This window comes from Leptospiraceae bacterium (genome assembly GCA_015075105.1).
GTDB lineage: Bacteria > Spirochaetota > Leptospiria > Leptospirales > Leptospiraceae > JABWCC01.
Genome location: JABTUZ010000002.1, coordinates 681,372 through 739,042 on the forward strand (window position 1 = coordinate 681,372; position 57,671 = coordinate 739,042).

The 57,671-nt window shown below is 34.1% G+C and carries 52 protein-coding genes and 1 pseudogene (2 of these 53 cut by a window edge); 18 read left to right on the forward strand and 35 right to left on the reverse strand.

From position 1 onward, the window contains the following. From HS129_13045 to HS129_13060, 4 genes are all read left to right on the forward strand, one after another. On the forward strand, nt 1–162 hold the end of the coding sequence (locus HS129_13045; protein ID MBE7412964.1) for a hypothetical protein. It extends 1,263 nt beyond the left edge of the window; the window shows 162 of its 1,425 coding nt (coding positions 1,264–1,425); the start codon falls outside the window, past its left edge; its stop codon occupies nt 160–162. Between the two features lie 10 nt (nt 163–172). Next, entirely contained in the window at nt 173–538 is a 366-nt protein-coding gene (locus HS129_13050) for a DUF4189 domain-containing protein (GenBank protein ID MBE7412965.1), read from the forward strand. Between the two features lie 73 nt (nt 539–611). Continuing rightward, nucleotides 612–974, forward strand: a complete 363-nt coding sequence (locus HS129_13055; protein ID MBE7412966.1) for a DUF4189 domain-containing protein — start codon at nt 612–614, stop codon at nt 972–974. A 119-nt stretch (nt 975–1,093) separates the two neighbouring features. Further along, nucleotides 1,094–1,441 (forward strand): Hpt domain-containing protein, encoded by a 348-nt coding sequence (locus tag HS129_13060; GenBank protein ID MBE7412967.1) that lies wholly within the window; start codon nt 1,094–1,096, stop codon nt 1,439–1,441. A gap of 4 nt (nt 1,442–1,445) precedes the next feature. Here the strand turns inward: HS129_13060 and fliE are convergent, their stop codons facing one another. The 4 genes from fliE to HS129_13080 form a co-directional block, all read right to left on the reverse strand. Further along, entirely contained in the window at nt 1,446–1,814 is a 369-nt protein-coding gene (fliE, locus tag HS129_13065; GenBank protein ID MBE7412968.1) for a flagellar hook-basal body complex protein FliE, read from the reverse strand. Nucleotides 1,815–1,816: 2 nt separating this feature from the next. After that, on the reverse strand, nt 1,817–2,278 hold the full coding sequence (flgC, locus tag HS129_13070) for a flagellar basal body rod protein FlgC (GenBank protein MBE7412969.1): 462 nt from the start codon (nt 2,276–2,278) through the stop codon (nt 1,817–1,819). 9 nt (nt 2,279–2,287) lie between these two features. After that, the gene (gene flgB, locus HS129_13075) at nt 2,288–2,719 is read right to left on the reverse strand and encodes a flagellar basal body rod protein FlgB (GenBank protein ID MBE7412970.1); all 432 of its coding nucleotides are present in this window, start codon (nt 2,717–2,719) and stop codon (nt 2,288–2,290) included. A gap of 246 nt (nt 2,720–2,965) precedes the next feature. Beyond that, a complete protein-coding gene (locus HS129_13080) occupies nt 2,966–3,442 on the reverse strand; it encodes a carboxymuconolactone decarboxylase family protein (GenBank protein MBE7412971.1) in 477 nt (158 codons plus the stop codon). Between the two features lie 348 nt (nt 3,443–3,790). Here HS129_13080 and HS129_13085 point away from each other — a divergent pair, with 348 nt between their 5' ends. Then, nucleotides 3,791–6,583, forward strand: coding sequence for a class I SAM-dependent DNA methyltransferase (locus HS129_13085; GenBank protein MBE7412972.1), 2,793 nt, complete (start codon nt 3,791–3,793; stop codon nt 6,581–6,583). A 63-nt stretch (nt 6,584–6,646) separates the two neighbouring features. On the opposite strand, the gene HS129_13090 is transcribed toward HS129_13085, so the two are convergent. The 4 genes from HS129_13090 to gcvT are packed head-to-tail and all read right to left on the reverse strand — an operon-like array spanning nt 6,647 to nt 11,797. Continuing rightward, nucleotides 6,647–7,438: a radical SAM protein gene (locus HS129_13090; protein ID MBE7412973.1), complete on the reverse strand. Its 792-nt coding sequence runs from the start codon at nt 7,436–7,438 to the stop codon at nt 6,647–6,649. Next, on the reverse strand, nt 7,405–10,269 hold the full coding sequence (gene gcvP, locus HS129_13095; GenBank protein MBE7412974.1) for an aminomethyl-transferring glycine dehydrogenase: 2,865 nt from the start codon (nt 10,267–10,269) through the stop codon (nt 7,405–7,407). Before gcvP ends, HS129_13090 begins: the two co-directional genes overlap by 34 nt. Nucleotides 10,270–10,282: 13 nt before the next feature. Then, nucleotides 10,283–10,675 carry a glycine cleavage system protein GcvH gene (gene gcvH / locus HS129_13100; protein ID MBE7412975.1) on the reverse strand — a complete coding sequence of 131 codons (393 nt, stop codon included), beginning with the start codon at nt 10,673–10,675 and terminating at the stop codon, nt 10,283–10,285. Between the two features lie 12 nt (nt 10,676–10,687). Then, nucleotides 10,688–11,797, reverse strand: coding sequence for a glycine cleavage system aminomethyltransferase GcvT (gcvT, locus tag HS129_13105; GenBank protein MBE7412976.1), 1,110 nt, complete (start codon nt 11,795–11,797; stop codon nt 10,688–10,690). Nucleotides 11,798–12,015: 218 nt separating this feature from the next. Between gcvT and dinB the strand changes: the two genes are divergently transcribed. Further along, nucleotides 12,016–13,095 (forward strand): DNA polymerase IV, encoded by a 1,080-nt coding sequence (gene dinB / locus HS129_13110; GenBank protein ID MBE7412977.1) that lies wholly within the window; start codon nt 12,016–12,018, stop codon nt 13,093–13,095. A 25-nt stretch (nt 13,096–13,120) separates the two neighbouring features. On the opposite strand, the gene HS129_13115 is transcribed toward dinB, so the two are convergent. From HS129_13115 to psd, 3 genes are all read right to left on the reverse strand, one after another. Further along, nucleotides 13,121–13,840: a hypothetical protein gene (locus HS129_13115; GenBank protein MBE7412978.1), complete on the reverse strand. Its 720-nt coding sequence runs from the start codon at nt 13,838–13,840 to the stop codon at nt 13,121–13,123. A gap of 139 nt (nt 13,841–13,979) precedes the next feature. Then, nucleotides 13,980–14,279, reverse strand: a complete 300-nt coding sequence (locus tag HS129_13120) for a DUF971 domain-containing protein (protein ID MBE7412979.1) — start codon at nt 14,277–14,279, stop codon at nt 13,980–13,982. Then, nucleotides 14,276–16,501, reverse strand: a complete 2,226-nt coding sequence (psd, locus tag HS129_13125; GenBank protein MBE7412980.1) for a phosphatidylserine decarboxylase — start codon at nt 16,499–16,501, stop codon at nt 14,276–14,278. The genes HS129_13120 and psd overlap by 4 nt, the downstream gene beginning before the upstream one ends. 94 nt (nt 16,502–16,595) lie before the next feature. On the opposite strand from psd, the gene HS129_13130 reads away from it, so the two are divergent. Continuing rightward, nucleotides 16,596–17,423, forward strand: coding sequence for a hypothetical protein (locus tag HS129_13130; GenBank protein ID MBE7412981.1), 828 nt, complete (start codon nt 16,596–16,598; stop codon nt 17,421–17,423). Nucleotides 17,424–17,460: 37 nt separating this feature from the next. Continuing rightward, nucleotides 17,461–17,706 (forward strand): hypothetical protein, encoded by a 246-nt coding sequence (locus HS129_13135; GenBank protein MBE7412982.1) that lies wholly within the window; start codon nt 17,461–17,463, stop codon nt 17,704–17,706. 90 nt (nt 17,707–17,796) lie between these two features. Here the strand turns inward: HS129_13135 and HS129_13140 are convergent, their stop codons facing one another. The 4 genes from HS129_13140 to HS129_13155 form a co-directional block, all read right to left on the reverse strand. Next, on the reverse strand, nt 17,797–18,609 hold the full coding sequence (locus HS129_13140) for a hypothetical protein (protein ID MBE7412983.1): 813 nt from the start codon (nt 18,607–18,609) through the stop codon (nt 17,797–17,799). 239 nt (nt 18,610–18,848) lie between these two features. Further along, nucleotides 18,849–19,658, reverse strand: a complete 810-nt coding sequence (locus HS129_13145; GenBank protein ID MBE7412984.1) for a hypothetical protein — start codon at nt 19,656–19,658, stop codon at nt 18,849–18,851. 131 nt (nt 19,659–19,789) lie between these two features. Then, nucleotides 19,790–21,595 carry a DNA mismatch repair protein gene (locus HS129_13150; GenBank protein ID MBE7412985.1) on the reverse strand — a complete coding sequence of 602 codons (1,806 nt, stop codon included), beginning with the start codon at nt 21,593–21,595 and terminating at the stop codon, nt 19,790–19,792. Further along, nucleotides 21,595–21,822, reverse strand: a complete 228-nt coding sequence (locus HS129_13155) for a hypothetical protein (protein ID MBE7412986.1) — start codon at nt 21,820–21,822, stop codon at nt 21,595–21,597. The genes HS129_13150 and HS129_13155 overlap by 1 nt, the downstream gene beginning before the upstream one ends. Nucleotides 21,823–21,981: 159 nt before the next feature. Between HS129_13155 and HS129_13160 the strand changes: the two genes are divergently transcribed. Then, nucleotides 21,982–22,191, forward strand: a complete 210-nt coding sequence (locus HS129_13160; GenBank protein MBE7412987.1) for a hypothetical protein — start codon at nt 21,982–21,984, stop codon at nt 22,189–22,191. A 3-nt stretch (nt 22,192–22,194) separates the two neighbouring features. Here HS129_13160 and HS129_13165 read toward each other — a convergent pair whose 3' ends face one another. Both HS129_13165 and HS129_13170 read right to left on the reverse strand, forming a co-directional pair. After that, nucleotides 22,195–22,437, reverse strand: a complete 243-nt coding sequence (locus HS129_13165; protein MBE7412988.1) for a hypothetical protein — start codon at nt 22,435–22,437, stop codon at nt 22,195–22,197. Then, entirely contained in the window at nt 22,412–23,329 is a 918-nt protein-coding gene (locus HS129_13170; protein ID MBE7412989.1) for a hypothetical protein, read from the reverse strand. The genes HS129_13165 and HS129_13170 overlap by 26 nt, the downstream gene beginning before the upstream one ends. 48 nt (nt 23,330–23,377) lie before the next feature. Between HS129_13170 and maf the strand changes: the two genes are divergently transcribed. Continuing rightward, nucleotides 23,378–23,932, forward strand: a complete 555-nt coding sequence (gene maf / locus HS129_13175; protein ID MBE7412990.1) for a septum formation protein Maf — start codon at nt 23,378–23,380, stop codon at nt 23,930–23,932. A 229-nt stretch (nt 23,933–24,161) separates the two neighbouring features. Here the strand turns inward: maf and HS129_13180 are convergent, their stop codons facing one another. The 4 genes and pseudogenes from HS129_13180 to HS129_13195 all read right to left on the reverse strand — a co-directional run bounded on the left by HS129_13180 (nt 24,162) and on the right by HS129_13195 (nt 27,879). Next, nucleotides 24,162–25,712 carry a glutamate--tRNA ligase gene (locus tag HS129_13180; GenBank protein ID MBE7412991.1) on the reverse strand — a complete coding sequence of 517 codons (1,551 nt, stop codon included), beginning with the start codon at nt 25,710–25,712 and terminating at the stop codon, nt 24,162–24,164. Nucleotides 25,713–25,766: 54 nt separating this feature from the next. Then, on the reverse strand, nt 25,767–26,690 hold the full coding sequence (locus HS129_13185) for a hypothetical protein (protein ID MBE7412992.1): 924 nt from the start codon (nt 26,688–26,690) through the stop codon (nt 25,767–25,769). Then, nucleotides 26,687–27,565: a hypothetical protein gene (locus HS129_13190; protein MBE7412993.1), complete on the reverse strand. Its 879-nt coding sequence runs from the start codon at nt 27,563–27,565 to the stop codon at nt 26,687–26,689. Before HS129_13190 ends, HS129_13185 begins: the two co-directional genes overlap by 4 nt. 194 nt (nt 27,566–27,759) lie before the next feature. After that, nucleotides 27,760–27,879: pseudogene (locus HS129_13195) on the reverse strand (YSIRK-type signal peptide-containing protein). A 48-nt stretch (nt 27,880–27,927) separates the two neighbouring features. On the opposite strand from HS129_13195, the gene metG reads away from it, so the two are divergent. Beyond that, a complete protein-coding gene (gene metG, locus HS129_13200; protein ID MBE7412994.1) occupies nt 27,928–29,937 on the forward strand; it encodes a methionine--tRNA ligase in 2,010 nt (669 codons plus the stop codon). A gap of 35 nt (nt 29,938–29,972) precedes the next feature. On the opposite strand, the gene rsgA is transcribed toward metG, so the two are convergent. Beyond that, nucleotides 29,973–30,944 carry a ribosome small subunit-dependent GTPase A gene (rsgA, locus tag HS129_13205; GenBank protein ID MBE7412995.1) on the reverse strand — a complete coding sequence of 324 codons (972 nt, stop codon included), beginning with the start codon at nt 30,942–30,944 and terminating at the stop codon, nt 29,973–29,975. Between the two features lie 29 nt (nt 30,945–30,973). Between rsgA and HS129_13210 the strand changes: the two genes are divergently transcribed. The 3 genes from HS129_13210 (at nt 30,974) to gmd (ending at nt 34,607) form a co-directional block, all read left to right on the forward strand. Then, entirely contained in the window at nt 30,974–32,764 is a 1,791-nt protein-coding gene (locus HS129_13210; protein ID MBE7412996.1) for a GHKL domain-containing protein, read from the forward strand. Nucleotides 32,765–32,841: 77 nt separating this feature from the next. Beyond that, on the forward strand, nt 32,842–33,504 hold the full coding sequence (locus HS129_13215; protein MBE7412997.1) for a 1-acyl-sn-glycerol-3-phosphate acyltransferase: 663 nt from the start codon (nt 32,842–32,844) through the stop codon (nt 33,502–33,504). A gap of 80 nt (nt 33,505–33,584) precedes the next feature. Next, entirely contained in the window at nt 33,585–34,607 is a 1,023-nt protein-coding gene (gmd, locus tag HS129_13220) for a GDP-mannose 4,6-dehydratase (GenBank protein ID MBE7412998.1), read from the forward strand. Nucleotides 34,608–34,626: 19 nt separating this feature from the next. Here gmd and HS129_13225 read toward each other — a convergent pair whose 3' ends face one another. From HS129_13225 to HS129_13255, 7 genes are all read right to left on the reverse strand, one after another. Next, on the reverse strand, nt 34,627–35,091 hold the full coding sequence (locus HS129_13225) for a DUF1564 family protein (protein MBE7412999.1): 465 nt from the start codon (nt 35,089–35,091) through the stop codon (nt 34,627–34,629). Between the two features lie 517 nt (nt 35,092–35,608). Further along, nucleotides 35,609–36,358, reverse strand: coding sequence for a tetratricopeptide repeat protein (locus HS129_13230; protein ID MBE7413000.1), 750 nt, complete (start codon nt 36,356–36,358; stop codon nt 35,609–35,611). After that, complete coding sequence (locus HS129_13235) at nt 36,282–39,434, reverse strand: PAS domain S-box protein (protein ID MBE7413001.1); 3,153 nt, start codon at nt 39,432–39,434, stop codon at nt 36,282–36,284. The genes HS129_13230 and HS129_13235 overlap by 77 nt, the downstream gene beginning before the upstream one ends. A gap of 93 nt (nt 39,435–39,527) precedes the next feature. Next, nucleotides 39,528–40,313 carry an alpha/beta hydrolase gene (locus HS129_13240; protein ID MBE7413002.1) on the reverse strand — a complete coding sequence of 262 codons (786 nt, stop codon included), beginning with the start codon at nt 40,311–40,313 and terminating at the stop codon, nt 39,528–39,530. A 65-nt stretch (nt 40,314–40,378) separates the two neighbouring features. Further along, on the reverse strand, nt 40,379–40,852 hold the full coding sequence (locus HS129_13245) for a hypothetical protein (protein ID MBE7413003.1): 474 nt from the start codon (nt 40,850–40,852) through the stop codon (nt 40,379–40,381). A gap of 63 nt (nt 40,853–40,915) precedes the next feature. Further along, nucleotides 40,916–43,009 carry a ferrous iron transport protein B gene (feoB, locus tag HS129_13250; protein ID MBE7413004.1) on the reverse strand — a complete coding sequence of 698 codons (2,094 nt, stop codon included), beginning with the start codon at nt 43,007–43,009 and terminating at the stop codon, nt 40,916–40,918. Beyond that, nucleotides 43,010–43,288 carry a ferrous iron transport protein A gene (locus HS129_13255; GenBank protein ID MBE7413005.1) on the reverse strand — a complete coding sequence of 93 codons (279 nt, stop codon included), beginning with the start codon at nt 43,286–43,288 and terminating at the stop codon, nt 43,010–43,012. A gap of 289 nt (nt 43,289–43,577) precedes the next feature. On the opposite strand from HS129_13255, the gene HS129_13260 reads away from it, so the two are divergent. Continuing rightward, the gene (locus HS129_13260) at nt 43,578–44,222 is read left to right on the forward strand and encodes an arginine-tRNA-protein transferase (protein MBE7413006.1); all 645 of its coding nucleotides are present in this window, start codon (nt 43,578–43,580) and stop codon (nt 44,220–44,222) included. A gap of 1 nt (nt 44,223) precedes the next feature. Here HS129_13260 and HS129_13265 read toward each other — a convergent pair whose 3' ends face one another. Continuing rightward, nucleotides 44,224–45,099, reverse strand: coding sequence for an alpha/beta hydrolase (locus HS129_13265; protein ID MBE7413007.1), 876 nt, complete (start codon nt 45,097–45,099; stop codon nt 44,224–44,226). Between the two features lie 101 nt (nt 45,100–45,200). On the opposite strand from HS129_13265, the gene HS129_13270 reads away from it, so the two are divergent. The 3 genes from HS129_13270 to HS129_13280 all read left to right on the forward strand — a co-directional run bounded on the left by HS129_13270 (nt 45,201) and on the right by HS129_13280 (nt 48,753). After that, a complete protein-coding gene (locus tag HS129_13270) occupies nt 45,201–45,368 on the forward strand; it encodes a hypothetical protein (GenBank protein MBE7413008.1) in 168 nt (55 codons plus the stop codon). A 94-nt stretch (nt 45,369–45,462) separates the two neighbouring features. Continuing rightward, nucleotides 45,463–47,730, forward strand: coding sequence for a sulfatase (locus HS129_13275; GenBank protein ID MBE7413009.1), 2,268 nt, complete (start codon nt 45,463–45,465; stop codon nt 47,728–47,730). 54 nt (nt 47,731–47,784) lie between these two features. Beyond that, complete coding sequence (locus HS129_13280; protein ID MBE7413010.1) at nt 47,785–48,753, forward strand: NADPH:quinone oxidoreductase family protein; 969 nt, start codon at nt 47,785–47,787, stop codon at nt 48,751–48,753. Between the two features lie 19 nt (nt 48,754–48,772). Here the strand turns inward: HS129_13280 and HS129_13285 are convergent, their stop codons facing one another. From HS129_13285 to HS129_13305, 5 genes are all read right to left on the reverse strand, one after another. After that, nucleotides 48,773–50,971: an ankyrin repeat domain-containing protein gene (locus tag HS129_13285; protein MBE7413011.1), complete on the reverse strand. Its 2,199-nt coding sequence runs from the start codon at nt 50,969–50,971 to the stop codon at nt 48,773–48,775. Nucleotides 50,972–50,998: 27 nt separating this feature from the next. Further along, nucleotides 50,999–52,615 carry a peptidoglycan DD-metalloendopeptidase family protein gene (locus HS129_13290; GenBank protein ID MBE7413012.1) on the reverse strand — a complete coding sequence of 539 codons (1,617 nt, stop codon included), beginning with the start codon at nt 52,613–52,615 and terminating at the stop codon, nt 50,999–51,001. An 89-nt stretch (nt 52,616–52,704) separates the two neighbouring features. Continuing rightward, the gene (locus HS129_13295) at nt 52,705–53,193 is read right to left on the reverse strand and encodes a GNAT family N-acetyltransferase (protein MBE7413013.1); all 489 of its coding nucleotides are present in this window, start codon (nt 53,191–53,193) and stop codon (nt 52,705–52,707) included. Then, a complete protein-coding gene (locus tag HS129_13300; protein MBE7413014.1) occupies nt 53,190–56,807 on the reverse strand; it encodes a tetratricopeptide repeat protein in 3,618 nt (1,205 codons plus the stop codon). The genes HS129_13295 and HS129_13300 overlap by 4 nt, the downstream gene beginning before the upstream one ends. Nucleotides 56,808–56,815: 8 nt before the next feature. Continuing rightward, a protein-coding gene (locus HS129_13305) for a PEGA domain-containing protein (GenBank protein MBE7413015.1) crosses the window boundary here: on the reverse strand, nt 56,816–57,671 show its 3' portion. 806 nt of this gene lie beyond the right edge of the window; 856 of the gene's 1,662 nt are visible here — the last part of the coding sequence; its start codon lies beyond the right edge, outside the window — the gene reads right to left on this strand; it ends in the stop codon at nt 56,816–56,818.

Sequence of the window (57,671 nt, forward strand, 5' to 3'; positions counted from 1 at the left end):
GAAACCAGTCGATCTTTTGTAAAATCTGAAACTACGGTTGATTTAGTGCATAGTATAAATTTTGAAATTCTAAAATCTCCTTTATTTTTTAGGAAAAGCAAAAGCTCGCCTTGGATTAATTTGGACTCTGAAATCAAAATTTCTACAAAAAATCAAGAATAATGGAGTGCTTATGAAACTCATTCAGTGGAGTTATTTATGTATCATTCAATTTTTAGGATTTAGCATTTTTGCTCAATCTTCTGTGTATTTTTGCCCAAAAACGACATACTATGCTTATTGTTATAAAGGAGCTGATGCAGACGAGTGCGCAAAATCTAAATGCCAGAGTGCAGGCGGGGAAGATTGCAAGCCGATTGTAAGCTGTAAAAACATAGGTCACGGAGCAATTGCAACCGGACACGATTCAGAAGGAGTTTCTATAATTGGAACTTCTTGCAGCTACGACAGTCCTGAAAAAGCAAAAACAGAAGCAATCAAACAGTGTGTCAAATATGGAGGGGTTGACTGTAAAATTATCCATACATGGGATGGATAATTTTACAAAATTTCTTGACTTTTATTTTTTATATGAGAATTTCAGTTAATTTCTTATTCAAAGGAAAAATACTATGAAATCAATTTTATTTGGAATCCTATTTTCGAGTTTTATTGCAGTTGGAGTGTATGCCCAATCTGCCGTTTACTTTTGCCCGGATACTACAAGCTACGGTTATTGCTATGGTGCCCCTGAGGTCGATCAATGTGCTTTGGATAAATGCCAAGAGTATGGCGGGACGAACTGCCAGCAAATTGTGGACTGCAAAAAAAAGGGTTATGGTGCCATTGCTCTCGGAGAAAACTCTGAAGGAGCTGCTGTGATTGGAACCTCTTGCGGATTTGGTAATCTTGCTGGAGCAAAAAATGAAGCTGTAAAACAATGCACAAAATACGGTGGGATCAACTGCCAAGTAAAAAATACATGGAACGGTTAATTAAATAGATAAAGATTTGCTTTTGATTATATTTTTAACTCATTTTAAATCTTTTGAAAATAAGAGATTTGAAATGAGTTTTAAGTATCTTTAATGTTGATACCGAAACAATCTCCATTATGCTTGTAAACAAAGAAAGACTTAATTTACTCAAAGACGATAGTAGTGAAGTCGAACTGAATTGGCTGAAAGGTCTTATTGACCAAGTAGTTGAAGACTTGGAATCCAGAATGAAAACTATGAGTACTATTAATTCAAATAACACAAAAGAAATAATTTCTGAACTTCACAAAATTAGCGGAGTAGCAGCCAATTTTGGATTAGAAGATTTACACCAAAAAGTTTCAGGATTGGAAAAATTGGCTAAGAATGAAAAAGTAAGCGAAGCGATAGATAATTTTCCAAGCACTCGATCCATCTGGGAAGAAACTAAAAAAGAATTGCTAATCTTTCAGAATGAGCTTTAAAAATTTATCTTAAACTTGTAAGCTCTCTATAGGCTCTCACAAACCCATCTGCAAGAGTTTTAGTGAAAGTCAGAGAAATTCTCGCTTTTTCTGCTGCGATCATTACATCGTGGGCATCAACTGAGTTTGGATCAAACACAAGTTTTTGGGTCATTTCATCTGCTTGCACTTGTGCGTCGTTTACATTTTCAAAAGATTTTTTTAATACACTCGCAAAACTTTCAGCTACATCATCAGGGCTTTGAACCGATGCCTTATCTCCGTAGTGGCGAGTATCGGTTACATTTACTGAAACTTTATCTCCAACTGGAGTGATTGAAAAAGGTTTCCCTGAATTATATAAATTTGTATTAGAGTTGAATGATATATTCATAATTATGCCCTACCTATTTCCATTGCTTTATTAAACATAGCTTTACTTCCATTAATCATTTGAACGTTTGCTTCATACGAGCGTGAAGCGGAAATCATATCTGTCATTTCTGTAACAATATTTATATTAGGCATTTCTACATAGCCTTTTTTTTCACCAATTTTAATCGCATCGGGGTGAGTTGGATCGTAAACCAATCTAAGAGGACTCATATCCTTTTCAATCTTCATTACTTTTACTCCCTTTCCATCTCCCGGAGCAATTCCAAACGGATACACAGGGCTTTTCCACCTTGTCCTTAAATTAATCGGAGTCATTATCACCCGATCTCTTCTAAAAGGGCCGTCTCCATTTGTATTTCTTGTAGTTGTCGCGTTTGCAATATTATTGGAAATAACGTCCATCCTGAGACGTTGTGCGGAAAGGCCTGTTGCCGATACATTAATTGATGTAAATAAACCCATTTTTTACTCCTAAGCCATTCTCATAACTATATTCAATTGCTTGAAATTCTGATTCAATCTTTCTGTGAGAATTGTATAAGCCATTTGGTTGTGAGAGGCTTCTGTCATTTCTTTTTCTATATCTACGTTGTTCCCATCTGCTCTCATTGTAGTGAGGTAGTCTATATTTACTTTTGGCTTAACTTCATTGTGGTCGAGAGGTTTGAAAAGCTGTATATGTCTTTCGTCAGAGATTTGAGTCGGGAGCGCCTTTTCTGCCATAATTTTCTCGGATTCAATCGCTCGCTTTAAATTGGCTTCAAACAAGACTTCACTTCTTTTAAAATGAGGAACGTCCACGTTTGCAATGTTATCCGATATAACTTTTCTTTTTAAAATTGCGTTACTCATACCTCTATGCAAAAGGCTTTGAGTCTTCATAAAATATGTATCTGTAAACATAAAATTCTCCACTATACTCTTCGGTAGCTTTCACTTTACCCAAAAGCAAAATATGTCCCATTTATAATATTTTTTTAAAAAAAAATATTATAAATGGCGTACCTGCAAAAAGTCGTTTTTTGAAAAAGCAATTGTTCAAAAAAGCCAATAAAAGTGCCATTTTCTAGCGTTGTAAAAAGCCCTGAAATGGGTTTTTGCAGTAGCGTCATAAATAGAGTGTTTAGAAAAATATATTTACAATCTGGTCTATTTTATTTTTTTCTTGGTTGATTTGTATTTTCCTGCGGGAGAATGACTCGATATTGCAAGCCTATTCCATGAATTAATCACAACGATTAAAAAAATCAAATTTGCATAAGAAGTTTCATCGAAATACTTACGAGCTTCTTTTTCCACTTCAAGAGATACGTGATGCTCTGAGACCTTGGTGATTTCCTCAGTTAAAGCTAAGGCAGCTCTTTCTGCTTCGGTATAAATTGTTGCTTCTCTCCAAGCATTTAACATGTATAAACGCTCTTCTGTTTCTCCCATAGCCCTTGCATCTTTGTAATGCATATCTAAACAGTAAGCACATCCATTAATCTGGGAGGATCTCATCTTTACTAATTCGTATAAAAATGGCTCTAAACTCCCTGCTTGACAGGCCTCTTCTAAAGCAACCATTGCCTTCATTCCATTTGGAAAGGCTGAATATATATCTACAAATTGTCTATCTTCGCTCATGATTTTTTCCTTAAACAAATATTTTGCACCAAATGCTTAAATCCTCTCAAATTAAAAACTAAGTAACAAAACCATATACTCTATTTAGACCAAGTTTTTCTTGTAATGTTCATTAATTAAACTATAAGTAAAAATACCTATTAATATTTACATAAAGTCTGCCAAATATGTTTCAGTCTTAGATAAAATTCTTGAGTAAAGGAATTGATAATTAATCTTGAAAAGAATAGTTTAATTATTGAACATAATATTTAAAGTTACGAAAGACTAAGAAAAAAAGAAACTATAAAAAACACCAAACCTCTTTTTCAAGTATTCGGATTAGTTAAAATAGAGAGAAAAAATAATATGCCTTTAAGCTGGAATGAAATCAAAGAGCGAGCAATAACTTTTTCCAAAGACTGGGAGAATACTGTAAGTGAAGATGCGGAAGCAAAGCCATTTTTAGAAGCATTCTTCAATGTGTTTGGCATTAGCCGAAAAAAAATTGCAACCTTTGAACATAAAGTAAGGAAGCTAAACGAGCATGACGGATACATTGATCTTTTCTGGAAAGGCACAATGTTGGTTGAAATGAAAAGTCGTGGAAAAGATTTGGAAAAGGCATTTATCCAAGCAAAAGAATATATACAAAAACTAAAGCAGGAAGAAATTCCTAAATATATCCTAGTTTCTGATTTTGCTCAATTTAATTTATATGATTTAGAAAAAGAGATTAATATCGAATTTACTTTAAAAGATTTAGTAAATAACGTTCAGCATTTTGGATTTATTGCGGGCTATGAACAAAAAACCTACGAAGAGCAAGATCCTGTAAATATCAAAGCCGCAGAGTTAATGGGTAAACTCCACGATAGGTTAAAAGAAATCGGATACGAAGGACATCCGCTCGAAGTTTACTTAGTGAGAGTATTATTCTGCTTATTCGCAGAAGACACAACTATTTTTGAAAAACAATTATTTCAGGATTATATAGAGCAAAGAACAAATGAAGATGGAAGTGATTTAGCAGCTAAGATCCAAGAACTATTCCAAGTGTTAAATACGCCTAAAGAAAAGCGTTTTAAAAACTTAGATGAGCAGTTAAATAAATTTCCATTCGTGAACGGCAAATTATTCGAGGAAACTTTACCCATTGCCAGCTTCGATTCTAAAATGCGTTATGCGTTATTGGAATGTTGCCACTTGGACTGGAGTTTGATTTCTCCCGCTATTTTTGGCTCGATGTTCCAAGCGGTAATGAACAAAGAAGAGCGTAGAAATTTAGGAGCGCATTACACTAGCGAGAAAAATATTTTAAAATTAATTGAGCCACTCTTCCTAGATGAACTCTACGAGGAGTTTGAATCAGTTAAGGGCAATCGAAATAGGCTCATAGACTTTCATAAAAAGCTAGGCAATTTAAAATTTTTAGACCCTGCCTGTGGATGTGGAAACTTCTTAGTAATCACATACAGAGAATTGCGAATTTTGGAAATCAAAGTATTAAAAGTCCTCAGCAAAAAAGAGATGTTTACGAACATCAAAAATGTAGCACTCATAGATGTTGACCAAATGTATGGAATTGAAATCGAAGATTTTCCCGCGAGAGTGGCTGAGGTAGCAATGTGGCTAATAGACCACCAGATGAATCAAAAACTAAGCAAAGAATTTGGAATGTATTTTTTGAGACTTCCTTTGCAGAAAGCAGCAAATATAGTTCATGCCAACGCTCTTAGAACAGATTGGGGTATTCTTTTAAGACCTAGGATTATAGAAACGTACTTTTACGACATGGGCAAAAAGGAAGTAGCCGGTAAGGTGCAAACGGTTAAGGACGATTATTCGTATATTCTTGGAAATCCACCGTTTGTGGGAAAGTATTTACAAAACCAAGAACAAAAGGATGATTTAGATTTAGTGTTTAAAGAAGTAAAAGGAGCGGGTGTTTTAGACTATGTAGCCGCTTGGTATTTAAAAGTAGCAGAATACATTCAGAATTCTAAAATCAAAGCAGCATTTGTTTCTACGAATTCTATCACTCAAGGAGAACAAGTAGGAGTTTTGTGGAATGAATTATTTTTTAAATATAAAATAAAAATTCATTTTGCGCATAGAACATTTAAATGGAGCAATGAGGCTAAGGGTAACGCGGCTGTGCATGTTGTTATTGTTGGGTTTGCTAATTTTGATACGAATAAAAAAAATCTTTTTGAATACGAGGATACCAAAGGAGAAGCACATAAAATTCCTGCAAAGAATATTAATCCATATTTAGTCGAAGGAAAAGATTTCGTTATTTTAAAGCGAAGAACTCCTATCTCGAATGTTCCAGAAATATCTTTTGGAAGTATGCCAAATGATGGAGGAAATTTCCTATTTACCGATGAAGAAAAAAAAGAGTTCCTAAAACTAGAACCGAATGCAAAAAAATTTATGAGACCCTTAATAAGCGGTTATGAATTTTTAAATGGGGAAAACAGGTGGTGTCTATGGTTAAAAGATGCTGAACCGCAAGAACTTAAAGAACTAAAAGAAGTTAGGAAGCGAATTGAAGCTGTTCAAAATCTGAGACAAAAAAGCAATCGGGAAGCAACAAAAAAGTTAGCCGCATTTCCTCAACTGTTCGGAGAAATTAGGCAACCTGATTCCTCCTATATTGCTATACCAAGAGTATCCTCTGAGAAAAGAAAATTTATACCTATTGGTTTCTTCTCTAAAGATTATATCTTAAGTGATACCTGCTTGTATGTTGCATCACAAAATCTACTTACATTCGGAATTTTACAATCCACAATGCACATGTGTTGGGTGAGATCAGTATGCGGTAGATTAAAAAGTGATTATAGATATTCAAATGAAATTGTTTACAATAACTACCCATGGCCTCTTAATCCAACAGAAAAACAAACTAAAGCTATTGAAATGTATGCACAAAAGGTTTTAGATGCGAGAAAGGAATTTCCTGATTCAAGTCTTGCTACTTTGTATGATCCTCTCTCCATGCCACCAAAACTAACGAAAGCACACCAAGAATTGGACAAAGCAGTAGATGCGGCTTATCGTTCTCAGCCGTTTACAAGTGAAGCAAAACGCATGGAGTTTTTGTTTGAGTTGTACGAGAAGTATACTGTAGGTTTATTTGCGAAAGAAAAGGTTTGAATATTTATGAATTGGCAAAATATTTTTCAACTTCTGTTTCAATTTTTGTATATTCAAAAATTTTTATATAGAATTTGATTTAATTTCTTTAGTTTCAGTTAATAAGTAAGAAGTACCTATGAGTCCATTCGGAAAAAGATTTATACTTGAAAAATTCGTATCGTCAAAATCCCAGTAAGTTATTTCCATTCCATCTACTTCATAAACAGGGTTGTTTCTGAAAAATTTGACTGGCTGTAATCCCTGAAACAAATTCCAAGTTCGTTTTTCACCAAACAGTTTTCTCAGCACGAGTCTTTTGATTCCAAGATATCTTAACTTTGAGATAAAACTATCAATCTCTGTTATGTTATGCTCTGTGATAACCGCAGAAATTTTTATTTCGATTTTACTCTTGGCTAAAATTTTACTTAGGTCGGGAATATTTTCAGTCCCCATCATGGCTTTGTATGTTTTTTTTTCAAATGTCGGGAATGATATACAAGCTTTGTTGTATGAGTTGAATTCCAAAATTTTTTTTAGGGCTAAGGCTCCATTCGTATGAAGTGAAATATTGGATAGAGGAATTTTTATTCTAATTTCATCAATGAGTTTCGTTTCAAATTTATAAAGTTGGGGATCGGAAATTGTACCGGTAAAGATGATATTTGTTGTTTGGGTTTTTTGTAATTCGATAAGAAATTTTTCCTGATTGAGTAAAGGATACAATTCAAGATTGTCTATATTTACTATTTTCGGGAGAGATTTGCCGATACAAAATGGACAATACCGATTGCATTTTCCGGAAAAGAGAATATTTGCAAAATCGTAAGGTGTCTTTTTTATTGATAGGATTCCATTGGAGGGCATGAGCAAACAAGATTCCTATCGCCATAGACATTATCCACCCTTCCTACTGAAGGCCAAAATTTATTATTACGCAAATAAGGTAGTGGAAAAATTGCAAGCTCTCTGGAATATTGGTGATTCCATTTCTCTGAAATCACAGACTCTGCCGTGTGAGGGGAATTTTTTAGAGGGTTGTCGGTTTCGTCTAACGTACCGTTTTCTATTTGTCGGATTTCTTCACGAATAGAAATTAATGCATCACAAAACCTGTCTAATTCTTCTTTTGATTCGCTTTCTGTTGGCTCTATCATTAGAGTCCCTGGAACCGGAAAGGACATAGTAGGGGCGTGAAATCCATAGTCCATTAGTCTTTTGGCTACATCTTCTACTTCAATTTTTGCACTACTTTTAAACATTCTGAAATCCATAATACATTCGTGAGCGATAAAACCATTCTTTCCTTTATAAAGCAGTGGATAGAATTCGGAGAGTCTTTTCGCAACATAATTGGCGTTTAGAATGGCTAATTTTGTAGAAAGTGTAAGTCCTTCTTTGCCAGTCATGCGAATATACATCCAAGAAATTGGAAGAATCCCGGCGCTACCCCAAGGAGCTGCGGATACCGAACCATCTTTCGAGTTTGAATTATTTTCTGTCACAGAATGCCCGGGAAGAAATGGTTTTAAATGTTTTGCAACGCCTATCGGTCCGACTCCAGGGCCTCCTCCACCGTGAGGAATTGCAAAAGTTTTGTGTAGATTTAGATGACAAACATCTGCACCAATATCAGCAGGTCTGCACAAGCCGACTTGAGCATTCATATTTGCCCCATCCATATATACCTGACCACCATGACTATGAACAATTTCACAAATTTCTTTTATAGATTCTTCAAATACTCCATGAGTAGAAGGGTAGGTAACCATAAATACTGCCAGATCTTTTGAATATTCAGAAGACTTTGCTTTAAGATCGTTAATATTAATATTTCCTTGTGCGTCACACGACACCGGTACTACTTTAAATCCGGCTAATGCAGCACTTGCAGGATTTGTTCCATGGGCTGACACAGGAATGAGGCAAACATTTCTATTGAGTTCGTTTTTTGATTTATGAAATTTTCTTATTGCTAAAAGCCCGGCATACTCTCCTTGCGAGCCTGCGTTTGGTTGCAAGGAAATTGCAGGGAATCCGGTGATTTCAGATAAATACGATTCGAGTTGTTGAAATAATTTTTGATAGCCCTCGCTCTGATTTTTTGGGACGAAAGGATGAATGTTTGCAAATTCAGCCCATGTAATAGGTAACATTTCAGATGCTGCATTTAATTTCATCGTGCAAGAGCCAAGAGGAATCATAGAGGTTGTAAGAGATATATCTTTAAGTTCGAGTGTCTTGATATAACGCATTAGTTTTGTTTCTGTGTGGTAAGAGTTAAAAACAGGGTGTGTCAAAAATTCAGAGGTTCTTTTCAAATTTTCTGGAAAATTGGTTTTGCTAAATTCTTCTGCTTGGGATTTCTCCAAAAAAATAGACAGAATATCCTGAAATCTATTTTCGTTTAGAGTTTCGTCTAAAGAGATCGCAATTTTATTTTCATCAATGAGTCTGAAATTTATTTTTTTACTCTCTGCTATTTTCAGAATGTCTGAGGATTTTTTATGCTTTAAGTTTATTGTCAAGGTATCAAAATAAAATTCATTCTCTACTGAATAGCCGGAATTTTTCAAAGAGGTCGCTAGTCGATCTGTAAACTCGTGAATTCTCTTTGCAATATTTTTTAGACCTAAGGCTCCGTGGTAAACGGCATACATGGAAGAAATCACTGCAAGCAAAACTTGAGCAGTGCATATATTACTTGTAGCTTTATCTCTTCTGATATGTTGCTCCCTTGTTTGTAAGGATAGCCTTAAAGCTGGCTTTCCTGAAGAGTCCTTGGAAACACCGATGAGCCTTCCCGGCATTTGCCTTTTGAATTCATCTTTAGTTGCAAAATATCCAGCGTGTGGTCCACCAAATCCAAGGGGCACTCCAAATCTTTGAGTAGTCCCTACTGCGATATCTGCCCCAAATTCACCAGGTGGCTTTAAAAGAGTAAGGCTTAAAAGATCGGCTGAAACTGTAACAAGAATTCCATTCTTATGTGCGTTATCCGTCACAGTGCTGTAATCGTGAATCTCTCCGCTTGAGCAGGGGTATTGTAATAGCATTCCAAAATATTCATTTGAAAAGGAAAATTTCTTCCAATCCCCTACAACTACTTCTATTCCGATAGGCTCTGCTCTTGTCTTGATTACATCTATAGTTTGTGGATAACAATTGTATGATACAAAAAATTTATTTGAATTCGATTCTGGTTTTAGCGAATAACTCATAAACATAGCTTCCGCAGCAGAAGTGGCTTCATCCAAAAGAGATGCATTTGCTATTTCCATCCCGGTTAAATCCATTACCATTGTTTGAAAATTAAGAAGAGCCTCCATTCTTCCTTGTGAAATTTCTGCCTGATATGGAGTGTATGCCGTGTACCAGCTTGGATTTTCTATTATATTTCTTCTTATGACAGAGGGAGTAATTGTATCATAATAGCCTTGACCAATGTAAGAACGAAAAATTTTATTGTTCGATATAATACTATGCAATTCGCCTAACGCATCGTATTCACTTAGAGGCTCTGGTAGAGAACTGAGTTCTTTGCATCGGATATTCGAAGGGATAGTTTTATCAATCAGTTCATCCAAGTTGGATAAATTTAGAAGCTTCAACATTTCAGAAACTTCATTTGGATTTGAGCCTATGTGCCGATTGGTAAAAGAATCATAATTGAAAAATTGTTCGTTCTGATTTGTCTTAGCCATATTTTTTTCCTGACTACTCTAAATCTTTGATGTATTCTCTGTATTCTGATGAGCTTAAAAGCCCGGAAAGCTCTTCGGATTGAAAATTCACAATCTTTATCATCCAAGCAGAATACGCATCTTTGTTGATTGCGGAAGGATCGCTTGTCAAAGTAGAATTGATTTCTGAGACCTCTCCACTGATGGGAGAATATAAATCATCGGCAGCTTTTACTGATTCAATCGTTCCAAAGCTGTCTTTAGCTTTGAGTTTTTTTCCTACTTTTGGCAAATCAATAAATACAATATCGCCTAACGCAGATTGAGCATAGTCAGAAATTCCGAGTATAGCAATTTCTCCTTCAACTTTTACCCATTCGTGCTTTTTAGTGTATTTTAGTCCTTCACTTACTTTTGCGTCTGACATTTTACTAACCTCTTAATTTTTTTTAATACTTCCGGTGATAAAATTTCCTGTATGTACAACTGCTTTTTTGAATTCTGAACGAATTTCTATTAAAATTTCAGTCCCATCTTCCCAAAAACCTTTTTTCAAAATTGCCATTCCTATACTTTTTTTTAAGGTAGGGGAATATGTTCCCGAAGTTACTTTTCCGATTGGATTTTTGGCTAAATCAAAAACAGAATAATTTTCTCGTAACACCCCGGGATCCAATAACTGGATACCCAGTATTTTTTCTGGAGGGTTCTCTTTTTTTTGTAAGATAATTTTATCATAGCAAAGAAATTCTTTGTCTTTTTTCTTTACTATCCAGCCAATTCCAGATTCAACCGGAGTTCTGTAACTCGTAAGCTCATGACCGTAGAGAGGATATTTTGCTTCAATTCTTAGAGTGTCTCTTGCTCCAAGACCAACCGGAACTAAACCGAAGGGTTTCCCAAAACTAAGAAGTTCATCCCAAATTTTCAACCCCAAAGAAATGGAAGAATAGATTTCAAATCCATCTTCTCCCGTGTAACCTGTTCTTGAAACGATCAGCTCCTCTCCTTGAAATGGTATCAGCGCAAATGAATAGTATTTTATAAAATCCAGATTCTTATCTATATATTTTGAAAAGATTTCATCTGCTTTTGGTCCTTGGATTGCAATTTGGTGCCAATTCAAACTTTCGTTTCTGATATTGACTGAATGCGGAAAACTGATTAAGTGCGAAAATACATCTTCGTAATTAGAGGCGTTGGAACAAATCATGTATTTTTCATCACTGAATTTATAAACAGTGACATCATCCACAATTCCACCTTCTTTATTTAAAATTGCATTGTACTGAACCTGAAAATTTTTTAGAGAATTAATTGAATTGCAGGTAAGTTTTTCCAAAAAGCCAAGAATCTTATCCGGCTTTCCTTCTACAAAAATTTCTCCCATGTGAGATACATCAAACAACCCTGCAGATTTTCTTGTATTTTCGTGCTCGGCAATAATTCCGGTATATTGAATTGGCATTTCCCATCCACCAAAACTAACCATCTTTGCACCAAGACTTTTATGCTTTTCGTTTAAAGGAGTTTTTTTAAGATTTTCCACAATTTTTTTCCATTCAGCCAAGCTATATTTAACCAGTTTTACAAAAGGCATTCCTGCAAAAAGTAATTTATTGAAAAATTCTAATAGTAAAATTCATTAAAATAACTTATACTTTGGCAGTGCTATCGAATAGCAAAGAAAGATTTTCTTTTTATTTTTTTGGAAAATATCAGAAAAGAAATAGTTGAAAAATATACCTAAACAAATACTACGTTAGTGTGAACAGGGAAAATTCAATTGTTAGAAAAATTATTCATATTGATATGGACGCATTTTTTGCATCTGTTGAAGAAAGAGATTTTCCTGAGTACAGAGGAAAGCCTGTAGTCGTAGGTGGTGATCCCAAAAGTAGGGGAGTTGTTTCTACGGCAAATTATGAAGCCAGAAAGTATGGAGTTCATTCCGCTATGCCAACTTCAAGAGCCTATAAACTTTGTCCTCATGCGATTTTTGTTTATCCGAGGTTTAGTGCGTACATAGAAGTTTCAAATCAAATCAAAAAAATATTTGAAGAGTACACGGATAAGGTAGAGCCTCTCTCATTGGATGAAGCCTATTTGGATGTGACTGAAAATAAAAAAAATATTGCTTATGCTACAATTCTTGCTAAGGAAATCAAAAACCAAATAGTGAAACAAACAAAACTTACTGCATCAGCCGGGGTTAGTTATAATAAATTTTTAGCCAAAATTGCTTCCGGTCTAAATAAACCCGATGGACTAACGATAGTAACTCCTGAAACTGCAAATGAGTTTATCGAAAAACTATCTATTGGAAGTTTTTTTGGTATCGGTAAAGTAACAGAACAAAAAATGAAGTCACTTGGAATTCATGCAGGAAGTGATTTGAAAAAAATTTCAGAAGCAGAATTGATAAAAATTTTTGGAAAATCAGGCGCTTTCTATTATAGAATGGCAAGAGGTCAAGACGATAGACCAGTTGAAAATTTTCATGTAGCTAAATCGGTTGGTGCAGAAAATACTTTTTCAATAGACCTTCTGAATATTGATACGATTAAAGATGAGGTTCAAGATATTGCAAACGTATTAGTTCATCGACTTCAAAAATCAGAAGTAAAAGGAAGAACACTGACACTAAAAGTCAAATACGAGGATTTTGTAACTGTTACTAGAAGTAAAACAGGGTGCTCTTACACTGATGATTTGCAATATATTTTAAAAGAGGCTATGGTTCTATTGAAACAAACAGAAGCTGGAATACGAAAAATTCGTTTAATTGGTTTATCAATTTCTAATTTAGATTGTAATGATCGCCAACTATGTTTACCAATGCAGTAAAACTATACCAATTCACTTCAAGAATTTATTTTTTAATAAAATTTTCTTCAAAAATCAATTTTGCTAAATCTCGAATAAATGAATTTCTTTCATCCATGATTTTTTTCAATACATCTCTGAATCTTTCGTCTTTTGTTTCTCCCATAGCCAAAATAACCGCTCCTTTTTGGTCATTGCTTAAAGAAGAGCTATTGACCAATTTGATAAAGAGGTGAATCAGATTTTCAGAGTATGGCCTATATTGAATTATTTTTCCGTTTCGATCTGGAATAGAGTTCATATTTTTTAGCTCTTCTATAAAATCATAAAAGACTTCTTCTCCAGTAGAAGAAACAATCAAGGAAGAAAGAAGCAACTCACCTTCAGGTGATCGGTAGCGACCGATAGCTCGAATAATTTCTGTTTTGATAGAAGTATTTTTTGCATGGATATAAGCAGTTTTTAAAACAGCAAGACCCTTCGGATCTAAAGAATCACTTGCTTCCAATATTGCATTTTTTACTTCTTTGCTATCTAACCCCATTACTCTTTTAGTCAGGAGTTCCATGTTTGGGTTTGGGGTTTTACTGTTGCTATTTATGAGTTGATTTCTTTCTCGAAGTAATTGAATATTTCCCGGATCAATTTCTTGACTTGCGAGTAAGGAAAAACTAAAAAGAAAGATATAAGTATATAGGGTACTATTGAAAAAATCTATTTGAATATTTTTAAGGAACTTATAAATAATAGGTGAAATGATTTTCATGCTATTAAGGTCGGAAATCTATACCAAAATCATTACCGGACACTTATAAAAAAATAGTCGTTTTAGTTTTTTTCTTTTTTGCTTGAAAATAGATTTAATTAAGCTAAAGTTTTACAACAGAATATAATGTGAAAAAAATTTATTCTCCTAATTCTCTTAAATAGTCAAAGGTGTATATACCGGAATCGTGGTAGTCGCTCCAAGAAAAGCTCAGTGCATAACGCCCCATTTTCCTCCATGATAGGAGAGTGATTTTTTTTATATGAGAAGTAGCATCACCAATATTCCCCCCATGACCACCCCTACACTTTGCGCAGGGACATTTCTTTCGTAATTCTAAAAGATTGTAGTTCGAGGCAACTCCGTCTTTCCAAGAAATTTTTAAATTTTCGGCATCGTGTGAAATCTCTAAAGGCATGGTTGATAGCGGGTTTTTCATTTTGGTAAACTCATCTTTTTTTCTTTAAAATATCCAATTGTGCTTCCGTAAGTCTGCTTTTCATTTCTTTTTAGATCAGCCATTTTAAAAGTATTTTTTTCAAATATCAATATCACGGTAGAGCCCATTTCAAATCTACCAAGCTCGGCTCCTTTTTGGATCAGAATATCTACATTCTTGTATTCGACTTCTTTTGAAAATCTAAGCCAAGAATTTGTAACAATTTTATTATCGTAAGTTACACGTATTTTTCCCACATTGGATGCTCCAACTTTTACTACTGCAATCTTACCGTATTCTGTTTGGAGGAAAGTAATCAGTCTTTCGTTTTTTGGAAATAAACCTCGTATTCCAAGAACTGCAAGATCGTTTACAGGAAACAATTTACCCGGCTCGTAATAATACCCTAAAATTTTTCCATAGAATGGAGAATGGATTCTGTGGTAATCTTGAGGAGAAAGGTAAAATGTTATAAACTTGCCGTTAGAAAATGAGTCCAAATATTTATCTGAGCCTAAAAGCTCCTTCAAACTGTATTCAAGACCTTTCGCTTGAATTAGTGTACTCTCTTGAATATCTCCATAGCTTGTAATTCGAGCGTCTACCGGAGACACTACCGCATTTTCTGCAGAGTCCACAATTCTAGCGCCTGCTTTTAATGCTCTGGTAAAAAATTGATTTAGAGAATTGTACTCTCCAAGATTCAATTCGGCTTCACTTACATTGATTTTGTAAATTTTGGCAAATGCTTTTAAAATCGGAATCATCATAAATCTTGGGAGTCTTATATAAGTCAAGGCTCCAAAAAATTTAGATAAAAAATTCTTTGGCAGCATGGATAATAATAAAATATAAAAGTCCTTAAATATTTCATATCGAGTTCCACTCTCTGAAATAAATTTGCTCAATTCGTAAGAAGCCGATTTGGTAAGTAGTAATAAGGAAACAAGAACCGGGATTGCGGAAGAAATTACCATAAGTAAGCCAAAGTTGAACGAGTAATAGAAAATTTCATTTCCCTTTTGGAGAAAGGTATAGCTGACAAACAAGATCAACCCTACAAAAAAAATTCTAAAAAAATTGGCAAATTTTTCTCCCGATATATAAGTTGAGCTTTGCTCTCCCGTATAGAACCAACCACAAATCGCAACCAATCCAAAGATCAACAAAGATGAGTTGAATAGAAAGCCAGCCAATTCATCAGAACGAACAAGTATGGAGGAAAGTAAATTCATCTGGGAATCAAAAGAAAGTGCGTTAGACGACACTAATAGATAAAATACTAAAGTAGATACAATCATCCCTTCAAAAAAAGACGATAACATGCTGACAAGGCCTTGTTTGACAGGAGAATCAGTCCTAACAACTCCGGAGATTCCGGCACTTTTTCCGACACCTACTTCGGTGATCATGCAATACGCACCGAATGACTCGCTTATCATTTTTATTGTAATAAACCCACCACCTAAGATAATACTACTCGATTGAAAAGCTTCATGGAAAACTATGGATAAGAATGACGAAAACGGAATGAAGTCGCTTTTAAAAAGAATAAAATAGCTAAAAAAGAAAAGTACTAGACCGATTGGGGTTAAAAATCCGGCCATTTTCCCGACCCTGCGAATTCCTCCAAGGGACACGTAGATGAGAATTGCAGAAACAAGAATAGGAATAAACATTCCCTTTGTTCCAAATGCATTATTTGAAATGTGAGTCATTGTCAAAGTGGGAACTACACCTCCCATAAATAAAACAGCCAGAATACTACCTAGAGAAAATAAAACCGCGAGCCATTTTGCTTTTAGTGCTTTTTCTATAAAATACATAGGGCCGCTTAAATATCTTCCACTGGGTAATTTCGTTCTGAACTTGATCGCCATAGTGGATGATACAAATCGAATCGGCATAATTAAAATAGAGCCAATCCATATCCAAAATAAAGCTCCAATCCCACCGATGGTCAAGGCCACGGCAGATCCAATAATGGCTCCCAATAGAAGTGAAGAAGCAGTGCCGGCAAAAAATGCCTGAGAATGAACAAGTTGCCCTTTTGAACCTTTGTTGTCTAAAATTCCTGAAAAAATTTTAAATGCTAAGAAAAAAAATCGAAATTGAGGAAATTTTAAACGAATTGTCAAATAGATTCCACAGAAAATTACGAGAAGGAAATAAGGATTGATTATATCGTTGCCTAAAAGAAAAAAGTTTTTACTATTTGCCATCATTTCTCACTGATTTTCTCAAAAATTTCCCTAAATTAAAAAAAATTTAATGGATGAGAATTTATCTCTTCAATAAAATTTGACTTGGTTAGCCATGTCAAACCCTATACAGAAGTTATTTTCTATATTTCTTTGCTCATTTTTTCTATTTTTTTCTTCTCTGTATTCGGATGAGCCGGACAAAATAGAAAAAAACGATTTTGAATTTGGTTTTCGTCTTGGAACCGGAAGAAAAGGCAGGGAAAGATTTGACGAAAATCTGAAAAATTTCAGAACTTACGACGCTCCAAACATATACACTAATTTAAGCATATCCGGATTCCAAAACTTGGCAAACGGGGAAATTTTTTTTAGAAGAAGGTGGTCGCCGAATGTAAAATTTGGTTTTGCTTACGGTTATAACCAATATGAAAATTTCCGAATGACTGAAATCGCATCGGACGGGTATGTAACCGTGTTGAATTTTCACATATCTACGAATTATTTTGTCGCAACGTATCATACGGAGTGGGTTTTTAAACATGTATTTATTGAGGGGGGGCTTGGGATAGGTGTCAATCAAACCAATTGGAAGACTACGGGTTATGCTTTTTCAAATAGCGAGTTTCAAAACCAAAAAGGGTATTTATCCGGATCAGGAATGCAGTATAAAATGGAAGGCTCTCTAAATAAAAAAATTACAGATACACTTATTTTTCAGCTTGGAATTGCTCTTAATTTTTCTTCAGTACCTTCTTTTTCGGGTAGCTTAAACGGTAAATCCAATTCTTTTTTCATAAATAAAGAAGGAAAAGTGAACTCGATCAACCAGTCTGACTATTCTGATAATTATCTATGGTACAATGCCGCGACCAGAAGATTGGATTTTTTTGTGGGGAGTGCAGTGTTATATTTTTCTTGTATGGGTAGATTTTCTATTTGACATATCATTATAGATTTCCATAATATTGCAAGTTATTATGGCTACTGAAAAAGTTATTACAATTTCAATCAAAGAATTACCCCACCTAAAGATTATCTTATCTGCTTGGTACAATTTTTTAAAAGAAAGCTACGATAAAAAGAAATTTTCAAGTGCTGAATTTACCGACTTTCTGAAAACCCCAGTAATGTATGACCTCGATAAGGATCAAATCGAGCTTATGTTTTGTGGGAATGAAGAAATCTTAGAAGAATTCAGAGAAATGATTTTTAATAAAGTTTAATTTTTATAATCGAGTTGTTGTATTTGAACAATAGTGGATTAGAGAGAAATAAAAACCTGCGAGTAAACCCCGCAGGCTTGAAAGTTTAAACTATCTGTAACCTTCTGATTTTAACTCGCCATGATCTTTGTATAATCCTGACGCTGCAACCGAAGGTGCTCTTGTATGTCCTGAATATTGTGCGTAAGTTACATTTTTGTTAAACGGCCAAATTCCCTCAGATTGAGTCAAAGAACTCTGGCATTTATCAACTCCACCAACTTTACTGTATGCACAAGATGAGTGGTAAGCAACCGCATAGTCGTCTTCACCTGGAAGAATTGCAGATGCACCAAACATTCCTTTGTAACCTGGAACTTGGTAAATTGTAACTCCACCTGTGTTGTTATGGTTGTATGCAGCTCTTGCAGTAGAAACTACAAGGGACTTATCCATTGCATTTCCTGCCCAGCTCAATATGAAAGTATTGAGAGTGTTTGCAAGCTCAGACCCACCGGATGCAGCAGCAAGTGCTGTAACTTTCACAATATTGAAACCCTTACTGGATGCAGTTCCGCCAAGGTTTGCAAGCCAATACTCAGTTGCGTAGCAACCAGCACTGTGGCAAACAATCTTACAAGAATTTGCACCTTTACACTGGTTGGTTAGAACAGTAGTAAGGTTTGTTTGTGCTCTTGCAGTTCCATAAGTTCTTGGATCTGTTTTTCCGTCGTAACCGACAAAATACTTAGTTCCAGAAACAGTGTTTGCAGAAGAACCCCAATAGTTGTTTACATCGGTTGTTCCTGTTCCGTTGTGATTAGAACCTGATTTTCCGTGAACAAAAATTGTTCTGTTTTGTGCCATTAAAGACCCGGAAACGATCAGGAACGAAATAGAAACGAGTAAAGTTATTTTACGCATTTTTTTTCTCCTCATATATGAAGTCCATTTCTGAACTAATACTAATTATAGACTATTTAAAATATTTGTATAGCTTTTTTTTAAAATTTGTCAAAAATTTTATAATCCTGAATCAAAAATATGGTAAAAGAATTTAAAAAAGGAAAGAGGTAGTTTTTTATTGAAGAGACATAATTCAAGATTTATATAAAAAAAATCTGCGAGTTTTTACGCTCGCAGACTCTTAGAAAATCTTATATCTATCTGTAACCTTCTGATTTTAATTCACCATGATTCAAGTACAGTCCTGAAGATCCAACTGAAGGAGCTCTAGTATGTCCTGAGTATTGTGTGTAAGTTACATTTTTGTTAAATGGCCAAATTCCTTCAGATTGAGTCAAAGAACTCTGGCATTTATCAACTCCACCAACTGTGCTGTATGCACAAGATGAGTGGTAAGCAACCGCATAGTCGTCTTCACCTGGTAGAATTGCAGATGCACCAGCCATTCCCTTGTAACCAGGAACTTGGTAAATTGTAACTCCGCCTGTGTTGTTATGGTTGTATGCAGCTCTTGCAGTAGAAACTACAAGGGACTTATCCATTGCATTTCCTGCCCAGCTCAATACAAATGAGTTGAGTGTGTTTGCAAGCTCAGACCCACCGGATGCAGCAGCAAGTGCTGTAACTTTTACTATATTGAAACCTTTGCTTGCAGCAGTTCCACCAAGATTTGCAAGCCAATACTCAGTTGCGTAGCAACCAGCACTGTGGCAAACAATCTTACAAGAATTTGCACCTTTACACTGGTTGGTTAGAACAGTAGTAAGGTTTGTTTGTGCTCTTGCAGTTCCATAAGTTCTTGGATCAGTAGTTCCGTCGTAACCGACAAAATACTTAGTTCCGGAAACAGTGTTAGCAGATGCACCCCAGTAGTTGTTTACATCAGTTGTACCTGTTCCATTATGATTGGAACCTGATTTTCCGTGAACAAAAATTGTTCTGTTTTGAGCCATTAAAGACCCGGAAACAAACAATAAAATCGAAATGAGTAAATAGAATTTACGCATTTTTGCCTCCTCTTAGATAAGCCTACTCTTAGACTTTCAGACATACTTTAGACTAATTTACTAAATTGTAAAGAAATTTTTTATTTTTTGGCAAAAATTTTTCAAATTTGTGAAGATGTGGCAAGACTATGCTATTGCGAAAATTCTAAATCCAATCCTTCAAATTCCAGAATTTTGAGAGCATTTCCGGATTTTACGACTCCGCCCTTGATTTTATAGTCAAAATTCATTTTTCCGTCTTCGATAATCTCACTAAAATGGTGGAGGTGTAAACCGCTAAAATTATTTGCCAATTCGGTATCGTGGGTGGTTACAAAACTTATGGATCGGTACTCTTGCAATTTTTTTAAAATACCCGTAGTGGCAATAAATCTTTCTCTGGAGTTTGTTCCTTTTAATAATTCATCTAATAAAACTAAACTTTTTTTATTTTTGTTGAGGCTTTTCAAAATTGATGAAATTTTTTTCACCTCTGCATAAAAAAATGAAATTCCATCAATTAGAGAGTCTTCGTTTCTTATGCTTGTAAGTATGGAAATCGGAGGCAGACAAAAATTTTCGGCAGGGACTGAGCTTCCGCATAACGCAAGAACGCTGTTTATGCCAATGGTTCTAAGATAGGTAGTCTTGCCGGACATATTGGATCCAGTTATTAAATCAATCTCACCAAAATGAATTTCAGCTAAATCGTTTTGTACTCTTTTACTTTTTGGAATTAGAGGGTGAGACATTTTCTTTGCAGATATCGATTCATACGAATCTGAAATTTGAGGAAAGTTATTTTCCGGATTGTGAAAATGGAAGTGGCTAAAAGGAAGAATCGAATCAAGATAAATAATTGTATCCGACCAAATTTTCAGGGATTCAGAATATTTTTTTTGCCAATTATCCAACTGGTCTATTAACCAAAAATCCCACAAAAATAAAATATTCAGTAAGAAATGCGTAGAAGGAGAATGAACAATCGACACCTTATTCATAATTTTAAAAAGACTGTGGAAGGATTTTTTAATTTCTTTTTCATCAAAAGAATATTTTTCTAATATGTTTAAGGATATATTTTTTCGAATTAGAAAAGTAAGAACTTTTTCAATTGTTTTGATTTTTTCTGAAACGTTGTAATATGGCTTGAAATGGTTTAATAGTTTTGAACGAAAAAAAACGAATAATGAAAATTGAAAAAAGAACAAACTCGATGTAAAAATCGAAATATTAAAAACAAAATTGACAAAAGCCGATGAAATGAAGAGAATACACAATATCTTATAGCTGATTTGAAGAAATTTTCTATTTTCAAAAAAGAAATTTCTACTTTTATTCAGATCGGTTAATTTTACTTTTGTGTGGTTTTCTTTTTTTTCAATATCTCTCCAAAGTCTGAGGTATTTCAAGGTGAGAGTTTTCTCTAGGGTGAGTTTTCGTATTCTATTTTGTCTTTCTAAGATTTCAGATTCGCTTCTGTCCTTAATGCAAAGTAAAGACTCCAATAATTTTTTTTCTCCTTCGACTGTTTGTGTGGTATCTAAATACAGAAAAAGTCCACTATCACCAAAAATATCTAAATCCTTTTGATAAATGTTATTCGGGAAATTTTTCCAGTCAGTGTTGTTGTTTAAATTTTTAAAATCGAGTCTTGCTCTGCACAGCTCTTTTTTGATAACTTCCAAATACGATGCTAAACGATTTCTATATTTTTTAATTTTTTGAAATAGGAAAACATAATAAAAAAAAATTCCTGTAAGAGGTAATAGTCCAACTTGATATAGGAAATTTTCAGTTCTGGAAAAATATAAAATCGAAAAATATACAACACAAGATATGAATATTCCTAATCGAATTCTGGAAATTTTTCTTAAAAATAGATTAAGGTTGAGTTCTTTATTTTGAAGTTTTTCTTTTCTTCTTTCGAGAACAGTCTCCGGGTGGAAGATTTTCATTAACAGGTTACATTTTCGTAGTTTTCTGTTTCTCTTTTATAAATCTCAAGATCCAATAATTTTATAAGGCTGATGTAATCTTCCATTACCCAACTATCTACGAGTTTTCCTTTATCACGACCTTTGATCTTATCTAAATAGATGTAACCAAAAAGATCCGTGCCATAATCATAAGCTACAAATCTTCCCTGACGTTTTCCGGTGTTGTTTATCAGACGAATTTTCATACGATTTTTATCACAGTATTTTTTAATAAAAAAAAAGTACAAGATTTTTTTTTGCTAAAGGATTTTTTTATTATAACGATAGTACTATCAGGGAAAGAAGAAATTCTTCAAGGATGAAGGATTTTCCCGAAAAATATAGAAAGTTGCACGGAGGCAGAAATGTATTATGAGGAAATGAATCTTGAGTTGAAAAGCTCATTTTTAAAAATACCGATAAATTCAGCAAATTTAGTAAACGAGTCCCAATTACCTTTTTTTGGTCTATATGCCAGAAACTTGTTGGACGACAAGCAAATGCAAAAACTTGAAAAAATAAGAGATAAACATCTATCGAAAAAATCACAAAAAGAGCAATTCTCTAAAGACTAAAAGTTAATCTTTCTTTATTGGGTAGCATCTGGAATTTTTTTGTTTGGAGCTTTCTAAGAGCTTGTGATAGTCGAGAACTCCCTCATCAGTCACAAGCTCTCTTCGGATATAGTGAGTTCCATCTTCATAAAGATTGCTGACGGGATCGCATTCATCCAATTCTTCGTTAAGATACTTCTTGTTGCAATAGAAAAAAGATAGTGCAATTAACCCAAGAAGGCTACTTTTTATCGTTAGGTTTCTCATCTTTAGTTTCAGTTTTATTATCGGTGGAGGTCTGAGAAGGTTTTTCATTTGTCGGATTTTTCCCCGATTGATCTTTTGCTTTTGTTTCTCCATAACGAAGAGATATCATTTTTTTAACTTCTTCTCTGTCTTTTTCACGAGCTTTTTCTCTATTGACAGAAATAGATTCCAATGAATCGTCATAGTCTTTAATATATTCGGCAGGAATGTAATCGTCATCAATTAAAAGATTTTTTTCTAATCTTTCTTTTGCAGTGAGGTACCGATTTTTATCTTTATTGATAGTGTAGTATATCATCAAGAATTGAAAAATAGAATTACGATAAACAGAAATACTGTCGCAAGGGTTATAGTTGAGAAGGTCTTCAGCAATTCCTCCGGTTTGGAGGGCATTGTTCATGTGGGTTTCTAAAACAGAACTTAAATTTGCAGAGCTTCCTGCTTCAGGATTGATTTTTCTCTCAATAGCTAATTTAGAAGCATCTTTGGCAAGTTTGGAATATGTAGATTTGTATTTTTCTGAAGTAGATTTGCACTCTTCTTTAATTTCTTTTGCATTCTGTTCAAACTTTTTTCTTGCAGCAAGAAATTGTCGTTCCTGAAACGAAGAAGAGGCATCGACATACCCTACCATTAATTTATTAAACTTATCTGTAGTACCATGATTCATCATAGATATTTTGAGTTTACTGAGATTTCTATAGTTGGATTGCTTAAATCCTTCGCTGACATCATAAGGATTAATTGTCACGTCTCCAGATTCATGCTTCATCGGCTTGGAGTCAGCACTGTTTACCTTGGTTTCCTCTTTTTTTTCATTGGAAGAGTCCGGTTTGTCCTGTGCAAATATCATAAAAGGTAAAATCAATATTAGGATTGCAAAATTTCTCATAGTATTTGTACTAAATTCGATTTATTTATTTGAGTAAAGGAATTTTTTTTGTTAATACTAAAATCCGGATCACCCAGAAGAATTTCAATTTTTCGGGATATTGGTTTACGTTTTCAAGTTTCGCCTTCCTCAATAGATGAATCTGTTTTGCCTGAAGAAGATTGTATGGAATATCTGAAAAGAATTACAATCGCAAAATTAGAATCAATAAATGCGACATATTCCCAAACTCTTGTCTCTTCAGATACAATTGTAGTTTGGGAAAATAAGATTTTCCCTAAGCCATTAAATTTTCAAACTGCTAAAAATACCCTAATGGAACTAAATGGGAAAACTCATCAAGTATATTCCGGGCTGGGTATTTTTAAACAAGGAAATCTTTATTTTGATTTGGACAAAACATTTGTAGAATTGAAGAAATGGTCGATTGAAGAAATTGAAAACTATATTAAAGTCACTAATCCTTTAGATAAAGCCGGCTCTTACGGGATTCAAGATAAGTGCAGTCCTGTTTTAAGCTTTCAAGGCTCTTTTTCTAATGTTTTAGGCTTTCCGTTTAGAACTTTTTTAAAATACCACTCTCTTTGGTCAGAATTTCTTTAACCCCTACTTCGTAGTAGTTGTCTTAAAGACATAATCCCCAGATATCGAATCTTTTAGATTGGAGTTCCCACATTATTGCGGAAAAAGTGTAGAATTTGTATTAATAGCGAAACCTACCGAAATAGATGGAGTTCCCACATTATTGCGGAAAAAGTGTAGAATTTGTATTAATAGCGAAATCTGCCAAAATAGGTGGAGTCCCACATAAAAAAGCACTACTTTGGGCATATTATAGCTGAATGGATAGCTCTTTACAGATAGATTCAATTCTTTGTAAAATTTTGTCTACGCCCAAAAGAGAGAAAAGAACAGGTAACTCTAACCCTTGAAGTTTACCGGTTGTGCACCCACGAATCGGCATAAACAAAAGTTTTCCTTTCTCTCCTGAAATTTTTCCGGTTTCTGCCATTAGCTCTTTATAGTCTTCGACAGTAGTAGGTTTGTTTTTTTTAAGAAGTAGATAAAACTCTTTTATAACTTTTACTCCATTCCCTTCTAAAATCATTTTTTTAGTTTCTTCGTCTTTGGTTGATATTGAATTATTAAAAAATTCAGAAATATAGGGAGGAGCATCAGACAACCTGTCAAGATAGACTCGAATAGATTCCAATATTGATTTTAATGTTTCGTTATTTGCATTTTTGATTTCGTTTGGAATTGTATTGTCGCTCTGAATATACGGCAATACCATTTCTGATATAAATTTAATTTTTGAATCTCTGATAAATTTGTTGGATAGCCAATTCAGTTTTGATTTTGGATTTAAATACTCAGCAAGCTCAGAGGTAGCAAGCGAATTAAAATCTTTCTGATCTTTGTCGTCTGATTTTTTAAAAACATCAAACATAGAAGGGGATTTGGAGCACCTATTTACATCAAAGATTTTTTCTAATTTTTCCCTTTCAATATATTCCTGTCCATCCTCAGAAGTCCAGCCGAGTAAAGACATATAATTTACAAAGCAGTCTGGAAGATAGCCCAAATCTCTAAAAGCTAAAATGGAAGTAGCACCTGCTCTTTTAGAAAGTTTTTTTCCGTCTGAGCCTACGATTTCAGAAACATGAGCATACTCAGGAATATCCATTCCAAGTGCTTCATGGATTAAGACTTGTCTTGGAGTATTTGACAGATGACCAACACCTCGAATAACATGTGAAATTTTCATCAAGTAGTCATCAATCACCACTGCATAATTGTACGAAGGAAAATCGTCAGACTTTACAATGATAAAGTCTCCTATTAATTTTGTGTCAAATTTTACTTTTCCTTGAATAAGATCGCCTACTATTAAAGTTTTTGCAATAGTACGAAATCGAATCGAATAAGGAACTTCGTTATCAAGTTTTGTTTGAATTTCTGACTCAGTCATTCCAGAGCAAAGTCCATCATAAATATTTGGGACTCCCATTGCCTCGGAATGTTTCTTTTTTGCTTCTAATTCTTCTGTAGTACAAAAACATCTATAGGCTTTATTTTCAGTTAGTAACTTTTCAGTATATTTTTTATAGATAGAAATTCTTTCTGATTGTTTATAAGGTCCGTAAGGCCCGCCTACTTCCGGTCCTTCATCCCATTTTAGTCCAAGCCATTTCATAGATTCTACAATTGAGTCAAAAGAAGTTTGTGTGGATCGGTCTTGATCTGTGTCTTCGATCCTTAAAATAAATTTTCCACCATTAGACTTTGCGTACAAATAATTAAAAAGAGCTGTTCTCGCCCCTCCCACATGCAAAAATCCACTTGGTGAAGGAGCAAACCTTGTTCTAACTTCTTTACTCATAAATCCTCTAAACTTTTTTTAATTTGTGGCATTACAATACGAATTTTTCATAAGCTATTCTAAATAATTTTTAATTAGAAAAAACGGATAATAATTTTTAAATGATTCTCTTTGAATTGTATATTCATCGGAATGACGAAATACATCATGTTTAGAATCTATTTTTTTCAGAATTTCTTCTTTACTTAACGGAGAATAAAAATAATATATGTGTCCATCTAAAAAAAGAGTACATCCGGAAATATAATTGTCGTCGTTCGGTAATGGCTTGTACTTAAAGTCAGAGTAAGAAGAAATTTTTGAATATTCAATTATATTTTTATTGGGAGAGAATTCCGTATAAGCATAATCAGTAGAAGTTCCACCTTGAGAATTTTTCCAAACCATTAGATCTCCATTTTTTCTAGTGATAAATTCTAATCCTTTCCACAAAGTTCCGTCTTTTAATTTCAGGTAAAACATTGTTTCTTTGTAATGAATAGGGGTTTCTTTTTTTTGAGAAAAATTTTGGATTACAAGTTGTAAGTCATCTCCTTCGTATTCGCGAATATTGTATGTATCGTAATCTACTTGTATTCCTGACGGGTTTCTTTTTTCTTCCCCTTTCCCAGATCGAATGATTTCCGTAACTTTATATTTTCTGGGAGCATTTTTTGGAAAACTGGATTCAACTGATTTTAGAAACTTATCTGAATATGAAAAAATAGAAACTTCAATTTCTTTAACTTGAATTTTATTATTTTCAAAGGAGAAAAGTAAAAATTTTACGAACCCGGATTCATTCTCCCATTCTTGGCGATAGGGGCTGTCCTTTTTAAATTTTGTATCAAAGTACCCGGAAAAATTTTTAAATCCTGACTTAGTAAAATAAACTTGGTTTCCATCGGGGAAAAGGTTTTTAACAGAAGATGTATCTTTTTCTGTTTCGGATATACAGGAAAAAGAAAATAGAGCGATAATGAGAATATATATTTTCATATATTTTTATCTTTTCTCAATCGAAACATTTCAAAGATCCCACGAGTTACTTTTGTAATAGCAAAGTTTATCACTCCACGAACAAGAACTCCTTTTAATATTTGACTAATCAATTTACGGAATGCCATGTCATAAGGCAGTGCGTATTCATTCCATGCAACATTAAATTGAAAAGGAAAATTTCCTTGTTCATTGATTGGTGAGTTGGCATCGGTTAGCTCTTTTGGAATTCTTGCAAGCTCACCGGACACTAACATGGAATCTCTACTTTCATGGAAAAATTCTGCTTTTAAATCTACCTTTTTTTCTAGCAATTTTATGGGAATTATTTTTAAGCCGGACAATTCTCCCCAAGTGATTCCCGAAAGAGAAATTCTTCCAGTTTTTTTTAAAAATAATTCTGTTCTCAATTCTCCCGATGCAATTTTACAATACCCGCTTTTGGATTGAAACAGCAAATCAATCGGTGTACCTGCATCCATATTCAAACCATTTATCTGTATATCAGAAAGATTTAATTTGTAATGAGGGGTCATTGTCTGGTCTTCTATGAAAATTTCTGAATTTTCTAAGATAGAATTTTGAATCTTAACGTACCCTCTTTTTGGAAGGTATCGAATTTTTTTATAAGAAGACACTCTGTTCAGGTATCTCATTTTAAATCCGGACATAATAACAGAATTCAAGTGTAATCGACCAATGAATAGATAAAGAGGGTTTATCCAACCAGATAATTTTTTTCCTTCGATATGAACAAGGTCAGACATATTGTAACCGGTAAACTCTAAGCGTATGTCTTTTGCAGAAAAATAAAAAAACGGCAATACAAATCCGGTGGACTTCCATTGAAAGTGGATATATCGAAAAAAAAGCATATTTAAAATTTTCTGGAGAATAGGACCCGAAAGCAAAATTTGAACTACGATAAAAATGATCAGACTTATAATTATAGGAGTAGTCACGGTAATATGTTTGTCCAAGTACAATCTCTATTTTTGGAAACTATATTGCAGGATATATTTCTTTTCCGGCAAGACTACCTGAATTTTATTTTATTTTGGAAAAAATTTCAGATAAATTGCAATGAAAGCGGGCAGAGAGGGTATAAACTCTGTCGGTATTTCCCTTGGTTTTTATGGGATACTATTCCAATAGAAAATTTTCTTATAGTATAGAATGATTTCTTTTTTCCGAATAGAAAAAAATTACAAAGATATTTTTAGTGTATTTATACTCTATGAAACAAAAGTTTTTAGTGACTACCGCCCTTCCTTATGCCAATGGTCCAATCCATTTAGGACATTTATTAGAAGGTATTCAAGCCGATATATGGGTCAGGTTTCAAAAATCTATTCTGAACGAGTGCTATTTTTTTTGTGCAGACGATACTCATGGAACTCCTGTGATGATTGCAGCAAAAAAAGAAGGAATCTCTCCAGAAGAATTAGTCAATCGAATTCAAAGCGAACACTACAGGGACTTAACCGGGTTTCTTATTGAGTACAATAATTACTACTCTACCAATTCTCTTGAAAATAAGTTTTATTCTGAGGATATTTACAATAAACTAAAAGCAAAGGGGCATATCGCAAAAAAGGATATAGAGCAAAGCTATTGCAAAAAAGACCAAATGTTTTTGCCCGATAGGTTTATTCGAGGAACTTGTCCGAAGTGCAAATCAATTGATCAGTACGGAGACGGATGCGAGGTTTGTGGGTCAAACTATTCACCTAAAGATTTACTCGATTCAAAATGTGCGATATGCGGAACTCCACCGATATTAAAACATTCAACTCATTTATTTTTTAAACTTCCAGAGTTGCAAGATAAACTTTTTGAATGGATTAATAATCCTGACCATGTTCACGAAGGAGTGAAAAATAAACTTTTAGAGTGGTTTCACCAAGGACTTCAAGAGTGGGATATTTCCCGCGATGGACCTTATTTTGGATTTGAAATTCCCGGAGAGAAAGACAAATATTTTTATGTTTGGATGGATGCGCCTATCGGTTATATGGCATCGTCCGGAAATTTTTTTGCAAAGGATATGAAAAAGTTTGATGAATTCTGGAAAACCGGTGAAGGGAAAATTATTCATTTTGTAGGAAAGGATATTTTGTATTTTCACGCACTTTTTTGGCCTGCTATGCTAATGGGTGCAGATTACAAAACACCGAGCACAGTAAACGTTCACGGTTTTTTAACCGTAAATGGAGAGAAGATGTCTAAGTCGAGAGGTACTTTTATCAAAGCGAGTACCTACCTAAAATATCTTAGCCCGGAACACCTTCGATTTTATCTTGCCGGAAAGCTTTCTAATGGTTTGGAAGATTTGGACTTGAGTTTTGATGACTTTGTATTAAAAGTCAATTCAGACCTTGTAGGAAATTTTATCAATATACTTTCTAGAGTAGGGACTACAATACTCGATAAATTAGATAGAAGGGTTGGGAAAATTTCTGAAGAAGGTTATTCTTTATTGAAAGAAATCCAATCCAAAGAAAGCGAAATTCGAAGTGCCTATTCAGATAAAAATTATTCAAAGGTTATGAAAGAAATCGCAAAAGCGGGAGATATTGTAAATAAATATATTAACGACAAAACTCCTTGGAATCTTATTAAAACGGATATCGAGAAAACGAGAGAGGTGGTAACTAACGCATTAAATTGTGCGAAGGTAATTGCAATCTTTTTGTATCCTGTTTTACCTCATATATCAAAAAAGGTTTTTTCTTTTCTAAATGAAAATGCAGAAATTTCTTTTTCAGAGATTCATAGCGTAGTCGAAAACAGAATTATTTCAAAATACGAAATTTTAACCAATAGGGTGGACGAAAAAGCGATACAAGCCATGATAGAAGAAAGTAAACAAACTACTCAAACTACATCAACTAAAACAGAAAAACCAGAAACCGGTATAGGTCTAATAGGAATTAACGATTTATCAAAAGTAGAATTAAGAGTCGGACAAATCAAAGAAGCAAATCACGTTGAAGGTGCAGACAAACTAATCAATGTAAAGGTTGATCTTGGAGAAAAGGGGATAAAAAATATTTTTGCCGGAATCAAATCTTCTTATAAACCGGAAGATCTGATCGGATTAAAAGTCGTTGTTGTTGCAAACCTTGAGCCAAGAAAAATGAAATTTGGAGTTTCTGAAGCGATGCTATTGGCTTCTGGAAAAGATGAATCCTTGTCCCTTTTTGTTCCGCATCGAGAAGCCAATCCGGGGGATTTGTTGAAATAGGCTATAGCGTCTAACGTATAGTTTTATTGTTTGTGTTATCTTTTACGTAATCGTTCTTTCTTTTTTCCTTTGTTAAAGCTGTCTTGTTTGTATTGGGATGAACTTTCGATAGAAAGGCTTTCTAAGATAGATTCCAAACTTTTTTTTCTATTTTCGGAGAAACTATCACTTTCAAAAAATTTCATTATTTTACATTCACCTTTTAAAGTGCAACAGTTTATTTCTTCGCAAGAATCCATAAAATTCTTTGCCCCGGGGAAATTTTGAATTACATCTTTTTCGTCTAAATGCAATAGTCCCCATTCTTTTACACCCGGCGAATCAATAAGAAATGTATTGAACGACAAAGGAACTAAATTAGAATTTGTAGTAGTGTGTCGTCCCTTTCCAGTGCTCGAACTGATCTCCGCAGTGATTTGAAAATTGTTGTCTAAAAATTTATTTAAGATCGTGGATTTCCCTACACCTGAATTACCCACTAAGAATGTAACTTTCCCTTCCAATACTTTTCGGAAATTTTCCAAAGAAGAAATATTAAACACTGATACAGCCATTGTGTCTATACCAGAATTTTTATAAATAGAAAGAATTTTTTTATAATCGTTTTCAGAAACTAAGTCAGACTTAGTGAATACTATTGTTGCAGGAATGCCGGCCTTCCCTGAGGCGATCAAGGCTCTGTCTATAAATCCTTCTTTTGTCTCCGGGTCTTTTAGGGATGCAAAAATAGCTACTTGATCTACGTTGGAGCACAGAACATGAGAGTCGTTTAAACCACTCTTTCGTATTAGAAAGTTTTTTCTTTCTTCTAATTTATCTATGACCCATTCATCCCCGGATGATGGTATTGCTAAAATTTTGTCCCCAACCACAAAAGGGTGTCTTTCTTTGGAATTTTCAAGACGAAATTTTCCTCTAAGAACAGCTCTTTTTTTGCCGAGTGTTGGAGAATAAATTTCATAATAAGCTCCATAAATTTTAGAAATCAAAAATTTTTCTTTGACCATTTTTTCTATTTGTCGTAACTTATCCCAGAATGAAATCTTTTTTTAAATTTCCTTTGATCAGAAAGTCAACCCTATTTATTTTATTCGGTTTATCTGTGTTAGAATTTTTACTTTTGTATTTTATTCAACTGATTTTTCAACTTTCTTCCGGTTATTTAGAATCGGCTATTGAGGCACTAATTATATTTTCTTTTTCTACAATTGGAATATTTTTTATTGTGGCAAAAAGTCGAGGAGGAAAAATCAGAGCCAAAAGAATTTTGGACTCCAAAGAAGAAAACCTTGAATACGTAAAATATCTTTCTGCTCTCGATAGTTTAAAAAATGAACTATTGAGTATCAATATTCCTGCAAAGATTTGTTATACGATCAGCGAATTTATTATCCACACATACAAGGTTACTAAATCCAGAATTTTTTTATGGGAAGAAGATAAAGGTGCGTTCATACCTTATCCTTCTGATCAGGATACAGACTACAAATTCTATGTCTATGACCCTTTTATTTTATGGATTACCGATCACGATGGAATTTATTCTAAGAATAATTTTTCCTCAATCGAATCTAAAGAAAATCAAAGTGCTTTGGATTTTTTTGATAGAGTAGGTGCCAAAGTAATTGTTCCTTTAACTTTAAACAACAGCCTTATCGGAATGTTGATCCTTGGTGATAAAACTGATAGCAGCGATCTTTCTCAAAAAGATTGGGAAAGGTTATATGAGATTAAGTCTGTTTCGGTTATGGCTTTATCCAATGCGATATTTTATGAGAGATTGACTGCACTTACGGAAAACTTGGAGACAAAAGTAAAAGAGAGAACCAGAGAATTAGAGGAGGCGCAATCTCAACTAATCATGTCTGAAAAAATGGCTTCTCTCGGTGTGATGGTTGCAGGGATAGCACACGAGATTAATACTCCATCCGGTGTGATCAATGGGAGTGCAGACAATTTAGATGCAAATATGTCGTACATAGTGTCTCATTTGAGCGATTTGGATTTAATTGCAACAAACAGAAAACTTAGACGGAAATTTGAACTCGTACTTTTAAAACTCTTACGTGAAGAAAAAAATATTCCTATCGACTCAAAAGAAAAATTTAAGATGAAAAAATCTTTAAAAGAAAAATATAGAGGCATGGGATTGGAAGACAATCTTGCGAGCGATCTTGCGACTTTTTTAATCGACAGAAATTTTAACGATAAAGAAGATTATATGGCGAGGGTAGTAAAGGAAGGTGGTAAAGAAATCTTTGAGCTATTAAAAAATATGTCAGGGGTTTATAGGAATTTAAAAAATATAAAGTTTGCTATTAAGAATATTGTTAGAATTGTAAAAGCCCTCAAATACTATTCTCATTTAGACCAAGCCAGTTTTGCCGATGCAGATTTGACTGAAGGGATTGAGAATACATTAATTATTTTGAATAGTCAAATGAAACACGGAGTTGATATAGAAAGACAATACTCTGATATTCCAAGAGTCCCATGCAACCTCGATGAATTGAATCAGGTATGGACAAATCTTATCACAAATGCAGTTCAAGCGATGAAGGGAAAGGGCAAGTTGATCCTTAGGTGCTTTTCAGAAAATGGGTTTGCTTGTGTTGAAATCGAAGACAGTGGGCCCGGTATCCCTTTGGATATTCGAGAAAAAATCTGGGATCCTTTTTTTACTACAAAAGACCAAGGAGAAGGCTCCGGTTTAGGGCTCGGAATCGTAAAAGGAATTATTGATAAGCACAAAGGAAAAATTTCAGTATCTTCAATTCCCGGCAGAACTACCTTTAAAATTTTGATTCCCATGAAATCAGCAAGCTAACTTTTTTGCAACTTTTTCGATAATTTTTTATCCTATTAGCAAGAGGAAGTATTATGGCGTATATTATTGGAAGAACAATGGGATTTTTTCTATTATGGTTCATTGTTAAACCTCTCAGACAAATTTATGGTAATAAAAAATGTATTTATATAAATACACAAATTTTGCATGATTTAAAGAACCAATCTTTTATAGTAGTTTCTAATCATATCAAACCGAGAAGAGGAAAACTTGTAAGAGCTTTATCGATGCCGTATGACGCATATATATTAAGAAAAATGTTTTTGAAGTTTGGAATCAAAGTGACTGCTTTGACAAGCTACGACTCGCTTGGAATCGCTAAAACAAAAAAGGCAAAATGGATTCAAAATAAAATCAAAGCACCAATTACAAAAGGAATTATTCGCTCCATAGACTTAATTCCCGTAAATAGAAAAGAAAATGACAAGGAAACTATCCAAGACATGAAAACTAAAATCAAACAAAACTATTGGATAGGAATTTTCCCTGAAGGTACTTGGTTTAGAGGGTTTAGAAAATCCAGAAAGCTCCACTCTGGAATGGCAGTATTGAGTAAAAGATATAACTTGCCTATTTTGCCTGTTTATATTGATGCGTACAATTTGAATAAAAAACCTGAAATAAGAATCGGTAAACCAATTCTATCGAGCGAGTCCAATTATTCCATTGTTGAGTCAGTAAGAACTCAATTGAATTTATTAAAATTACAACAAATTTAAAAAAATTGATCTTCCTGTTATGATTTTCTACTTGTAATATTTACTATGTTTAATTTCTTCTTTGAAAGAGATTTATTTTTATGAAAAAAGCATTAATATCAGGAATCACCGGTCAGGATGGTTCTTATTTAACAGAATTACTTCTTGAAAAAGGGTATGAAGTACACGGAATTGTAAGAAGAGCGAGTCTTTTTAACCGTGCCAGAATCGACCACTTAAGTGGAAATCCAAAACTAAAATTGCATTATGGAGACCTAACTGATTCGAGTAATCTCAGTAGGTTAATGGATAAAGTGAAACCAGATGAGATTTATAATTTAGCTGCTCAATCTCACGTTGGTGTATCTTTTGAAGTGCCTGAATATACAGCAGAGGTGGACGCTGTAGGTACAATTCGATTTTTAGATACAATTAAAGAAACAGGAATCAATTCTAAATTTTACCAGGCCTCTACATCAGAGCTTTATGGTAAGGTTCAAGAAGTTCCTCAAACAGAAAAAACTCCTTTTTATCCACGATCACCTTATGCAGTAGCAAAACTTTATGCTTACTGGATTGTGGTAAATTACAGAGAAGCATTTGGAATGCATGCATCTAATGGAATTTTATTTAATCACGAATCACCAAGAAGAGGCGAAACTTTTGTAACAAGGAAAATTACAAGAGCTGTAGCTGCAATCAAAGCCGGCAAACAAGATGTTCTCCTTTTAGGAAATTTAGACGCGAAAAGAGATTGGGGGTATGCTCCTGACTATGTAAATATGATGTGGCTGATGTTACAGCAACCGGAGCCAGATGATTATGTAATCGCAACAAATGAAATGCATTCAGTTCGAGAGTTTGTAGAATTGTCATTCTCCCATGTTAAAGTAAAAATAGAATGGCAAGGAAGTGGTTCAAAAGAAGTTGGAATTGATAAAGCTACAGGCAAAACTATTGTTGGAATTGATCCGAGGCATTATAGACCCACAGAAGTAGAACAGCTTCTCGGTAATCCTTTAAAAGCAAAGCAAAAGTTAGGCTGGGAGCCAAAGGTGAAATTCCCTGAACTCGTTGAAATTATGACCCGTGCAGATTGCAAGGTTTACGGTATTGAGTTTTGAGGCGATAAGTTTTTTCTTCTTATTCGTCGGGTTTGTGTCTTATCAGCCTATTGTAGCGGGTCGTTTTTCTCTTGGAAAGATAAGATCCACCCGCAATCGTGGTTACCAGGGTGGGAACTCCACTCTCGAAGAACCGACTGGGGAGAATTATGTCCCATTCGGCAAGATCAAGCACCAAAAGAAGAGTAAAAAGAGCGGTCTTTGTGGTACCGAGCCAATCTGCAAGAATGCCAAGCTCAATCCAGTCCTCGTTATTCGGGGTAAAATTCTTCTTCTGCAAATTTTGTCCGACTTCTTGATACGCTTTCTTTACTCTATCCATTTTCTCAAAAGTCCCCCAAAGAATCACATTTCTGTATCTGTTCAGCAATGCGTGCAAATATTTTCGTCTCGAAAAACCCGTTGTTCTTCTATTGAACTCGTCCATATATTTTGCTGGAACAAGCAAACTCGATTGGGTTTCTACATATTTTTGTGGATTCATAAATTTCTCCTTAAAGTAAATTTTTCTGCTCTTCTTTATAAGGTAAAAAAAGTTTGCTGTAGAAAAAAAATTTTATCGTTTTTTAGAAATTTTTTCTTCAGTTTTACATAAAAAATTCCAAATCTGCACTAAATGCGTAATCCACCGAAAACTATGGAGTTCCCACATTTTTGCGTGAAAGGTGAACAATTGGTATAAAACATGCACTTTGCTTAAAAGAGTGGAGATCCCACATTTTCACACGAAAAGTGCAAAATCTGCACTAAACGCGAAATTTCAAAAACTCTACTAAAGCTCAAAACCTCATCCTAAAAGATAAACGTATTTGCAAAGATTCTACCTCCACTATTTCCGACCTCAGACTTCCGTTATCAGTCCTCCGAATTGGAGTTTCCACATTTGTGCAGAAAAGGTGAACAATTGGTATAAAACATGCACTATACTGAAAAGAGTGGAGATCCCACATTTTAGCACGAAAAGTGTAAAGTCTGTACTAAATGCGAAAGCAAAAAAACTATCAGACACAATTGACTAATATTTGAAAGGCTCTGTTATATTTTAATGAATGAAAATCAGAGTTATACTTTGCAGAATATATATACAAATTATCTAACTCAACAGATTCTTGTAAATATTCTAAAGATTTTTTTGAATTTCCGAGAAGTGAATGTATGCAAGCCAACCTGTAGCTGTTTTCTGCTTTATCCTCACAAGTAATTCTTTCATATTCTAAAATCTTCAAAGCTTCTTCAAGAAAAATTTTCCCTGTAGGCGAATCTCCAAGAAGACAATGCAGTTGCCCTTTTAAGTGCAAGAGGTACGGGTCTTTTTCTTCTCCAAATTGAAATGCCTTTTCTAAAAAATTCAAGGCTTCAAAATATTGCTTTTTATCTTTTTTTAAACCAGCAAGTTTTTCATAAACCTCGCTACACTTCGGATCCAGCTCTAAACATTTCAGCCATGCTTTCTCGGCTTCATTTTTATCCTTTAAAATATAGTATGCGTTTCCCTTATTAATCCAAAGGCTGATTTCCTCTGGCTTTTGAGAAATCAAAAGTTCTAAAAGTTTTAAAGCTCTTTTAGGATCAAATTGCTCAAAGATTAAGGTTTGTACTTTTTCTAAATCTTCATAAAATTTTATATCTTCTATGGAGTTAATGTTTTCTTCAAATTCTTCAGATTGAGTCATTTCATCGAACGTACTTTGAAAGTATATCAGACAATTCTCTTTTAGTAAATGGCTTAGAAATACTTGCAGTAAATCCATATCCCCAAGGGTTAGTCATTACCATATCTTCTGTATAACCACTAATTATAAAAACAGGAATAATTTGATCTAATTTTCGTATTACAGGGATAACCTCTTTTCCACCCATTCCACCTGGGATCGTAATATCTAATATCATTCCTTTTATTTTTCTATCCCTGTTTAGGTCATTTTGGAAGTAATCTATTATTTCTTGTCCATCTTTCTTACAAATTACAGTATAACCCAAGGAGCCGATCATATACGTCATGATTTCGCCTAACGTATCTTCATCCTCCAAAATAAGTATTACACCGGCATCTGGTTTACTCTCATCGTCTTGTAACTTTTTCTCTGATTTGATGCTTTTTTCAGCAGGTAAGTAAATATGGAAAATCGAACCAACCCCAACTTCAGATTCTACATCAATACTTCCCTCGTGCTTGTTTATTATTGAATAACAAGTTGCAAGTCCAAGACCATGCCCACCCTCTTTAGTGGTATAGTAAGGATCAAATATTTTAGAGAGAGTTTTCTTGGACATTCCATGACCATAGTCCTTAATAGAAATTTTTACATACTCTCCCAATTCAATTTCTAAATTTCCCTTTTTTTCAGCGATTTTAATATTTTCTGCGATGACTTCAATTTTTCCTCCAAAAGGCATTGCCTGTTTTGCATTGATAACAATATTATCAAATACTTGAGCAATCTGGTGTTTGTCGATATTGCAATTCCAAAGTCCTTCTTCGATTTGAAATAAGCAAGATACATTTGAGCCACTCAATGCAAAAAGGATTGTTTTTTTTAAAAAGGGGACAATTTGTGTAATCTCTCGTGCAGGGGAGCCTCCTTTTGCAAATGTCAATAATTGGGACGTTAGTCCCTTTGCTCGATCTATTGTACCTATGGCTTTATTCAAATATGCAATATTTCTTTTGTCGTTTGAATTTTCCAAAGCAAGATCAATATTTCCGTAAATTCCGCTTAAAAGATTATTAAAATCATGCGCAATTCCACCAGCCAATACACCGAGAGAATCTAACTTAGCTGATCTTTGAATTGTTGTTTGCATTTTATGTTTTTCGGTCATATCTCTAAAAACAAGAACAACTCCGATAATTTCTGACTTCTGATTTCTAATCGGTGAACCGCTATCTGCTATCACTCTTTCTGTCCCATTCCTTGAAATCAGCACTGTATGATTTTCTAACTCTACAATACTTCCGGTTTTCAAGACTCTACTAACCGGGCTTTCAAATACCTCACGGGTAAACTCATGAATAATACGAAATATTTCAGGAAGTGGTTTTCCTTTTGCTTCTTCTAGCGACCAACCGCATAACTCTTCGGCTACACTATTCATAAGAATTATATTTCCAGAAACGTCTGTAGTAATTACTCCATCACCAATACTTTTCAGTGTGACTAAAAGCCTTTCTCTTTCTTCTGCGAGCGATTCTTCTGCTTTTTTTCTGTCAGTAATATCTCTCCATACTGTGTACAGCTGCCTTTTATTTGGATCTTCTGAAATCGAAGTAAGCAGTACTTCAGTATAAACTGTTTCTCCATTTTTTCTTTTGTGAACCCACTCAAAACGATGAGCACCTTTTTGAAATGTGAGCCTCATCATCTTTTGGGCTTTCTCGGAAGATAATTCTCCATCCGGTTGAAACTTGGGTGAGACCTGCGATGGGTGCAAGGATATGATCTCTTCCTTGGTATTAAATCCTAATAGGTCAACTGTTGACTGATTGCAATCTATGAATGTTTCATTTTCCACAATAGTAAGAGCATCAGTAGATTTTTCAAATAGCCTTCTGAATTTTTTTTCACTTTTTTGTAGTTCGTCTTCTGCTTTTTTACGTTCGGAAATATCTACTCCAACTCCGATAAGAAGTGGTAGATTGTCTATCACGGCGCGATAGCCTGTGAAGAAATACGGTATTGTATTTCCATTTTTCAACAACATATTTGCTTCTACATTCGATTTACCCTTTTCAAAAACTTCTTGAATCCTCTCTGTTAAAAGTTGCTTTTCACTATTTGTAAAAAAATCCAAAGGATGCATAAGATCGACTTCTTCTTCTGTGTATCCGGTGATATTTAAAAATTGATTGTTCACTCTTAAAAACTTTCCATTTTGATCGATTACATAGAAAATTCCCGGTAAGCTCGCAATTATAGACTCTGAAAAATTTTTAGCTTTTACAATCTCTTCTTCAATTTTTTTTCTATTTGTAATATCTTCTCCAGAACACAGAATCCCTATTATATTTTTTTTCTCGTCTCTTAAAACGATATTGTGCCATGCAATTAGTCTGATCTCTCCTGAACTATTAACTATTTGGTTTTCAAAATATTCCATCTGAATTTCTTTGCCGCTCGACATAAACTCAAGAAATAAAGGATAAATTTTTTCCATTTCATCCGGTTTAGGCAAAAATTTTTGAAACCAAAATTCTCCAAGAATTTCTTCTTCAGGATAACCCAAGATAGCACAACCTTGTTTATTGATTGTAGTTACAATTCCATCTCGATCCAAAACTAATAAAATAGTTTCGACTGTATTGGCAAAATTTAACTGGGAATCATTAATTTTAACGCTTTCTTCAATTTTTTTACGCTCAGTAATATCATAAATAAACCCATTCCATAACACATCACCATTAGTTTGAAAATTAGGGAAAGACTCTACTTGAATCCAACGGGTCTTCTCATTTTTCAGAAGCCTTCCCTTCCAAAGAATGGTTTTTTTTTCAAGAATAGATTCTTTACTTTTTTCTAAAAAATTATCATAGTCTTCAGGAAGTATGTATTGAAATAAATTCTTACCGTCTAACAATACTAATTCTGGATCGACCCCTGTAATCTCAATGCAACGCTTATTCAGATATTCAAAGTGGGAAGTTCCGTCTTTTTTTGTTCGGTATATAAATGAGCCATAAGAAACATTTTCGATTAGGTTGACAAGTGATTGGTTTTTCTCTTGAAGAGATTCTTTTTCTGATAAATATTGCTGTTCTTTCTTGAGGTAGAGATTTTCCAATTCTTCCCTTGTCAAAGAATTCAATCGACTAATGTTTTCCGTATCCATTTTATATCCTTAGGATAACCCCTATCAGATGCTCTATAGCAAAAATAGTAAAGACAAAGTAGTAGAAATCCTTAAAGATTACCACTACTTTCTTTATTTAGTCAACTTATTTTTATCAATTTCGAGAAAAATTTCATCAATTTTTTCACTTACAAACTTCCATGCATTTTTAAAAAAGTGGTCTTTGGCAGAAGAAATTGTATAATAGGGGAATTGAAAATTATTAGAATAGTTTACTCCTTCTTCAATCGGGTACCAAATATCTTTTGTAGGATAAATAAATACAATTTGTCCTTTTAACCTACCTATACAGGAATGTACTTCTTTAGTAGGGATGAATATATTTTCCAAAAAAGTTCCAAGCTCTGCCCCATTAATGATTTCGTTCGAATAATCATTGATTAAATTTTTTAAATCATTCTCTTCCCAATAGTCTGGGTTTAGCCATTTGTCGTTAGAAAGAATAGAGAGTATTCTTGAGTCAGTGAGCCTGAGAGAATTAGTAAACTCTTGGATATTGTTTCTTATGTACAACTCTCTTAGAGAACGAACAGTATCCAAGATTGGAGAAAGTAAAATTAACTTTTTTAAATTGTAATCTGAATTCTCATAAAAGAATTTCATAAGGGTAGAGCCTCCACCGCTATGTCCGATTCCCGTTATAGGGATGTCTTTCCCGTATGTATTTAAAATTTTATCTAATTCGATTTTTAGTAATTCGCAGGTTTTTTCAAAATGAAAAACTCCATCAGACTTTCCATGTCCCGGAGGATTAAAATACAAAACTCCATAGCCCGACCTGTTCCAGTTTTTCACAGGGTACCTGTAAGTCATAATATTTCCTCCCATGCAAGGGAGTAGTACTATGAGGAGTTTCATGTCCCCGATAGGCTCTGTAAATTTTTTATCTATAAAACTCAAATGCTTACGATTTTAAAAATCAACTATTTTTCTAATTCTAACTTATACGCACTATGGCAAGCAACACACCTTGAAGTAAGCTCTCCCAATTCTTTCATCAAAATCGGATAAGGTTTTTTTTCTAGAATAGATTTTGAAAAATTATCAAATGCTTCATGGGTGCCAAAACCTAATTTCTTAAACTCAATTGGTATTTTTAAAAGAATACTTTTTTCTGCTGCTGCAAGATTTTCTACTAAATCCATTCCACCTTCTTTAGATTTTTTTGCTGCAGCGTTATAATCTTCCTTAGACAATAAAATTAAAGTTTCATGTATTACAGTTAATAGAGTTCTCATTTCTGAAAGAACCAATTCTTTTTCACTTGGATTTAATAATATTGCAATTCTCTTATCTTCGGAAATTACTTTTTTCCCACGAGCAAAGATGCTTATAAAAAAAATCACTGAAACAATCCAAAGAATCCATCCACTAAACATGAAAATTTTTTTATTCATTACTTATCTCCTATATTTTCTATGGTAACGATAATTTATTTCTAATTCATTAATTTTCATTTATCAGCCAAAACCTAAAATCTTTCCGATTTGGTAAACAGCAAGAGAACTAACGTATGCAAGCACCAGCATATACGAAAATAGAAATATTGTCCACAGATAAGAATTAGTTTCTCTCCGAACTACAGCAAGTGTTGACATACACTGACAGGCGTAAGCAAAAAATACTAAAAGGCTTACTGCACTTAGAGAAGTCCAGACCGGTTTTTTAGTTTTTGGATTAATATCTTTTTGCATAGACTTTCTAAGATCGGGGGAATCTTCTTCTCCCTCCACACCGTATATAATCGCAAGCGTTGAAACCATGACTTCTCTTGCTGCAAAAGAAGTAATAAGAGAAATTCCTATTTTCCAGTCAAAGCCCAAAGGCTCAATTACCGGCTCAATAATTTTTCCGAGCTTTCCTGCATAAGTGTCTTGGATTTGAGTTTTTGGATATTCTGTAGGATGAATAACTGAAGTATCTTTGTGAGGATAATTTGCCAGAAACCAAAGTATAATAGATATAGACAAAATCACAGTTCCGGCATTGAACACAAATACTTTTACTTTTTTGTAAACATTCATAAACAAATTTCTAAAAGAAGGAAATTTATATTCCGGAAGCTCTAATATAAAAAATGATTGTTCACTTTTAAAAAATGTTCTTCTAAAAACAAACGCAAAGAACATAGAAGTAAACATACCAAGTAAAAATAAACCAAAAAGGGCAAGTGCCTGTGAATTGATAAATCCAAATAGCATTTCTTTTGGAAAAACTGCACCAATCACCAATATGTACACCGGGTATCTTGCCGAACATGTAATCAAAGGAGAAACTAAAATTGTTACCATTCTGTCCGATTTATTTTCTATAGTTCGTGCTCCCATGATTGCAGGGACAGCGCATGCAGCCGATGAAAGCAGAGGAATAAAAGACTTCCCGGATAAACCTAGTTTTCCCATAAATTTGTCCATTAGAAGTGATGCCCTCGCCATATAACCTGTTTCTTCCATGATCCCTACAAATAAAAAAAGTAAAGCTATCTGTGGAATAAATATAATCACAGACCCAACTCCACCTATAATCCCATCGCTTACAATTCCTGAAATCGGACCCTTGGGAAAGGTCTCGACAGCTTTAGACGCTATGATTTTTATCGAAGAGTCGATCCAGTCCATTGGTATTTGTGACCAGTTAAACAAAGATTGAAAAACTAAACCCATTAGGATGAAAAAAAATATCAACCCGCTAACCGGATGAAGAAGAAATGAATCTATGCGAGAAGAAAAAGCTCCCTTTCCTTTCGATGCCCCAATCACAACATCAGATAAAATTTTTTTTATTTGGATGGATTTTGTAATCAATTCTTCCTGATAGGTAAATTTTAATTTAGATTTTTTGAATTCACTTTCTATATAGTTTCTTATTTCATCAGAGAATAGTGAAAACCCCGGAATATCTTTTTGCAAAGATTCACCTGACAGTTGTTTCAGCGAATTTGACAAAATAAAAGATACAGATCCATAATCATCTGTTTTAATTTTTGCTTTAAGTTTTTTTATCAGAACTTCTCGATCCTTATCCCACCTCCAAAGTTGTTTCGGCACTAAAAATTTCTTTTCGTCAAAGAGTGCTCTTTTTAATTCTTCTACACCTTCTCCATTTTTGGCATTTACAAGTACTATGTTCAAAGAAAGTTTTTTCTTTAGTTTTTCTATTTCAATAGAGATATTTTTCTTTTCCAGAATATCTTTCATTGTAAGAATAAGTAGAATCGGTACACCAAGATCTGAAATCTGAAATAGAAATTGAAGACTTCTTTCTAATAGAAGTCCGTCTATTACAAAAAGTATCTTGTCCGTTTTTTCTCGCTTCATCAAAAATCTGGATAGGACAGCCTTGTCTTCGGAGATACCACTAAGACTGAACGCGCCCGGCAGGTCGATCAATTCAATCTCATTACCCAAATAGCTCATAGTGCCGCTGAGTTTTTCAACGGTTACTCCTTGAAAATTTCCTGTTTTCTGATGAAGCCCCGTGAGCTTATTGAAAAGAGAAGATTTTCCACTGTTTGGATTCCCTACAAAAAGACAGCGATAAGGCATAGCACTCATTTAACATGCCCTCACTAAAATATGGTCTGCGGTTTCATCACGAAGGGCTATCTCTGCAGACCCAACCGCTACAGTAAGTTTTTTTTGTCCTTTTATTTTATGTAAAATTTTAATCTGAGTGCCGGGTATCAACCCATAGTCCAAAAGATCATATACTATATTGATGGGAAAATACCTTAAGTCAAGGGACTCAATTATTGCAAATTTGCCTTGAGCCAACTCACTCAAAGAATTCGTCGAAGGCTTAGTTTTGTATTTTGTATTTTTAGTAAATATCATCCTATAAGACATTATTCAAGATTCCAAACTAACTGCAATTGATTTTTATTCTCAATAACGAACTTTGCTCGATTTTTATAGGTTTTCCTTTCACAGAATTGTTTCATGAATTGACCTTATGCAAAATATAAGATCCACACAGGGATTTAGAAATTCAAAAATATTCCAAATTTTAAAGATTTTCTAAAATAGGGGGAAAAATGCTCCAAAAATAGGTCAAATTCACAGAAAATACTTGTCAAAAAATTTCTATCTGATAGAAAAACTATAAGGTTTTATTTTGCATAGTATGATATACGATAGATTGATAGCTGCCAAAGTAAGCCCAACAGAACTTGATGAATTTCTTCGACAAGGATTTCGTCACTTTGGGGTTAATTTTTTCAGATACAGCAGTTCCTATCTTGACGAAGAATTAGAAGATATTCTCCCTCTCAGGATTAATTTGACAACATTTCAATTTTCAGACTCTCAAAAGAAAATTTTAAAAAAGAATAAAGACCTATTGGTAAGTATAAGAGATTCGTTTATAGACCCAGAAAAAGAAAAATTATTTTCTTTGCATAAGAAACGTTTTAAAGAAAATGAACCGGAGTCGATTTACACTTTTTTATCTGAAGAGCCATCTGTAATACCTTGTGAAAATAAAGAAGTTGCAGTGTTTTATGATGATAGACTTGTCGCAGTCAGTTTTCTTGATATAGGGAAAATTTCTACTTCCAGTATTTACGCAATATTCGATCCACTCTACTCAAAAAGAAGTCTTGGAATATTCACACTTCTCAAAGAGATTGAATATTCTATCGAAACCAAAAAAAAGTATTTCTATCATGGTTATGCTTTCAAAAAACCTTCGTTCTATGACTATAAAAAAAATTTTCATTCGTTAGAATATTTTGACTGGGACAAAAAATGGATCGCATTCTCAAAATAATTTAATGCTTTTCTAACCAAACTCTAAGATCAGAAAGCACTCGATCTCTATCCTTGGGGTATTCATTCATCGTTTCATGAAAAAGATTTTCGTAAATATTTAGCTTTCTATCTGCAATTACAAGATTATTGTAAAAAGCTATAGACCCGGAAGGGTCTGCAATTCGATCTTCTTGTCCGTGAAATAAATATGTAGGGACTCGTATAACGTCCGCACTATTAATACAAGGCTCACCAATTTCTAAAAATACTTTTCCGAGTGCCATTGAAATTTCTCCATGAACCAGAGGGTCTGCCTTGTATGCCTCTATGACTTCAGGATCATGGCTCAAGTCTTCGATATTCAAGCCTGCCGGAACAGTTACCTCAGGCAATACATTAGCCAAAAATTGACCTACAAATTTTTTTACTCTCATAACTACATTCAAATGAACCCTAAGTGCCGACCCGCTTGCGATAAGTGTGACCAAATTTCCTTGGTTTGTTCCCATAGCAGCGTAACACAAGACTACAAGCCCACCCATGGAATGCCCCATCAAATATACCTTTGGAACTTTTTCTGTTTTAGTGGCTATTCGGATCAACCTGTCCAAGTCGTCTAAAAATTCTAAAAAATTATTTACGTGTCCTCGTTTCCCGCCAGATCTACCGTGGCCTCTTGCGTCATGAATATATATTATAAATCCTGATTCTTTTAACGCTTCAGTCAAATTCTCATAGCGACCTCCATGCTCACCAAACCCATGGTGGACTACCAATACTTTGGGCTTTCTTTTTATAAGATTGGGACGAAAAACTCGATAAAATATCATAGTTCCATCCTCTCCTTCAAATACATTTTCTTCTACAGTGTAATCAGGTACGACTCGTTTTGACATAGTACTTGAAGTTTTCCTTACCCCAAGATTTTGAGTAGTAAAAATTAAAGAATTCCTTGAAAAAAAAAAGGTTTTTTTTATAAGTCTATAAGAGGCGAAAAATGAAAGAAAACATTCCAAACAAAATCAGTCCAGAAATGCTTACAAAAATTTTACGAGAGCACAAGGAAATGCTCGCTTTGATTTCCAATTATCCTGAAAATTCCGGAGACTTAAACGATTGGAAAACTAAAAGATTGGAAATTTTAGAAAAAGTTCAAAAAAAATAGTATATTTCATTAAATTTAAGAAAGATTTTATCTGACCTACTGGAAAAACTGTAAATAACTTGACAATTCAAAAAATTTTGCAGGGAAGATATTTGTGAAGTTTACTTTTACGGTACTCTTTTGTGTTATTTTTCAATTTTTTTCTTGTAAAGGGAATTATGCGAAAAATTCAAAATACAGACAATTTGAGGTGTCTGTTGATCTTTCAAGAGAACTAAATTCATCAGAATTTACGGGAGAAATTCCTGACGAAAAAATTTTTCCTCCCGATTTCTGGAAAAAAAATCCAGGTAGATATTCTAACTTAAATCAAGGTGAAAAATGGAAAAATTCACAAGTTACTTTTAAAACAAGTGAGGAGTTTTTATTAAACCACTCTCTTGATTCGGTTGTATTCTCAAAAAATTCAATCTACAAATTTCAAAATTTACACGGGGATTTTTTATTTTCTGGAAAATTTGGAATCTTGTCCAATGAAAATATCCGCTCAAGCGGTATTTTGAAAATTTATTCTGACGATAAAATTATTGGAGAGTTTCAAATAGATTCCATGAAGTCAGAAACATGGAAAGAATTTTCCTTTCCTATCAAAATTCTTAATCGCTTGCAGTTAGAGTGGATTTCTGAAAATTCTTCTCTTATACTCGGCGCACCGATTCTATCAAAAATTGCTTCTAAGAAAAAATACAATATCTTATTTATAGTGATTGACGCAGTGAGAAAAGATGCAATGGGGTACTCAGGATTTCCTATACCAGTATCTCCTAACTTAGACAAACTATCTAAAGAATCTGTTGTGTTTGAAAACGCCTTTGTAAATGCAAATTGGACAAAGCCTTCGATGATTTCTATGCTGTATTCGGATTACTCTTCTGCCTTAGGACTCGGCAATATTGGATTTCAGGTAGAAAATTACAGGAAAAAAATTTTTTACTCTCCAAATAAAAAAAATATCGTAGAAGTTTTAAGAAACAACGGATACTATACGGCAGCAATTATGAACAATGTTTTTTTCTTGGATTACACAGGAGTCGGAGTCGATCTTGGTTTCCATGAAATTTTTCAAATAGGAAAAGAAGTTAAAGATACAAAAAAAATCATAGATGAGGCAATTGAATTTTCCGAAAAAAATAAAAATAGAAACTATTTTCTACATCTGAATTTGAATACACCTCATACACCTTACCTGCCTCCTAAAAGGATTTTAGAAAACCTAAAAGAAAATTCCCCTTCTTCTCAATTTTCCAAACTTCATGAGTATGAAAAGAAATACCTAGGAGAAATACGTTACGCTGATGAAGAGCTTGGAAGATTATTTTCGTATTTGAAACAAATTCATCAATTCGATGATTCTTTTATCGTAGTCACGAGTGACCATGGTGAATTGCTCAACGAATATCACGACTCTAAAAATCACTCTAATGGTGGAGTACGGTTTGGACACGGAGAGTCTCTATTTGACGAAGAGCTAAATGTTCCATACCTAATCAAACTTCCCAAAGACATTCAGAGTATTGCTAAGGTGAAACAAATCCCTGATCAAGTTTCTCTTCTTTCGTTTGCTCCTACAGTCTTGTCTCTCGCAAAAATTCATTACGATAAAGAAAAATGGAAAGGGAAAGACTATTCAGAATTTATTTTATACGAAAAAGATTTTCCAAAAGAAGAAGTGATTTTATCAGAAGGAAGACTTTCCGAAGCAATCAGAACCAATCAATTCAAATACGTTAGACGCTATCCTGGTTACTATTCTAACAAGAAAATTTCATCACACATAGAACAACTTTATGATTTTACAAAAGACCCGAATGAAAAGACCAATATCGCAGAAGAAAATATTGAACTACTAAAAAAAGCAAGGTCTTTCATGGACAGTTTTTCTATAAAAAGAAACCAGTACAGAATTCATTTTCCTGTCTGTAGCGATTCCCCTTGTCAATACTTTGGAGAAATTTCTCTAAAAGGAAGTATTTACCGAGTTTTAGAAAATCCGAATATTCAGTTACAGGAATTAAGCAAGAAGCACGTTTCTTTTTCAGTACAGCCTTCAACAAATATTTCTGAGTTAATAATTGAAACCGTTAACCCGGAGTTTGAATTTTCACTTAATATAAATAGAAACAATCAAAAAATTGGATATAGAATTGGCAGGTTTGGACTTTCTAAGGGAATTGACACAGAGCAAAAAGAGCACTCAATTCTATTCACTTCTGAAAGACCACCTTATGGCTATGAAAGCTCTAAAGATGTATGGATCTACAATGACTCTCAATTCTCTAAAGTAAACTCCTCAAAAGAAGAAGTCGGAATGGGAGAAGAAGTTAGAAGTATTTTAAAAAGCTGGGGTTATATTCACGAATAATTCTTGCAGATTCGCAATATGAAAAAATCATCAAACTTAAAATTGGAGTAAACTATGAAAGCCTATTTTGTCGATAAATGGTGTGAGCCGGAAGAATTGCAATTTAAAGAAGTTCCTGATCCTAAGCCGGAGAAAGATCAAGTTGTGGTTGATATACGAGCTTGTGGAATGAATTTTCCTGACATGCTCCTAATTCAAGGAAAATACCAGATTCGACCTACACGTCCATTTATTCCCGGAACAGAAATTTCAGGTGTAGTAAGTGCACTTGGTGAGAATGTAAATAATTTTAAGATAGGCGACAGGGTGATGGGGCTTAGTTGGCTCGGAGGCTATGCCGAAAAAATTGCAATCCCTGTAAAAAATCTATTTGTAATTCCTGAGAAAATGAGTTTTGAAGAAGCGGCAGGATTCAATGTCACTTATCAGTCTTCTTATTTTGCAGTTGTAGTCAGAGGAAAATTGCAGAAAAACGAAACCCTTCTCGTACACGCCGGAGCCGGTGGAATAGGGACGGCTGCAATTCAAATCGGTAAAGCAATCGGATCCAAAGTTTATGCCACAGTAGGCTCGGATGAAAAAATCGAAATCGCTAAAAAGGCAGGTGCTGATTTAGTTTTAAATTATTCTGATTCGATGTGGTCTAAAAAACTTAGAAAAGAATATGGGGGAGTCGATGTAGTAATTGATCCGGTTGGAGGAGAGATTTTTAACAAGACCATTCTTTCCGTAAACTTTGAAGGTAGAATTGTGGTAGTCGGATTTACAAGCGGCACTATCCCAAAAGTTCCGACAAATCTTTTGCTGTTAGGGAATATTAGCGTTGTAGGTCTATTCTGGAATCTCTATCAAGACAATCACCCGATGAAAATTCAAGGTGCAATGAATGATCTAATTGCTTGGTACAATGAAGGAAAAATCAAACCTATGATCTCTAAAAGTGTTCCACTAATCGATGCGCCAAAAGCTCTAATGGATATAGGAACAAGAAAAAGTTACGGAAAAGTAGTTCTTATTCCTTAAAATTAAAGTCAACTATTTTCTATTGCTTTTTTAAAATCGAAATTAGTTCAGAAAACCCTTTTTTTTCAGCATAGTCGATCGGCGACTTGTCTTTGTTGTCTTTTAACTCTGCATTTGCTCCATTGTTCATTGCAAGTCTCGCAGCTTCTAAAGCTCTGGGTTTATTTTCTTCACTTATATTCAAAGCAATATCAGAAAGTACAGTTTTTCCGGATTTATCTTTTGAATTTAAATCTGCTTTTTTTTCTACAGTAAGGTAGAGAATTTTTCGTATTACCTCTTGGTCTTTCGGATTGTTTGAGCCGAGAAACTTTAAGATTGCTTTTTTCAAAACGGTAAATCCATTGTTGTCAGCAAGATTTACATCTGCACCTGAGGAGATTAATGCAAACATCAAATCATAATTGATTCTATTCACGGCGAAATGCAGTGCAGATATACCGCCTTGGTTTTTTGCGTTCAAGTCAGCACCCTTTGATACTAAAAGTTTTACAAGCTCTGAGGTAAATTTTCCATCCTTTCCTCCACTTTCAGATTTTGCAACTTCCATGAGTAGAGTCCCGTTTTCAGAATTTTTTTCGTTTGGATTTGCACCTGCACTAATCAAAGCTCTTACGATTTCAATATTTTTCTTAGATACTGCATTGTAGAGAGGAGATACACCATCTTTGTTTTTTAATTCTACGTCTGCCTTTTTTAAAATTAAAAACTGAACTGTTTTCACTTGAGTCTTGTCAACTGCGCGAAATAAAGATGTTGTTTCGTCTTCTCCTCCTTTTGCATTAATCTCAGCTCCATTTTCTAATAACATGGTCAACACTTCTAAGTTTCCCTTGCTACTTGCGATATGAAGAGGTGTATCTCCACTGCCATTTTTTTCGTTTACGTTAACTCCCTTGGAAATCAGAATTTTTACAATCTTCGAGTATCCTTTGTCACTGACAATGTGGATGAGTGAATTTTTCTCTGAGTCTTTAGTATTTATATCTGCATTTTTTTCTAATAATAGCTCAGTCAGCTTAGGACTGTTCGCTTTTAAAGCGATTAAAATAAGTGGAACTTTTTTAGCATTTTTCTCATTCGCATTTGCACCCTTGTCCAAGAGAGACTGAACGATTGTGTTATTTCCTTTTTCAACTGCGATTACAATCGGCAGATTATCGTCTTCGTTTTTAATTTGGAGATTGGCGTTATTTTCAATAAGTAATTTTGCAATATCTGTTCTATTATTTTCAATAGCAAGATGAAGAGGATATTTTTTATTTGAAAATTTTTCGTCCAGAGTAACACTTTTTTCAACAAGCAATTTTGCTAAATTCAACTCATTTTTTTCGATTGAAAGCTGTAGAAGAGTTTTCTCGTCATTATTTTTTGATTGAATATCGGCACCCTTTTCAAGAAGCAGTTTGACTGCGGGTAGATTTCTTTTTTCGTGTGCCGTAAACAGCAACTTTTGTCCTTTCTCGTCTGTATCGTTTGCATTCCCACCATTCTGCAATAGCAACTCTATAGTTTGAATTCTTCCTGAAAGTGAATACGCTAAAGGACTTTGCCCTTTGTTGTCTTTTTTATTTACGTCTGCTTTTTTTTCTAATAACAAACTTATGAGCTTAATGTTTCCTGACTTCACAATAGGAAATAACCCAGTTTGTCCGGTAATGTCCTGAATATTCGGGTTTGCTCCTTTTTCAAGAAGTAGTTTGATTGGTTCAGTACTGTTTTTTTCGGATGATAAAAAAAGAGGTGTTTTCCCTATTTTATTTTTAGAATCAATCTCTGCTCCTTTATCTAATAGAGCTTGTAAAATCTTTATATTCCCTTTCAGGCTTGCAAGATGGAGTGGCGTATTTCCGTCTCTATCTTTCGTGTTTATGTCGGCATTTTTTTCAAGGAGATTTTTAAAATACTCCATTGATGATCTTTCAACACAAATATGCAAGGGAGATTTGCCTGTGCTGCCATCTTTTGCATTCAAGTCTGCGCCTTTTTCTAAAAGCAACTGAAACTGTTTTGTTTTTCCTTTCTCGATAGCGATGATCAGAAGCGGCTTTCCTGTTTCGTCTGACGCATTTATATTGGCTCCATTTTGAATTTCAGCTTCAAATTGTTTAGGATTCCCTTTTATAAGAGTTTTTACAATATCTGTTTCTTGCGAAAATATACTGAAAAATGGAAAAAGCAATACGCATATATTTGTTGTCTTGAAAAAAAATTTCATCGTCTTTCCTTTGTTTTGTTTACTAACTTATTTTGGTAAATATAAATTCGGATTTAAAACTTCCATGTTACTGCCTCGTCTTACTTCAAAGTGTAGGTGTGGGCCTGTTGATTTTCCTGTACTGCCTACTTCTCCAAGAGTCTCTCCGGTTTTTAGTTTATCTCCTTCCTTTACCTTTTGAACACTTTGATGAGCGTAGTAAGTATAAATATTATTTTTATGTTCTAGGATCGTAAGCATTCCATAAGCTACATGGTTTGGATCAACTCTATAAACTTTTCCGTCACTCACTACACGGATTGGAGTTCCGATCACAGCAGGAATATCTAAACCGGCATGGAAGGCGTTCTTCTTTCCGGTAACAGGGTCTACTCTGGGTCCAAACTTACTACTGACACTTCTAAACCCGTCGATAGGAGCTTGAAAGTATTTGGCAATATCGTCACTATCTATGAGCATTCCTTTTTTCTTGCTTACAAATCCCCCAAAAACCCACCCTTCAAAATCTTCAGCTTCAATATAAATCCACTTCGATCGTATCCCGCCTAACGTCTCAACTTCGGATTTTGCATCTTTGATTTTCACTTTAGTTTGTCCTTCTAAGGTGGTGATCACGGTTGCTTGCTCGCTTGGCTCATCTCTCACCCTAAGAGATACAGATTTCACGTATCTCGATTCTCCGGATTTCAACTCATCGGGATTTTCTTCTTCCTCTTGAGGTTTTAAATACCCTCCAAATACCCATCCCGAATAATCATCACTCTTAATTTTCAACCAACGTCCGTTGATTCCGTCTATACTTTCTTCATTTCCGACATCTTTTACATTTACGACAGTGCCTCTGGAAATAGAGCCGATTTCTTCCGATTCGATTCCTTGATTTTCTCTAATCTTTAGAATATCTGCCGTCACAATCATTGGCGGGTAATCAGAAGCATTTTTGGGCATGGATTGAGCGACTTGAAAAATGTATTCTTCCGAATGATTAAAAAATAAACCGTCTCTATTCAAGTTGCTTTCAAAGTCTGTAAAACCCACAAGGCTCGATAGAAAATTCGGTAAATGATTTTCATTGCCTACTTTTTTCCTTTGTTTTTTTCTATCCTCTACAGGAGGATTATTGGAAATCAAATCAGACGGGATGTAGCCTTCCTTTTTGTTATTCATTCTAATTAAACACCACTTAGAAAAACTTTGATTATTCTTCTCGTCCGGAGTGAGGATCATAACTACTTCAATTTTTTCACCCTTTTTCACCTTTCCTATGTATTCTTTATTTTTAGGATTTGGTTCTGCTCTCAAATTATAAGGATCTAACACGAATGCAAAAATTTGCTTTTCTTTAATTTTCTCATCCCCCGGTCTATCGTTATGCTCTATGACTCCTGTTGCAAGAGAAGGATCGATGGGAATCTCCTGAATGTCTAACTCCGGAAATCTTGCCTTGGCTTTGCTAACAAAAGAATAAAATTTCTGCAATATAGCTTCTCTGTGTTTTTCGTCTTTTTCTTTTAGTTTTTGCAGTTTTTCTTGTGCTTTTTTATTTAACTGCTCTGTGCTGTCCGCAATCAATAAATTTATAGAAAATAAAAGTGCTATAGATATAAGATATTTTAATATATTTAAAATATGTGTTTTCTTCATTTTTTATCCCATCCTATAAATGGCGTACCTGCAAAAAGCCCTGAAAGGGGAATTTGCAGTAGCGTCATAAATATAGTTATGCAAAAAATTCAAAATTTTGACAAGTTTTTTCTAAATCGAATATAAAAATCCGTAAAACCTCTTTTTTTCCAATACTCGACAGCTTCACTATTTTCTGTAATTGCTCTAAGCTCGATAGACTGTATATTTTTTTGCAATGCCCACTTTTCAGCATAACTAACCAAGGACTTCATGTACCCTCTTTTTTTTGCTCCATTTTTAGTCACTGCTAAATCAATAAACAAAACTTTCCCCTCCTTCAAGTAGGGCTTTTCTTCCACACGAGCTATTAACAAAGATAAAAGCTCATTTGAGGTGTCGTCTAACGCACCAATAAGTAAAATTTTTTCCGAGCCGGAAAGTTTTAGATAAATATCTGTCATCTTAACTGCTGCTCTGTGGCGTATCTGGAAAACTCCGTCCAATTGCATTGAGTTCACCTTTCTGAAAAATTGATTGGTCAATTCAATGATCTCGACTCTTTTGTCAAAGTCAAGATGCTCTACATGAAAACTCATTCTCTATACAATACAGAATAAATTTCTATTGGATTTGTTGCCTTGTCTTCTTTTACTTTTTGAATTTTTAAGATTTCTCCTGTTAGTTTCATAATAGACAATTCCCCATCCTTACTCACTACTACAGGTTTTCCTTCATTCAACCGAATTGCAGATACATCTTTCATATTAGAGTTTTGAAATTCGGTAGAGTTGCCATCATTAGAAATTTTAGTGATTTTTTTATCGGATACAACATAAATATCTTCATCTTCTGAAAAAATTGAGCGTATATTTTCTCCCGTTTTGAAGTATTCTGTAAATTTTCCATTATCTCGTAATTCAAAAAATCTACTTCCTTTCAAAACTCCTAGGCTGTCATTTTTAACGACTGCAATTTTAATATTTCCTTCACCTTTTATAGATTCACCTTTTGCAATTCTTTCAAGGTTGGAATCATAAACACTCCATTCCAATTGAGTATTTTTTCCATAAAGAAAGAGTATCTTACCGTTTCCAAACAAATCCCATTGAATGTCTCTTTTAATACCAAGAGTTTTTGTATCTTTTCCGTTTAAGTTATAAGAAGTTATTTGAGTTTTCCCTTGTTTGTCAAGCGTGGTCAAAAAAGCCTTTGACTTTACTTTAAGTCCTGTGGGAGTTTTATCTTCTAAAGAATTGACTTGAAGAATTTTTCCGGTTTGAATATCAAGCTCATCTAAGGAGTTTTTAGATGCGGCAAAGATTCTTGTAGATGCCTCTAAGAAAATATAAGGCTCTTTTACCTCTCTTCTCCATGCAATAGATTTTGTGCCTGAGTCAATTGCAACAACTGAGTACCCATAATTAATAATCATCTTACCGTTCACAAACACAGGAGTTGAAACAGGTTTCCCGGTAAGTGTATATTTCTGAAAAATTATAGAGTCGGTGCTTGCTTTTACTAATCTTGATTCTGCGAGTCTTGAATATTCGCTATTTGGAAATTTTTCAACTAATTCTCTGTTTAATTCAGATTGCAAATCGGCAATTTCTCCATCCGTACTTTTTGCATACATTGCTTCTAAGATTCGAATATATGCGTACAAAGAAGCCGGAGACCTTTCAATTTTCAAAGCAGACTTGATAAACTTTTCTGCATTTGTGAAATCATTTTTTTGAAATGCGATATAAGAAAGGTAGTAAAAAGAATCCGAAAAGTCGGGATATTCTTTGGTCAATTTGGTAAAAATCTTTTCGGCTTCCTGGGTTGAGTTTTCGTTGAAGTAAAGAATTCCGATATTGTAAGGTGCAAGCTCTAATTCAGAATCTTTCTTCATGGCTTCTTCAAATTCTTCTTTTGCTTTCTGTTTATTGTTCTGCTTGTAATAAATAAGCCCTCGTGCGATATGCGATGCAGCAAATTCTGGATTCAACGAAACTGCACGATCTAAATATTTTAACGATTCACCATAATTATTTTTTTCTAAATAAATCAAACCAAGTTGATATAAGCTATAATAAGATTCTGGTCTTGTTTTTAAAATGTCTCTAAACCCTTCTTCGGCTTTATCTGTTTGTCCTTTTCTAAAAAAGTAAGCATTGATAGCTTCTTGGATTTCGATTTTTCCTTCTTTTACTTTTTCAATCGAATCTTGTAAAATCCTTATCCCTTTTTCTTCTTCTCCAAGTGCAATATGGCACTCTGCAATTTTAATCAATATAGAAGGTCTCTCTATTTTTTTATAAGCCAGCATAAATGGCTCGATAGCTTCTCTGTAATTTTTAGAATTAAAAAGTTTGTTTCCTTTTTTCACTAAAGGCAGGACTTCACCAAACTTCATATTCCCTTGAATGATTTTTTTAGTTTCTTCAATTTCAGAAATTTCAGACTTTTGGTCTTTGGCTTTTTCTAAATAGGAAAGAGCCGATTGGAATTCTTCTTTTTTGTTTTTTTCCAGAGCCAGTTTGTAATACAGATTTCCGAGTCTATATCGAACAGTTTCGCTATCTGGAAATTTTTTTAGTAATTCTTTATAAATATCTTCGGCTTTGCCAAACTCTTTTTTGTCTTCATAAATTCTGCCGGTGATTATCCCGGAAAGTGGATTTCCTTTAGTGAGTGATTCTAATTTTTCTGTATAGATTTTTTGTTCTTTTTTATTTTGTGCCGAATACAACCGAATGAGTCCCTGGATTGCGGGTATGTTTTCTTTATCTATTGCAAGGCTCGCCTTAAATGAATTTTCTGATTCTTTGTATTTTTTAGAAATAAATTCCGCCCTTCCGATTGCGTTAAAAACCATAGGCTCGTCTGATTTGATTTTTTTTGCTTTTAAAAATTCTTTTATCCCTTCTTCAATTTTTCCTTTTACAAGTAGTTTGTCTCCCTTATCAACCAAGATAGAAATTTCTGTAAGGGTCAATGCTTCCTTTGCTTGTTTTTCAAAAGATAATTTTGACGCTTCCAAGAACTCTCTTTTTGAATCTGAAAATCTTTTTTCATTCAAATAAAAAAATCCAAGGTTGAGTCTTGCCTGCCCAAATTTCGGATCTAATTCAATCGACTTAGTAAAAGACAAAAGTGCTTTTTTGGAATCGCCCAGATTTTGATAACTCAAACCCAATTTATTATAGATTTGTGCATCCGACGGAAATAGCTCCACTGCTCTTTTTAGGATTTTAATTGCTTCTGAATTTTTTCCAGTTTTAATATAAATTGTCCCTAAGGCAGAATACCCTTCTATACTATTGGGATCCATTTGCAACGCTCTTTTAAAAGAGTCTTCCGCTTCTTTATCCTTTTTCAAAAGTATATAGGCGTTACCCAGAAAGATTAAAGGTGCAGAAGTTTTAGGAGAAAGATTCACAGCGTCTTGGAAAAATTCAAGAGACTTCTCATAATTTTTTTCTTTGATTGCCGAGTTTCCTTTTTCAATCAATTTCGCCAATTTGGTTGATTGAGAAGAATCTGAAGCTGATTTAAAATTTGGATCGAGAGACTTGGCTTTAGCAAAATACTCTTCTGCTTCATCGTATTTTTTCAATTGCAACGATACGTCACCTAACTGCATGTACAACTGCAATTTTTGTTTAAAAGAAGAATCATCAGCTCTTTTTAAAGAAGTGTAAGATTCTTCGTATCGCTTTAAAGATTTTAAAAGAACGCCTTGCTTAAATGGGTACACTTTTTCTTTAGGGTAATACTCTTCCAAACTCTTATAAATCTCAATGGCTTTTTCATCTTCACCGAGTGTGGTAAGGACAAGTGAGTATGTAAGTAAAATCTGCTCTGACTTTGGAGAGACTGCAAGAGCTTTTTCAAAAGATTCTCTTGCTTTTTTGTGTTGCCCTTGCTTAAATTCGGAAGAGCCGAGAAGATAAAACCCTTCTGCTGTAGGGTAAACCTCTATTGATTTCTCTGCTATATTTTTTGACTCGTCAAATTTATTCTTTTGAAAAAATTCATTTCCTCTATTTAGGATTTTCTTTGCAGATGAGATTTTTTGTCTTACATCTTCCGATTCTTTCGCGTTTGTGTCTTTGGCGTTTGAAGGCTTTAATTCTTTGGATGAGGCACAATTGGTTAGTAAAAAAGTATTTATGGATACAATGGTTATGAATAAAAATAGTGCGTAAAATTTATTTATTTTCAAGGGACACCTCATTTTTCCGGAAGAGCAATTTTTGGATATGTGATAGAAAAAGATCGAAAAGTTTTTGACTTGGGTGGAGAATCGCTTTTTATCCAAAGAGCGATTCTCCATAGGTTATGAAAACTTTCTTCTGTTTCAAAAACTTTCTTATTTCCGAAATAAATTTTTAATTGTTGTTTGTCTTTGTCTGTAACGAATCTGACAGGTCTTCCTTTTTCGGGATCATTATTTTTAAATTCATAGTTGGCAATTGACACGCCATCAGAAGGAAACTTATAGAGAGAAATTCTGGAATTTTCTAACTCAACTGTATAATTGTCTTTTTCATTTTGAAAAAATGTAATAGCCATTTTTCCATTACCGACTTCTTCCTGACTGTATGCTGTAATTGTTGCATCCAAGCTACCTGAAATTAGAGGATGGGTGGAAATTCCATGCCATCCGGGAATAGGCTCGCTTAGCTTTTGAAAAATTAATTCTTTTCCAAATTGAGGGTAAATTCCACCTTCGCCCGCATTCACCCAAATACTTTCATTAGCCGGGTCTAAACCATTCAGTAATTTTACGGGAAAAGCAACAGTAGAAATTTTCTTAGCCTCTACTTTTACGATTTCTTCATCGAGAATATAAGATGTATTTTCTTCTCCTTGCTTTTGTTTTGAAAATTCTATTTTATAGTTTCCGGGGCTCATGTCATTTGAAAATAGTGGAGTCTCGCCTTTTAAATAATCATCCCAAGAAATTTTTAGACCAGAAGGATAGCTCAATACATTTAAAGCGCCCAGTGTGTAATCATCGTCCCATTCTTGAAAAATTTCTCTTGTCTCTCCTGCTCTAAGCCAAACTTCTTTTGCAATTGGAGTT

Bases quoted from the DNA above. Each gene is read 5' to 3' on its own strand.
- HS129_13055 (MBE7412966.1), top strand. From the start codon at position 612: ATGAAATCAATTTTATTTGGAATCCTATTTTCGAGTTTTATTGCAGTT.
- feoB (MBE7413004.1), bottom strand. From the start codon at position 43,009: ATGAGTGCTATGCCTTATCGCTGTCTTTTTGTAGGGAATCCAAACAGT.
- HS129_13085 (MBE7412972.1), top strand. From the start codon at position 3,791: ATGCCTTTAAGCTGGAATGAAATCAAAGAGCGAGCAATAACTTTTTCC.
- rsgA (MBE7412995.1), bottom strand. From the start codon at position 30,944: ATGGTCAAAGAAAAATTTTTGATTTCTAAAATTTATGGAGCTTATTAT.
- gmd (MBE7412998.1), top strand. From the start codon at position 33,585: ATGAAAAAAGCATTAATATCAGGAATCACCGGTCAGGATGGTTCTTAT.
- HS129_13120 (MBE7412979.1), bottom strand. From the start codon at position 14,279: ATGAAAAACCCGCTATCAACCATGCCTTTAGAGATTTCACACGATGCC.
- HS129_13210 (MBE7412996.1), top strand. From the start codon at position 30,974: ATGAAATCTTTTTTTAAATTTCCTTTGATCAGAAAGTCAACCCTATTT.
- HS129_13295 (MBE7413013.1), bottom strand. From the start codon at position 53,193: ATGAGTTTTCATGTAGAGCATCTTGACTTTGACAAAAGAGTCGAGATC.
- HS129_13230 (MBE7413000.1), bottom strand. From the start codon at position 36,358: ATGGATTTACTGCAAGTATTTCTAAGCCATTTACTAAAAGAGAATTGT.
- HS129_13235 (MBE7413001.1), bottom strand. From the start codon at position 39,434: ATGGATACGGAAAACATTAGTCGATTGAATTCTTTGACAAGGGAAGAA.
- HS129_13115 (MBE7412978.1), bottom strand. From the start codon at position 13,840: ATGAAAATCATTTCACCTATTATTTATAAGTTCCTTAAAAATATTCAA.
- psd (MBE7412980.1), bottom strand. From the start codon at position 16,501: ATGGCAAATAGTAAAAACTTTTTTCTTTTAGGCAACGATATAATCAAT.
- HS129_13160 (MBE7412987.1), top strand. From the start codon at position 21,982: ATGTATTATGAGGAAATGAATCTTGAGTTGAAAAGCTCATTTTTAAAA.
- HS129_13050 (MBE7412965.1), top strand. From the start codon at position 173: ATGAAACTCATTCAGTGGAGTTATTTATGTATCATTCAATTTTTAGGA.
- HS129_13215 (MBE7412997.1), top strand. From the start codon at position 32,842: ATGGGATTTTTTCTATTATGGTTCATTGTTAAACCTCTCAGACAAATT.
- HS129_13185 (MBE7412992.1), bottom strand. From the start codon at position 26,690: ATGAAAATATATATTCTCATTATCGCTCTATTTTCTTTTTCCTGTATA.
- HS129_13130 (MBE7412981.1), top strand. From the start codon at position 16,596: ATGTCAAACCCTATACAGAAGTTATTTTCTATATTTCTTTGCTCATTT.
- HS129_13255 (MBE7413005.1), bottom strand. From the start codon at position 43,288: ATGATATTTACTAAAAATACAAAATACAAAACTAAGCCTTCGACGAAT.
- HS129_13060 (MBE7412967.1), top strand. From the start codon at position 1,094: ATGCTTGTAAACAAAGAAAGACTTAATTTACTCAAAGACGATAGTAGT.
- HS129_13140 (MBE7412983.1), bottom strand. From the start codon at position 18,609: ATGCGTAAAATAACTTTACTCGTTTCTATTTCGTTCCTGATCGTTTCC.
- flgC (MBE7412969.1), bottom strand. From the start codon at position 2,278: ATGGGTTTATTTACATCAATTAATGTATCGGCAACAGGCCTTTCCGCA.
- HS129_13155 (MBE7412986.1), bottom strand. From the start codon at position 21,822: ATGAAAATTCGTCTGATAAACAACACCGGAAAACGTCAGGGAAGATTT.
- HS129_13145 (MBE7412984.1), bottom strand. From the start codon at position 19,658: ATGCGTAAATTCTATTTACTCATTTCGATTTTATTGTTTGTTTCCGGG.
- HS129_13135 (MBE7412982.1), top strand. From the start codon at position 17,461: ATGGCTACTGAAAAAGTTATTACAATTTCAATCAAAGAATTACCCCAC.
- HS129_13285 (MBE7413011.1), bottom strand. From the start codon at position 50,971: ATGAAATTTTTTTTCAAGACAACAAATATATGCGTATTGCTTTTTCCA.
- HS129_13265 (MBE7413007.1), bottom strand. From the start codon at position 45,099: ATGTCAAAACGAGTCGTACCTGATTACACTGTAGAAGAAAATGTATTT.
- gcvP (MBE7412974.1), bottom strand. From the start codon at position 10,269: ATGGCTAAGACAAATCAGAACGAACAATTTTTCAATTATGATTCTTTT.
- HS129_13225 (MBE7412999.1), bottom strand. From the start codon at position 35,091: ATGAATCCACAAAAATATGTAGAAACCCAATCGAGTTTGCTTGTTCCA.
- HS129_13260 (MBE7413006.1), top strand. From the start codon at position 43,578: ATGATATACGATAGATTGATAGCTGCCAAAGTAAGCCCAACAGAACTT.
- HS129_13240 (MBE7413002.1), bottom strand. From the start codon at position 40,313: ATGAAACTCCTCATAGTACTACTCCCTTGCATGGGAGGAAATATTATG.
- HS129_13080 (MBE7412971.1), bottom strand. From the start codon at position 3,442: ATGAGCGAAGATAGACAATTTGTAGATATATATTCAGCCTTTCCAAAT.
- HS129_13280 (MBE7413010.1), top strand. From the start codon at position 47,785: ATGAAAGCCTATTTTGTCGATAAATGGTGTGAGCCGGAAGAATTGCAA.
- metG (MBE7412994.1), top strand. From the start codon at position 27,928: ATGAAACAAAAGTTTTTAGTGACTACCGCCCTTCCTTATGCCAATGGT.
- HS129_13270 (MBE7413008.1), top strand. From the start codon at position 45,201: ATGAAAGAAAACATTCCAAACAAAATCAGTCCAGAAATGCTTACAAAA.
- flgB (MBE7412970.1), bottom strand. From the start codon at position 2,719: ATGTTTACAGATACATATTTTATGAAGACTCAAAGCCTTTTGCATAGA.
- HS129_13180 (MBE7412991.1), bottom strand. From the start codon at position 25,712: ATGAGTAAAGAAGTTAGAACAAGGTTTGCTCCTTCACCAAGTGGATTT.
- fliE (MBE7412968.1), bottom strand. From the start codon at position 1,814: ATGAATATATCATTCAACTCTAATACAAATTTATATAATTCAGGGAAA.
- gcvH (MBE7412975.1), bottom strand. From the start codon at position 10,675: ATGTCAGACGCAAAAGTAAGTGAAGGACTAAAATACACTAAAAAGCAC.
- HS129_13165 (MBE7412988.1), bottom strand. From the start codon at position 22,437: ATGAGAAACCTAACGATAAAAAGTAGCCTTCTTGGGTTAATTGCACTA.
- HS129_13290 (MBE7413012.1), bottom strand. From the start codon at position 52,615: ATGAAGAAAACACATATTTTAAATATATTAAAATATCTTATATCTATA.
- HS129_13170 (MBE7412989.1), bottom strand. From the start codon at position 23,329: ATGAGAAATTTTGCAATCCTAATATTGATTTTACCTTTTATGATATTT.
- HS129_13190 (MBE7412993.1), bottom strand. From the start codon at position 27,565: ATGCTTTTTTTTCGATATATCCACTTTCAATGGAAGTCCACCGGATTT.
- HS129_13245 (MBE7413003.1), bottom strand. From the start codon at position 40,852: ATGAATAAAAAAATTTTCATGTTTAGTGGATGGATTCTTTGGATTGTT.
- HS129_13150 (MBE7412985.1), bottom strand. From the start codon at position 21,595: ATGAAAATCTTCCACCCGGAGACTGTTCTCGAAAGAAGAAAAGAAAAA.